This is a genomic window from Chitinivibrionia bacterium, from assembly GCA_009779925.1.
In the GTDB taxonomy this organism is placed as follows: Bacteria; Fibrobacterota; Chitinivibrionia; order Chitinivibrionales; family Chitinivibrionaceae; genus WRFX01.
Map to the genome: position 1 here is coordinate 1 of WRAZ01000009.1, position 57,671 is coordinate 57,671.

General features: G+C 43.8%; 38 protein-coding genes (1 of these 38 running past the window's edge). 28 read left to right on the plus strand and 10 right to left on the minus strand.

The features are described from left to right. The 6 genes from FWE23_04445 to FWE23_04470 form a co-directional block, all read left to right on the plus strand. The coding region (locus FWE23_04445; protein MCL2844685.1) for a hypothetical protein at window positions 1–398 on the plus strand (398 nt) is incomplete at its 5' end. 84 nt (window positions 399–482) lie between these two features. Beyond that, window positions 483–1,274, plus strand: coding sequence for a hypothetical protein (locus FWE23_04450; protein ID MCL2844686.1), 792 nt, complete (start codon window positions 483–485; stop codon window positions 1,272–1,274). Continuing rightward, on the plus strand, window positions 1,271–3,208 hold the full coding sequence (locus tag FWE23_04455; GenBank protein MCL2844687.1) for an OmpA family protein: 1,938 nt from the start codon (window positions 1,271–1,273) through the stop codon (window positions 3,206–3,208). The genes FWE23_04450 and FWE23_04455 overlap by 4 nt, the downstream gene beginning before the upstream one ends. 3 nt (window positions 3,209–3,211) lie before the next feature. Then, the gene (locus FWE23_04460) at window positions 3,212–4,219 is read left to right on the plus strand and encodes a hypothetical protein (GenBank protein ID MCL2844688.1); all 1,008 of its coding nucleotides are present in this window, start codon (window positions 3,212–3,214) and stop codon (window positions 4,217–4,219) included. A gap of 113 nt (window positions 4,220–4,332) precedes the next feature. Then, a complete protein-coding gene (locus FWE23_04465) occupies window positions 4,333–5,901 on the plus strand; it encodes an ATP-binding protein (protein MCL2844689.1) in 1,569 nt (522 codons plus the stop codon). Between the two features lie 51 nt (window positions 5,902–5,952). Then, window positions 5,953–6,930, plus strand: a complete 978-nt coding sequence (locus FWE23_04470; GenBank protein MCL2844690.1) for a hypothetical protein — start codon at window positions 5,953–5,955, stop codon at window positions 6,928–6,930. 111 nt (window positions 6,931–7,041) lie between these two features. Here the strand turns inward: FWE23_04470 and FWE23_04475 are convergent, their stop codons facing one another. Then, on the minus strand, window positions 7,042–8,892 hold the full coding sequence (locus FWE23_04475; protein ID MCL2844691.1) for an ABC transporter ATP-binding protein/permease: 1,851 nt from the start codon (window positions 8,890–8,892) through the stop codon (window positions 7,042–7,044). A gap of 108 nt (window positions 8,893–9,000) precedes the next feature. Here FWE23_04475 and FWE23_04480 point away from each other — a divergent pair, with 108 nt between their 5' ends. From FWE23_04480 to folE, 9 genes are all read left to right on the plus strand, one after another. Then, window positions 9,001–10,071: a Wzz/FepE/Etk N-terminal domain-containing protein gene (locus FWE23_04480; GenBank protein MCL2844692.1), complete on the plus strand. Its 1,071-nt coding sequence runs from the start codon at window positions 9,001–9,003 to the stop codon at window positions 10,069–10,071. Then, window positions 10,064–11,854 carry a histidine kinase gene (locus tag FWE23_04485; GenBank protein MCL2844693.1) on the plus strand — a complete coding sequence of 597 codons (1,791 nt, stop codon included), beginning with the start codon at window positions 10,064–10,066 and terminating at the stop codon, window positions 11,852–11,854. Before FWE23_04480 ends, FWE23_04485 begins: the two co-directional genes overlap by 8 nt. Before the next feature lie 73 nt (window positions 11,855–11,927). Beyond that, window positions 11,928–12,176, plus strand: coding sequence for a type II toxin-antitoxin system Phd/YefM family antitoxin (locus FWE23_04490; GenBank protein ID MCL2844694.1), 249 nt, complete (start codon window positions 11,928–11,930; stop codon window positions 12,174–12,176). Then, window positions 12,173–12,436 (plus strand): Txe/YoeB family addiction module toxin, encoded by a 264-nt coding sequence (locus tag FWE23_04495; protein MCL2844695.1) that lies wholly within the window; start codon window positions 12,173–12,175, stop codon window positions 12,434–12,436. The genes FWE23_04490 and FWE23_04495 overlap by 4 nt, the downstream gene beginning before the upstream one ends. Window positions 12,437–12,643: 207 nt before the next feature. Then, on the plus strand, window positions 12,644–13,339 hold the full coding sequence (locus tag FWE23_04500) for a LytTR family DNA-binding domain-containing protein (protein MCL2844696.1): 696 nt from the start codon (window positions 12,644–12,646) through the stop codon (window positions 13,337–13,339). Then, window positions 13,326–15,290, plus strand: a complete 1,965-nt coding sequence (locus tag FWE23_04505) for a ComEC/Rec2 family competence protein (protein ID MCL2844697.1) — start codon at window positions 13,326–13,328, stop codon at window positions 15,288–15,290. Before FWE23_04500 ends, FWE23_04505 begins: the two co-directional genes overlap by 14 nt. 70 nt (window positions 15,291–15,360) lie before the next feature. Next, on the plus strand, window positions 15,361–16,161 hold the full coding sequence (locus FWE23_04510; protein MCL2844698.1) for an HD domain-containing protein: 801 nt from the start codon (window positions 15,361–15,363) through the stop codon (window positions 16,159–16,161). A gap of 75 nt (window positions 16,162–16,236) precedes the next feature. Next, entirely contained in the window at window positions 16,237–17,511 is a 1,275-nt protein-coding gene (gene tyrS, locus FWE23_04515; GenBank protein ID MCL2844699.1) for a tyrosine--tRNA ligase, read from the plus strand. Between the two features lie 10 nt (window positions 17,512–17,521). Next, the gene (gene folE / locus FWE23_04520; GenBank protein ID MCL2844700.1) at window positions 17,522–18,067 is read left to right on the plus strand and encodes a GTP cyclohydrolase I FolE; all 546 of its coding nucleotides are present in this window, start codon (window positions 17,522–17,524) and stop codon (window positions 18,065–18,067) included. 74 nt (window positions 18,068–18,141) lie between these two features. Here folE and ftsE read toward each other — a convergent pair whose 3' ends face one another. Together ftsE and FWE23_04530 are read right to left on the minus strand one after the other, a co-directional pair. Continuing rightward, window positions 18,142–18,852, minus strand: a complete 711-nt coding sequence (gene ftsE / locus FWE23_04525) for a cell division ATP-binding protein FtsE (protein MCL2844701.1) — start codon at window positions 18,850–18,852, stop codon at window positions 18,142–18,144. Window positions 18,853–18,873: 21 nt separating this feature from the next. Beyond that, on the minus strand, window positions 18,874–19,422 hold the full coding sequence (locus tag FWE23_04530) for a hypothetical protein (GenBank protein ID MCL2844702.1): 549 nt from the start codon (window positions 19,420–19,422) through the stop codon (window positions 18,874–18,876). An 88-nt stretch (window positions 19,423–19,510) separates the two neighbouring features. On the opposite strand from FWE23_04530, the gene FWE23_04535 reads away from it, so the two are divergent. From FWE23_04535 to FWE23_04550, 4 genes are read left to right on the plus strand one after another with little or no spacing between them, the layout of a single operon-like run. Further along, on the plus strand, window positions 19,511–21,874 hold the full coding sequence (locus tag FWE23_04535) for a T9SS type A sorting domain-containing protein (GenBank protein ID MCL2844703.1): 2,364 nt from the start codon (window positions 19,511–19,513) through the stop codon (window positions 21,872–21,874). Next, window positions 21,871–22,629, plus strand: coding sequence for a glycosyltransferase family 2 protein (locus FWE23_04540; GenBank protein MCL2844704.1), 759 nt, complete (start codon window positions 21,871–21,873; stop codon window positions 22,627–22,629). Before FWE23_04535 ends, FWE23_04540 begins: the two co-directional genes overlap by 4 nt. Before the next feature lie 3 nt (window positions 22,630–22,632). Next, window positions 22,633–24,168 (plus strand): hypothetical protein, encoded by a 1,536-nt coding sequence (locus tag FWE23_04545; protein MCL2844705.1) that lies wholly within the window; start codon window positions 22,633–22,635, stop codon window positions 24,166–24,168. Next, a complete protein-coding gene (locus FWE23_04550) occupies window positions 24,165–25,223 on the plus strand; it encodes a hypothetical protein (GenBank protein ID MCL2844706.1) in 1,059 nt (352 codons plus the stop codon). Before FWE23_04545 ends, FWE23_04550 begins: the two co-directional genes overlap by 4 nt. Here FWE23_04550 and FWE23_04555 read toward each other — a convergent pair. Continuing rightward, window positions 25,206–26,228, minus strand: coding sequence for a glycosyltransferase (locus tag FWE23_04555; GenBank protein MCL2844707.1), 1,023 nt, complete (start codon window positions 26,226–26,228; stop codon window positions 25,206–25,208). The genes FWE23_04550 and FWE23_04555 overlap by 18 nt on opposite strands. Window positions 26,229–26,395: 167 nt before the next feature. Between FWE23_04555 and FWE23_04560 the strand changes: the two genes are divergently transcribed. Beyond that, the gene (locus tag FWE23_04560) at window positions 26,396–27,142 is read left to right on the plus strand and encodes a glycosyltransferase (GenBank protein ID MCL2844708.1); all 747 of its coding nucleotides are present in this window, start codon (window positions 26,396–26,398) and stop codon (window positions 27,140–27,142) included. A gap of 19 nt (window positions 27,143–27,161) precedes the next feature. Here FWE23_04560 and FWE23_04565 read toward each other — a convergent pair whose 3' ends face one another. From FWE23_04565 to FWE23_04575, 3 genes are read right to left on the minus strand one after another with little or no spacing between them, the layout of a single operon-like run. Beyond that, window positions 27,162–28,205 (minus strand): glycosyltransferase, encoded by a 1,044-nt coding sequence (locus FWE23_04565; GenBank protein MCL2844709.1) that lies wholly within the window; start codon window positions 28,203–28,205, stop codon window positions 27,162–27,164. 9 nt (window positions 28,206–28,214) lie between these two features. After that, window positions 28,215–28,391 (minus strand): hypothetical protein, encoded by a 177-nt coding sequence (locus FWE23_04570; GenBank protein MCL2844710.1) that lies wholly within the window; start codon window positions 28,389–28,391, stop codon window positions 28,215–28,217. A gap of 3 nt (window positions 28,392–28,394) precedes the next feature. Continuing rightward, window positions 28,395–28,613, minus strand: coding sequence for a hypothetical protein (locus tag FWE23_04575; protein ID MCL2844711.1), 219 nt, complete (start codon window positions 28,611–28,613; stop codon window positions 28,395–28,397). Window positions 28,614–28,790: 177 nt separating this feature from the next. Here FWE23_04575 and FWE23_04580 point away from each other — a divergent pair, with 177 nt between their 5' ends. The 6 genes from FWE23_04580 (at window position 28,791) to FWE23_04605 (ending at window position 53,630) form a co-directional block, all read left to right on the plus strand. Next, entirely contained in the window at window positions 28,791–29,060 is a 270-nt protein-coding gene (locus tag FWE23_04580; protein ID MCL2844712.1) for a hypothetical protein, read from the plus strand. Next, window positions 29,060–29,332 carry a Txe/YoeB family addiction module toxin gene (locus FWE23_04585; protein MCL2844713.1) on the plus strand — a complete coding sequence of 91 codons (273 nt, stop codon included), beginning with the start codon at window positions 29,060–29,062 and terminating at the stop codon, window positions 29,330–29,332. Before FWE23_04580 ends, FWE23_04585 begins: the two co-directional genes overlap by 1 nt. A 322-nt stretch (window positions 29,333–29,654) precedes the next feature. Continuing rightward, the gene (locus FWE23_04590; GenBank protein ID MCL2844714.1) at window positions 29,655–50,846 is read left to right on the plus strand and encodes a YDG domain-containing protein; all 21,192 of its coding nucleotides are present in this window, start codon (window positions 29,655–29,657) and stop codon (window positions 50,844–50,846) included. Next, window positions 50,846–51,865 carry a hypothetical protein gene (locus tag FWE23_04595; protein MCL2844715.1) on the plus strand — a complete coding sequence of 340 codons (1,020 nt, stop codon included), beginning with the start codon at window positions 50,846–50,848 and terminating at the stop codon, window positions 51,863–51,865. Before FWE23_04590 ends, FWE23_04595 begins: the two co-directional genes overlap by 1 nt. A 2-nt stretch (window positions 51,866–51,867) precedes the next feature. Continuing rightward, window positions 51,868–52,260 carry an InlB B-repeat-containing protein gene (locus tag FWE23_04600; protein ID MCL2844716.1) on the plus strand — a complete coding sequence of 131 codons (393 nt, stop codon included), beginning with the start codon at window positions 51,868–51,870 and terminating at the stop codon, window positions 52,258–52,260. A gap of 98 nt (window positions 52,261–52,358) precedes the next feature. Next, complete coding sequence (locus FWE23_04605; protein ID MCL2844717.1) at window positions 52,359–53,630, plus strand: MATE family efflux transporter; 1,272 nt, start codon at window positions 52,359–52,361, stop codon at window positions 53,628–53,630. An 85-nt stretch (window positions 53,631–53,715) separates the two neighbouring features. Here the strand turns inward: FWE23_04605 and FWE23_04610 are convergent, their stop codons facing one another. Genes FWE23_04610 through FWE23_04620 form a run of 3 tightly spaced genes read right to left on the minus strand, consistent with a single transcriptional unit; the run spans window position 53,716 to window position 55,713 of the window. Next, the gene (locus tag FWE23_04610) at window positions 53,716–54,669 is read right to left on the minus strand and encodes an ABC transporter ATP-binding protein (protein ID MCL2844718.1); all 954 of its coding nucleotides are present in this window, start codon (window positions 54,667–54,669) and stop codon (window positions 53,716–53,718) included. An 18-nt stretch (window positions 54,670–54,687) separates the two neighbouring features. Further along, window positions 54,688–55,446: a YdcF family protein gene (locus FWE23_04615; GenBank protein MCL2844719.1), complete on the minus strand. Its 759-nt coding sequence runs from the start codon at window positions 55,444–55,446 to the stop codon at window positions 54,688–54,690. A gap of 12 nt (window positions 55,447–55,458) precedes the next feature. Continuing rightward, window positions 55,459–55,713 (minus strand): hypothetical protein, encoded by a 255-nt coding sequence (locus FWE23_04620; protein ID MCL2844720.1) that lies wholly within the window; start codon window positions 55,711–55,713, stop codon window positions 55,459–55,461. Window positions 55,714–55,827: 114 nt separating this feature from the next. On the opposite strand from FWE23_04620, the gene FWE23_04625 reads away from it, so the two are divergent. Continuing rightward, entirely contained in the window at window positions 55,828–56,841 is a 1,014-nt protein-coding gene (locus FWE23_04625; GenBank protein ID MCL2844721.1) for a hypothetical protein, read from the plus strand. 88 nt (window positions 56,842–56,929) lie between these two features. Continuing rightward, window positions 56,930–57,671, plus strand: the 5' portion of a protein-coding gene (locus FWE23_04630) for a spore maturation protein (protein MCL2844722.1). Its footprint extends 578 nt past the window's final position; 742 of the gene's 1,320 nt are visible here — the first part of the coding sequence; its start codon is at window positions 56,930–56,932; the stop codon falls past the right edge of the window.

Here is a 57,671-nt window from a genome sequence, read left to right on the forward strand (position 1 = left end):
AACCCAGAGCAATTACGGAAGGTATGGCAAGGCATTATAATATAAATGCTTCGCGGTTCCCGGAAATAATTCACAACGGAGAGCCGAGAGGCGTGGCATTTGTAGTTGAGCCGTCGGTGGCTATCGACAGTGATACCACTAAACACAGCGGTAGCGTGAGAATTTTTGACCAAGTGGGTAATGCGGTAAGCGACGAATTTGAGATGCAATTTATGGAACTTGAAAGAGGCATTATGGCAGGCGTTGCGGTTTGGGATGTCCATAATCAGTCAGGTCGTGTGGTAGCGCCTAAGGCATACGTTGCAATAATCAATATAAGACTTGTTCTTGAAGACGGCAGTTTGTTGGAAATGAAAGACATTCGCAGAACGGTAAACATAAGCCAGAACGAGAGATAGTCAGGTGATTGTGTGGGCAGGTATAATGCCTGTCCACACGTAAAAAATAAAAAACGAAACCAAAGAAAGAGGTAGTATAGTAAAATGTTTGGGAAGCAAAAAATTATTTTAGGCGCGGTATTGTTTTTATCGCTTTTTGCGATAAGCGCACAGGCAAACCGTAATGCGTGGTTTGAGGTGATGATTGGTATTGGAAAGGAATTCGACGGCACAAGGGACGGAATGGATGTAAACGGTATGAGTGTCATTAGCGGTGAGCACATACGGATTTTTTCGGAAAATCCCGCTGGACCGGATGAGAATCCGATATGGCAACGCAGTATGGAAGAGGGAACGGATTTTGTGCTTGAGAGCATAGAATTTGACTCGCCTGACGCGGGCGTCCGAACAGCGACAATAACAGTGCGCGCAACAGAGGGATCACACTTGGCGGATAGGCTTAATTTTAAGGAAGTTGAAGATTTCCCTGCGACAATTCGTCCTGCATCTGTGGTAATCAGCCTTACAGTTCCAAATATAACAGAAGGACAAACACTTAATCTAGAAGATTTGGATATAACAATAGAACCTCTAAATCCAAATATTCCTGCCCAATCTATTCCTTCGGTATGGAGGGATCTCGACTGGAGGAGACAAAATATAGAAATACGTTGGGCGCAGGCGAATATGGATCAGCATAATCTCTGCCCTCCGGGAGTAGTAAGAGATGATTGCGATCCTCGTTTTATTCCTGCGTGGAGAAAAGACGCTCCGAGATGGAGAGGCGAATATCGCGCACAGGCGCGTTTGAGTGCGTCGCCTACCGGAATGTCTAACTTTTCAGGTAATGTAAGCAGTGGATTGGCGCCGTTTACCATAAGGGAGGCTCAACAGTGATTTACAGCAAAAGAGTAATTTTGTATTTATTTGTAGCGGCATTATTCAGCACAGGCTTTTTATTTTCGAGCTACGCAGACGCATCACAAGAAGAAGGGCATATAGTGGCTGTTGCTACTGTTAGCCAAGAAGAAGAGACTGCTGATAATGAAGCAGAAGCTCAACCCGAAGCACAAACTCAGGACGTCGTCGAAGAAGCCGCTTCCGCACCCGAAGAAACAAGGCAAACAACTGCTCGCGCCGGCAGAGGTGTAAGATACGGAATACAAGTTCCTGTCAGAGGCGAAGAAGCGTCGGCAGACACAACAAGCAGGCGTGAAAGAAGACAAATCGAGCAAAGAGTAAGATTTGGTATGCATCTTGACCCTATCGAAAGGGTTGTTGAGGATGAAGACGAAGACGACGGAGTAATAAGACGTGTTTTAGACATTAACAACGCGGCGGACAGAGCGATTATGGCTTTTCGCGACTCTGTATTTGCACCGCCTCCCACTCCCGAAGACACAGTTCTTGACTTTGCACACCTTACCGTATTGGTTGACGGAAGAATAGCGGGAGACATACGAGATTCCATAGCAGGGTCGCGTATTCCGAGAATGTACGGTTGGATAGGCAACGGCGTGTGGCACACAAGTCGTCCTTATAAGGACAATCTTGACCGTTTTAACGTCGGTTTCGGACTTTTGTTTCCTTTATGGCGGCATTTCGGTATCAGAGGGGAATTTTCTTATATGAATACCGAATTTGCAGACAGTGTAGTTGGTTATAGAGGCGAGAAATACGCTAAGTTGGACACAGCGGCGGCATTTACAGTGCCTATTTTGGCTAATTTAATGTTTCGCCCCGGAGTTTTTATGTTTGACGCATACACAGGGGCAAGTTTTTTCGGCAATAAAGAAATGGTTAATCTTACAATGGGAGCGGTTATAGGTCGCAGATTAGGCAGAAACGGATATTTGTTCGGCGACGCGCGTTTCGGTTTTGGATATGGCGAAAGGTTCAGGTCTTTCGGAATTGGTTATGAATACGTTCCTGCTTTTGCGCGCTATGAAGGCGGCAGAAGACAGCACGCAATAGTAGCGCCCGCCGATACATTTACGATTAGCTTAAAAGTAAACGACGAGCGCGGTGGTTTAATAAGTCCCAGAGGCGAACAACGTATAAGAAGCAACCATACGTTTGGTTTTGCGGCAATGGCGAATTATCGTTGGACTTTGGATTCTCTTATTGTAAACGACACAATTATGACGGGTGAAATCGGGACGCATACATTTAATCGTATAAGAAACGATATGCAGATTTTGGCGATGTTCACAGCTCCGCCCGAAACATTTAACATAAATATTTTGGTGCTTGACCCCGAAAGCGGAGATACAATACTGAGACAAAACTTCACAGTTCTTGCAGGAGAAGATAAAGAAATCAATATTACTCCGCAAACGGGCTATGTTCTCAGCAATCTTATTATTAACGAAACGTCAATCGGCGCGCGCAACAGATATACCATACGTAATATCGACCGCGACGTGGACGTAAAAGCGACGTTCAGTTATGTAAGACCTGTAGTAATCAAAGCCGAAGCAACTGTTCAGGACGGTATAAACTTCGACGTTGGTACAGCGGAATTGACGGAAGATTCGCGAAGAACTCTTGCGGGTATTCACTACACAATGGTAGATAATCCCGAAATGGTAGTCGAGATTATGGGACACACGGATAACACAGGTCGCAGAGACGCAAATATGACCTTATCGCAGGCAAGAGCGCAGGCGGTAGTAGATTATCTTGTAGAAATGGGAATTGACAGCAACCGTTTGGTAGCGACAGGCTTTGGTCCCGACAGACCGATTGCAAGCAATACAACTCCTCAGGGCAGAGGGTTGAACCGTCGTGTGGAAATTCGCTCAATCAGAAGAACAGAAGGAGGAAACTGATTTATGAAAACATTTGAAAAATATTTGGTAGCGATTTTTGCGGTTTTGGCGTTAATTACGCTTGCTTCTTGCAAATTCGGAACTTACGAGTGGCCCACCGAAGCGCCTTTCAGGGCGCACACTCCGAAAGTAGAGCCGGCTTTCGGCACAAACCCTCAAACGGGAGAAAATGTAGCGGGACTTAGAGTATGGTGGGATGCCTTGCCAAACGTTCGCGGCTATGAAATCGACAGAAGATGCGCGGCAGGATTGGAGACAAGAAATTTCGCCGTTGTTTCATATCCCGATACGGTTTTCTTTGACGCGAGAGCGCCGCGCGGTACGGCTTTCAGTTATCGAGTGCGCGCTTTTAACGGAGCGGACACAGGCGTTTCAAGTGAATGGACGGCTCTCAGATTTGCTTTTCCTGCCGTAATCACAGGATTGACGGCAACGGCGGTAAGCCCTCTTCATATAAATCGTGATGAGGTTTCTCGGATAGATTTGCTTTGGGAACCTGTGGAGGCTACTCAGTTTTATGTTTACAGAAGCACAACCAACAATCCTAATACGCTTACAACGGCGCAAAATCGAATAGCTACGATAAGCGGCGCCGCACGGAGAGATTATCAAGACATCGGATTATCTCCGAACACTACGTATTTTTATTGGGTCAAAGCAGTGATGAATGATACATTAGTGAGCGAGTTTTCAAATATGGCTTCGGCAAGAACGTTGCTTGCACCTCCGAGAAATGTTCAGGTAGAAATCATCGCAAATGATGATGTCAGAATAACTTGGGATGAAGGTATTAACGGCGGCGCAGTCGGTTATGAAGTCTTCTTTGAAACAAGCCGTCTTCAGCCGACCCACTCTTGGCTTATAGCAGATGGCAGTTTGAGCGGGCGCACTGTAATCGATACCGGTTTTGTTGATATTTCTGTTGGAGCAACAATCATTTACGCTGTTCGCGCAATAGCAGAAGATGGCACCAAAGGCGATTTTGCGACAGGCGAAGCAATCAAGCGATAAAAACGGCAGATTTGCCATACAAATAAAAAAGGCGGGATTTCTCGCCTTTTTTTGTTTAGGCAAATAGTATTTTATATGGATAATGTAAACAAAGACAAAAATATAGGGAAACCATGAAAAAAAGAAAATTACCGATTGGCGGAATTCAGACGTTCAGCATACTTCGTAAAGAATACGATATGTATGTCGATAAAACGCAGCATATTTATAATATAGCGTCAAGATACAAAACCGTATTTTTGTCGCGCCCTCGCAGGTTCGGGAAATCGCTTTTATGTTCGACTATAAAATCCGTTTTCAGCGGCGAAAAAGAGCTTTTTAACGGCTTGGCAATATCCAAAACCGATTGGGCGTGGAAAGAACACCCGATTATTCACCTTGATTTATCCTTAGGGGATTTTACTAAGGAAAACGGCAATGAGGCGCTTCAGGCAAACATAAGAAGCCAGTTGTCGATTTGTGCGAAAGAGTATGAGACTGATATAAGCGATAACGCAGATATTTCTATAGTTTTCAGGGAACTGATAGTAGAACTTTCCCAAAAAATAAACAGCGTGGTTGTCATTATTGACGAATATGACAATCCGCTGTTAAATACTGTAAATCAAACTGAGCTAAATGTAAAATTGCGAGAAACATTAAAGGGCTTTTACGGTATTCTTAAAGGCTCTGACCAATATTTGCGTTTCACTTTTATTACGGGAATAACAAAATTTGCTCAGATAACCTTGTTTTCCGGAATGAACCAGCCAAAAGACATTTCTATGGATACCGAATATTGTGATATTTGCGGAATAACGCAGCGGGAACTGGAAGAAAATTTTGTACCGGAAATAAATGAGTACTCAAAAAAATACGGCGGCAAAGAGAATTATTTAAGAGAGTTGAGAGATTTTTACAACGGGTATTTTTTTACGGAAAAGAAATTGTCCGTGTATAACCCTTACGGAATACTCAATCATTTTGATAGCGACGCAAAGTTTACGCCGTATTGGAGTTTAAGCGGAACGCCGTCGTTTGTGTTGAAATATCTCGAAATGAAAGGGATAAACGTATTAGAAATAGAAAATGCCCGAATGGAAGCTAATATGTTTGCCGACTACAAAGACAATACTATCTCTATTTTTCCGCTTTTATACCAAGCGGGATATTTGACGATCTCGGATTACGACGAAAGAACCGGTTTTTACAGATTAAATTATCCCAACATTGAAGTCCGTAAAACATTTGCCGAGTTTTTGGCAAACAATTATTCCCAAGCGCAAAGTATTTTGGCAAAATCTATTTCCATTGAGTTTGTGGACGCTATTCTTGACGGCAATGTGGACGAATTTATGAATTTACTGAAATGGTATCTTCACACGGTTGATTATTCGTTAAGCAGTAAAATTACAGAGTCTTACGTAGAATTTGCCGTCTCCAACATAATAAATATGCTTGGTCTTGTTTGTGTAAACGAAGCGCACACTGCCAACGGAAGTATGGACAGCGTAATTTTCACGAAAGATCGCATTTACATATTTGAATTCAAGGTTGATAAACCCGTAGAAAATGCGCTGAGGCAGATAAAAAAGAAAGATTATGCCCTCTTTTACGCAAAAGACGGAAGAAAAATAGTAAAAGTGGGAGTTGTTTTCAGCAGAGAATTACGAAATATTGTCGAGTGGAAAACGGATGAGTAATCAAACAAGGGAGTTATAAGGTTATCTTGTATCTGTTCCCGAAGGAGCGCCATGAAAAAAATTTACACTTTGATTTTTATTGCAATATCTTTGGTTTTTGCACAGGACTTGAACGTTAATTCAATTATTCTTTCACAAAATTACGAAAAAATACCCGTCTCGCAGAACAGAGCGGACAGTGCGTTCTTCGCAACGCAGATTGCATTTTCTCGCTTAGTGGATTATGAGGCGTACGAAACATTTTTGGGCAGGGAAGTTTTAGCGAATATAGACGCCGCGCTCAGAATAAACCGCTTCGATACAAACGGAACACTTCAGCTTTACAGAAGAGCGATTTTGGAGGGAATGGCAGGAAGCATTCACCTCAAACGAAATTCGTTTGTGCGCGGTATCTCGCGAACTAATGAGTCGCAAAGATTGTGGGCGCAGCTTTTGGGCAGTGAATTTGACAATGAGGCGAATTTTGCGCTTGCTCTCGACGAATATTATAGAATTACTCTTTTTAGCCGCTCGCCGAGAAGAGACCGGTTGAATGCTGTGCTTGAAAGAATGCGGACTGCGATTTTACCCGATAACAAAACCTCGTTATACCTATCACTTTCCTACATCTGGGTATTGCAAGAACAACGCCTTTGGGATGAAGCGCAAAAAACATACGAACGCTTCTTCGCAAAATTTCCCAACAACACTATGATGCTTCGCGCCGCCCAAACAATAGCCGTCGATAAAGAAAACACAGCCGAAATCAAACGCTTCGCAACGCAACTAAACGAAATCTCAATAAAGCGAACACCAATAAATTACTCCGACCTACTCTCCGCAAGGCGAGCCTTGATTTTCACCTCCGAATTACCCCCGCAGCCCCACGTAGGGGCGGGTTTGAAACCCGCCCTTACAAGAGCGGAAGCCTGCGAACTGGCAAGAGAAACAGTTGTACTTTCGCAAAATATTGACAGTGAAACACAAAGAATTACGTGGGTCAGAAGACATTTAGACGCGATAAGAAGATTTGCGGCAGGGTGCCGGTAATTCGTAGGGGCGTATTGCATACGCCCAAATCGCCGACATTGTTCATTGTTGTACGTTCGTCCGGCATTGCAGGGCGTATGCAATACGCCCCTACGGAAAATCATTTAAACATCACCGGTCGGTGAGCGAAGTCGAACCGCTCTTCCCAAACTGAATGGAATACAAATGCTCATATCGTCCGCCTTTTGCCAACAGTTCGTCGTGAGTTCCGCTCTCTATTATTTTGCCTTTTTCCAAAACCAAGATTTTGTCTGCCGAGCGGATTGTCGAAAGTCGGTGCGCGGCAACGAAGGTGGTTTTTCCTTGCATAAGTCGCGATAGTGCAACTTGTACCAACTGCTCGCTTTCGGTGTCGAGCGCGGATGTCGCTTCGTCTAAAATGAGGATTTGGCTGTTTCGCAGAATTGCGCGGGCAATGGCTATTCTTTGGCGCTGACCGCCCGAAAGTGCAACTCCGCGCTCGCCGATAATCGTATCGAAGCCGTTTACCATTTTAGATACAAAGTCAAATGCGTTTGCGGCTTTGGCGGCGGCGTAAATTTCTTCGTCGCTACAGCCAATTCTGCCGTAGGCGATGTTTTCGCGAATGCTTGTGTTAAATAAAATGGTATCTTGCGAGACTATGCCGAAAAGTTCGCGGTAGGCAGTCAAGTCGAATTGCGAGATGTTTTTGCCGTCAAGAAGAATTTCGCCGCCGGTTATATCGTAAAATCGGGGGAGAATGTCTAACATTGTCGATTTTCCCGCGCCGCTTCCGCCGACGAGAGCAATAGTTTCGCCTTTTTTTATAGAGAAATTCATATTGTCCAAAACTATGGAATTGGGCGCGGTTTCGTAGAAAAACGACACATCTTTGAATGTTATATTGTCTGAGAAATTCGGTGTTTTGCTCTTATCCAAATCGCTTATGGCTTCTGCGGGAGTGTCAAAAACCGCAAAAACACGGGTTGCCGCCGCCGCCGCCGCCTGTATTCCCGCATTTACATTTCCCAGAGTTTTGAGAGGCTGATACGAAGAAAACAAAAACACCAAAAAGCGCGTGAAGTCTTCTGCGGTAAAACTGCCGTCGCCTGTTATGATTTGAGTGCCGCCTATAAGCAAAAGACCGACTATCAGATAAAAAGCGAGCGTTTCGGTGAAAGGAGAAAGCGTATCGCTGATAACTTTTTGCTTAAACTGATTTTTGCGCAAACGGTTGCTTATCGCGGAGAATTTGCTGTTTTCCAGCATTGTCATATTGAACATTTTCACCGCTCGAACGCCGCCGATTACTTCGGTTATGCGAGAAACCATTTCATCGAAACTCGTAAGGCTTTTTCGCGAGCGTTGTTTTACGTATTTTCCGATTTTTGCCATAATAAAAATTAAAATCGGATAAATCACAAAAATTACAAGGGTAAGTTCGGCGTTTATTATGAGCATCATTGCTACAAATCCGATTAGTTTCAGCGGCTCCATAAGAAGCGAGCCGAGCGAGCCCGCAACGGTTTGGTTTATTACGCTGAGGTCGTTTACCATTAACGCTACGAGATTGCCGCTTTTGTTTTGGTCGTAAAATTTTGTAGGCAGTTTAAGAATATGGCGATACAAATTGTTGCGCATATCGCGGGCGGTCGAAAAATTAAGCATACCGATACTGACGTGATTTATATACAAAAATATGTTTTTTATGGTGAACGCCACCGCCAAAAGCAAAGTTATAATGAAAAGCGGGTGCGAAAACCCGTCAATCAAGAAAATTTTATTACCTTGGTATTTCAGCCATTCGTTAATGGTTGCAAGCGAAAGGATGGGAGTTTCAAGCGGGGCGGTTATTTCGTCGGGCGCAAAAAGAACTTGCGGCAAAGACCCCAAAAACCAAGCCGATGCTCCCTGAAGAAGCACAGCCACAAACGCCGACAAAACGGAAAGAACAACAAGCCACCAATAGGGCTTCATATAGGATAAAACGCGACGGTACATAATAAAAATTCCTCTTTTTTAACTGTAAAATAATATTTTTACAACTCCGATATGCCCAAATAGTATTTTTACGCAAAAATAAATGTAAAAACTGAAAGGCGAAGAAAAATGTCTGACGAAAATGTATCAAACGAATGGTCTGAGAAAGACGACGAAATCGACATCAGAGAATTAGTGTTGGTTTTGTTTAGAAACTGGATTATAATTGTTGCGGCGACAATAGTTGTTGCTGTGGGTGTTGCGGTTTACGCGAATTTGCTTCCCGACCAATATGTCGCAAAAACTGTCGCCGTATCGGGCGGTGGCGGCGGCGGCAATAACCAAATGGCGGGGCTTGCGGCTTTGGCTGGAATAAGTATGCCTGTTGCGGGTGGCGGCGGCATAAACCTTATGAATTTTGTTGACCTTCTTGTGGAGAATACGGCGTTTAATCAAAGCATAATAGACCAAAAATGGGTTATCCGCAGATTGCAGACAAGAGAGGAGCAAATAGCTCGCGCGCCTTTTATTTATGATACAATGACTCTTGCGCAGTTTTGGACGGAAACGAGATTTTGGAAACTTACCGAGCCCGATACAACTGTTCCCGACTGGCAAATCAGGTGGAATATGGCGCAAGTAAACACATTGCGAAGTAATCGTTTTATCACGATTGACAGAGACCAAAGAACAGGAATATTGGAGATAAGAACTCGCTTTGAAAATCCGTCGTTGTCCTACGCCGTTCATCAGTTTTTGTTGGAATATTTGATGGAAGTTATTCAGGAAGACCGCCTTAACCGCGGCAAAGAAAGTCGGGAGTTTATTGAAGAGCGTGTAGCGGAAGTGCGCGACAACCTGCACAGAGCAGAGGCGCGACTTGTTCATTTTCGCGAAAGAAATCTGAGCGTGCAAAGTCCGACCGTAATGCTTGAGGGCGAGCGTCTTGGGCGCGAAGTAGCGCTTCACGCGGGGCTTTACGCAGAACTTGTTAGACAGCTTGAAATCGCGAGAATTGACGAAAGAAGAGAATCGCCTGCGTTTGAAATAATAAGAGAAGCGGATTTTCCTTTAGGTCCAAGCGAGCCGAACAGACGACTGCTTTATATTATAGGTCTTGCGGGCGGCTTTTTTGCGGGAATATTTTCAGTTTTTGCAAAAGAATGGATTTTGTCCATAATAAAACATAAAAATGCTTAAACAATATTTTTTAGTTTTCGCTTTGATTATTTTCTGCGCCGCACAGACATTTGCGGCGCTTCGTTTTTCTCCGTCCGAAAGCGATTTGACCGACATTGTTCAGTGGCGCGTAAATTTTTCGGACAGCGCGCATTTCTCCAATCCCAAATACGACGACAGGCATTGGGACACAGCCTCGATTGTAGGGCTTTGGAAGTTGGACGAACAAGGCGCCGACGGCATTCGCTGGTATCGCGCGCGAATTTTTGTTTCGGAGTATATTCCGTCAACCGAAAATTTGGCGATATTCGTTCCTATGGTGATTTCTGCTTACGAAGTTTTTTGGAACGGCGTTAAAATCGGTGAAAGCGGACGTGTTGCAGACAACATTTACGACGAAATAATAGGGCGCTCTGCGGGAATTTTCACCATTCCGCACGATTATTCCCAAATAGGCGAGCATATTTTGGCGCTTAGGATTTCCAATTTCAGCACAATTTCGGGATTTGTTTCCGAAAGTCCGCAAATCGGCTTTATGTCGAATATTTTTACAAGTTCTCTGCAAACGCTTTCCGTTTCATTTTTGATTGTCGGAATTTTGCTTATAACAGCGCTTTTCAACTTTGTTTTTATCGCAAAATCGCTTAACATAAAGGCGCATATCTGCTTTGCGGTGCTTTCGCTTTGTTGCACAGGCTACATTTTAATTCCGGTTTTTTCGAGCGTTTTTCCTTTTAATCTGAGCCATTATTATTCGCTTGTGCTTTGGGGCGACATCTTTTGGTTCGGAATTTTGTCGCTTCTTCCGATTTACCTTTATTTGGTTTTTGAAGACGAGTATTGGAAAATAAAATCGATTGTAATTTTTTCGGTTTGCGTTGTTTTGGTTGTCTTTCCTCGTCTTGCTTTTTACGACATCGTGCCGATTTCCACAATTTGGGTTTGGGATTTTGCAAATCAGATTTTTGCAATTATTTCGGTTATTGTTTCTATAGTGATTGCGTTTCGGGCGGCAATTCAACGCAAAAAAGGCGCTAAAATGTTGCTTGTCGGACTTGTGGTTTTTGCAATAGGCGTTTTTTTCTCATTTGCGTTTCGCCAAATAAGCACTTGGGCGACATCTTTTGCGGTATTGTCGGTTTTTATGACGGTCGTAATGGGCAGGTTTTTCTGGGCGGAAATGCGCGAAAAATCGGCATTGGAAGTAAGAAGCGCGCGCTTGGAATTAGAACTTTTAAAAGGGCATATAAGTCCGCACTTTCTCTTAAATTCGCTTAATTCCATAATTGCGTGGATAGAAGAAGACCCCAAAAACGCCACAAAACTTGTAAGCGAACTGTCGAAAGAACTTCGGCTTTTAATGGCTTTTGCCGAAAGAAAAACCGTTTCGCTTTCGGAGGAAATTTTACTTTGCCGCGCTCACATACAGGTTATGAACTTACGCAAAGAAAAAGAAATTTCACTTAAAGTCCACGGAAATATCGACAACATTACCGTTCCGCCGCTTATTTTACATACCGCCTTAGAAAACGGGATTACGCACGGATTTGTCAAAAAAGACAAAGGGATTTTTAATTTAAGCGTTGAAAATACACCGAAAAAAATCCGCATTATCTTAAAAAATGACGGCGACAATAAAGTTTCGCAAAACAAAACGGATTTGTCGGGGACGGGCAACAAATATATTGTAAAACGACTGAATGAACTTTACGAAAATGATTTTTCATTTAACTCGACACCGAGCCCCGACGGTTGGCAAGTTGTTTTTGAAATCCCGAATGATGAAAAAAAGCCTTTGTCTTAAACTAAAAACCTTTTTTTTAAACTTGACTTTTTGCGTTGGCGAAGCGTATTTTATTACAAAAAAGGAGTATAGTATGCAAACTATGACAATGACAGCGGCAAAAAGAAACTTTAACAAAGTTTTTGAAAATATCCAAAACAATTACGAGCCGATATTTGTTATCGGTAAAGAAAAGGCAATGGTTATGATTTCAGCGGAATATTGGAGTAATTTTGAAGAAACCGCATACTTGTCGCAACACTCTAAAATGAGAAAAAAAATAATTAACGGGCTCAAAACACCGATTTCGGAATGTATTCCTGAAAGCGAGATAAATTTTTGACTTATCAACTATTTTTTACAAAAGATGCTGCAAAAGATGCCGAAACCATAAAAAAATCACCTTTTTACCTAAAAGCAAAAGAACTTTTAGATATAATACGCGAGAACCCGTTTCAAATACCGCCGAAATATGAAAAACTTGTCGGAAATTACAAAGGCGCATATTCAAGAAGAATAAATATTCAACACCGCATTGTTTATGAAGTAATTGAAAGCGAAAAAATTGTTAAAATCATAAGTATGTGGAAGCATTACGAATAAATACTATTTTTCGTTTGACATTTTCGTTTTACCCTAAAACTAAACAGTGTTTAAAGCAGTGCTTGACTAATATATTATCCAATATTTTTGCCGAACAGAAATGAGATAAGATAAAAAAACTACAAAAAACCACCAAATCACCATTCCGCTCCAAAATAAATAGTATTTTATCAAATAAAAATGCGTTTTTTTATGGAGCGGCGAACAATGAAAATATTTATTGTGGAAGACGAAAAAGTGGCGCTCAGACGGCTTGTTAGGCACGTTGAAGAAACTTTGCCCGGAAACGAAATTTCGACTTTTTGCGAGATTGAAGAAGCGCTTTCTGTTTTTGAAACGCAAACGCCCGATTTACTCATTTTAGACCTGAATCTTAATGGACAAGACGGCTTTAATATCCTGAAAAAAATAGAGAAAAAGAAGTTTGAGACTATCGTTGTTTCAGCAAACGGAGAGAGGGCGCTGGAGGGCTTTGACTTAGAAATAGTAGATTTTGTACTGAAGCCCTACGAAGTAGAGCGTTTTGCCAAGGCATTGCAAAAATTTATGGGTCGCAGAAGCCGCCTTAAAGAAAAGACGGGCGCGGAAATTCTCATAAAAGACGGTTCAAGGCGTTTTGCAATATCCGCCTCCGACATTTTGTATGTTTCGGGCGCGGGCGATTATCGGGAAATCCATTGTTTAGACGGCAAAGTGTATCTTGACGGTCGCACGCTCGAAAAATTCAACAACCTTTTAACCGACAATTTTGTGCGTATTCACAATTCGTATTTGGTCGATAAAAACAGCGTTGTTCAGACGGTTGTTTTGGGCGGCGGAAAATACACGGCGATTTTGTCCGACGGCAAGGAATTGCCTGTAAGCCGCGCAAAATACAAAGAGTTGTTCGGTGAAACGGATTGATGGTTTTCTGCATTCTACCCCTGCTGTTTTTCTTGCGTTCGGCTTATTTTTCGGAATAATTCTCGGCTCAAATTTGCAGATTTTTAATTTCTCGCTAAATTTAGCGACGGTTTTAATAATTGTAATTGCACTTATTTTCACTAACCGTTATTCAAAAATTCTGTCGGCTGTTATTGCCGTATGCGTCGGCGTTATTTTTCAAAATTCGTGGCAAGCGAGTATGGAACAGGGCGAAAAATTCTTTTCGGATGGTGATAAAATTAAGATTTCGGTAGATTTTTATTCTCCGCCGACTTTTCAGAGCGAGAAAGAAATGACACAGTTGGCGACTATTGTTCCTGTAAATGTAGGGGCGTATTGCATACGCCCTGATATTCCCCTTAATAATTCACCAATCCCGTCCGAACGTCAGGGCGTATGCAATACGCCCCTACAATTTACCAAAGGTTATCGCATAAACCTAATTTTCCCTGCCGAATTAACAACCGAAATTCTAACCCCAGCCGAACGAGCAGAAATTACGGGAATTTTCCGTTGCTTCGATACCCAAAACACAGCCGCGCCTTGGGAATTCGACAACATTTTTCAGGCAAAAATTAAAAATACTATCGGTGAAATAGAGATAATTTCCATAGAAAAAGAAGAAAAAATACCGTTTGTTGCCGACATTTACAGGCATATTCGCCGAAATTTTGAAGGAAGCCGTTATAATTCGTTGTATATTTCGCTTTTTACGGGCGACCGCTCGAATTTGTCGCCGCACATACGGGCGTTTTTTCGCGAAAGCGGACTTGTGCATTTCTTGGCGATTTCGGGATTGCATATCGCGATTTTAATTACTGCGCTATCGTTGCTTGTTTGGTTTTTACCTTTGCCCAAACTCGTGCGAAGGTGTATGATTGCGGCTTCAATCCTGTTTTTGCCGTTTTTGGTGGGATTTGGTCCGCCTACTTTACGGGCGGTAATTATGGGACTGCTTTTGACAATTTCGCAGATTTTTAACAGAAAAAGCAATCCTGTGAACTCACTTTTTGTGGCGGCGTTTTTTATTTTGGCGATTTATCCTATGCACATTTTTCTGATTGGCTTTCAATATTCGTTTGTGGCGACTTTTGCGGTTTTGCTTTTCCCAAAAATGATAGGCGAGCGCAAATATAAGAACGAAATAATATTTTTGATGTTGCCGATATTTCTTTTTATCGCTACAACGCCTATACAGATTTTTCATTTTGCAACGATTACTTGGGCGTCGATTATTGCGAATATAATTATGCTTCCCGTTTTGACGATAATTTGTCAGATTGCGCTTATTTCGGTTTTTGTGTCGGCTGTTCCGATTTTTGAATTTGTGGCGCGACTTATGGTTTCTTTTTGCGACAAGGTGCTTGACATTCTCTTTTTTGCGATAAATCGATTTGTGCTTTTGAGCGGAATGGGGGAGAATTACACGCAAATTTCGCCTTTCATTTTTATATTGCTTACTTTGCTTATTATGATTTTGTGCTGTTTTCCAAAACGCGGGATTATTTATTCGATTTATTTGCTTTTGGCGTTTTTTACAGTTTGGGGAATTGTCAATTTGTTCAAATCCGATACTGTTTACACGGTATCATCGCAAAATTTAAGAATGAAAGTTTACTGTAGCGCACAACCTGCGGCAATAATTATCGGCGGCGCTCAATCGCGACTGTATTATAATCCCCAAATTTTGCGTTGGTTGCATAACAGGCTTGACGGGCGACTTGCAACACCGCTTATTATAACCGATAGCTCGTACATCCCGCCTGACGTTTTTGATGGCTATAATCATATAATCTTGCGAAACTCTACGGGAGAAATAAAATTTGATGTGGAATGCGATGAGCATAAAACAGTTCCTGTAGCGATTGCCGAAACCCGTCGGCGCAGAACTCAGACCCCGAAAATTTTTGAAAGACAAAAAATTCGATAGTTTTTTTATTTTGCGCATTTCGCATAATGTATTTTTATTGTGAAAAACAATATTTTCTTGGAGAAGGTGTATGGGCTTACCCGATGAACTTTTTATATACAGGTTGATTATACTGATACTGGTAGTTTCTTTTGCTGTTGCGTTAATTCTTATTTTGAAAGGGAAAAAAGACCAAAAAGCTTCTTTTACCGAACAGACCGACGAATTGATACGAAAAATGAAGTCTCAAAAAAATCTAAGCGGCAATATCGTATCCATTGTTGCAGAATTGATAGAACACCGCGACAAAGATACAGGCGGACATATCGACAGAACTACTTCTTATGTTAGCGTATTGGTTTTGGCAATGAAGGACAGCGGAGTTTACGCGGACGAATTAAATAAATGGAACCTTAAAACCGCAATAGCGTCTTCCAGATTACACGATGTCGGAAAAATAGGCGTTTCGGATTTAATATTGAACAAGCCCGACAAGCTGACAAGTGAAGAATTCGAGAAAATGAAGAGCCACGCGTCGCAAGGAGTGCAAATAATAGAGCAAATCATAGATAAAACAGGCGACGAAGAATTTTTGGCTTCCGCAAAACTTTTCGCCGAATCTCATCACGAGCGTTGGGACGGCGCGGGTTATCCAAAAGGCTTAAAGGGAGAAGAAATACCTCTTCAGAGCAGAATTATGGCGGTTGTTGACGTTTACGACGCGCTGACTTCAAAAAGACCTTACAAACCTGCTTTCCCACACGAAAAAGCGGTAGAAATAATAATGGAAGGCAAAGGTAAACAGTTCGACCCTGCAATCGTTGACGTATTCTTTACTATGCACGGACAATTCGACGACCTTAGAGAGATTTTCAGCTATACTCATCTTTAACGGTGGTTTTGGCAAGTTTCTATTTTGCGCATAACGTATTTTCTTTGTGCGATATTATATTTATAGGAGAATTATATGAATTTTATAGAAGAATTATCTTGGCGGGGGATGATACAGGACTCCACGCCGGGAGCAGTGGACGCGCTATCTGTCGGCGGCGTTTCGGGATACTGCGGATTTGACCCGTCGGCGAGCTCGCTTCAGGTGGGGAACTTGGCGGCAATAATGATGATGATGCACTTTCAGCGCAGGGGAAACAAGCCGTTTGCTTTAATTGGCGGTGCAACGGGAATTATCGGCGACCCGTCCGGGAAATCGAGTGAGCGAAATTTGCTTACTCTCGACGCTGTAGAGCATAACCTTTCGCAGTTCAGAAAGCAACTTTCCAAGTTTTTGGATTTTTCGGAAGGCAAATTTAAGGCGGAAATAATAAATAATTACGACTGGATTTCTCCGATAACATTTTTGGATTTTCTGCGGGATGTCGGCAAACACATAACTGTCGGGTATATGCTGGGCAAAGACGCGGTAAAAAATCGTTTGGACTCGGGAATTTCGTACACGGAATTTTCGTATCAACTTTTGCAGGCTTACGATTACTATCATTTGCACAAAACAAAAGGCATTTCTGTGCAGTTCGGCGGCAGCGACCAATGGGGCAACATAGTAGGCGGAACAGAACTCATAAGACGAATTGACGGAAGTTCTGCGCACGGAATTACTCAGCCGTTAGTGCTTCGCGCAGACGGAACAAAATTCGGCAAATCGGCGGACGGACAAAAGCTTTGGCTCGACCCGACAATGACCACGCCGTATCAGTTCTATCAATTCTGGCTTAATTCCGAAGACAATATGTGCGAGCGCTACCTTAAAGTTTTCACGCTTTTATCGCAGGAAGAAGTTGTCGCGGTTATGGCGGAACACGAAAAAGCGCCGCATTTGCGAGCGATGCAAAAAGCTTTGGCGCGCGAAGCGACAACTTTGGTGCATTCAAAAGAAGATTACGAAAGCGCGGTAAGAGCAAGTGAAATTCTTTTTGGAAATGCAACGGAAAACGATTTACGGGCATTGTCGGCGGACTTGTTCCTGTCTGTTTTTGAAGGAGTTCCGCAGAAAAAGGTGTCGATTGACGAGATAAACGGCAAGTCAATCGTAGATGTCGCAGTATTTGCTGATACGCTTTTCCCGTCTAAAAGCGAAGTCCGTCGAAATATAAACGCAATAAGTGTGAATAAGAACAAAACAGAAGACGAAAAATACATATTTTCGGAGAACGATTTGCTTCACGGAAAGTATATTCTGCTTCAAAAAGGCAAGAAAAATTATTTTATTATAGAAGCTGTAAGATAGGAGGCGCTCAATGCAGGACGAAATAAGAAGTTTATTAAAAAAACTCGGTGAAGACCCCGATCGCGAGGGGCTTGTTGATACTCCGAGACGGTTTAAAGAGGCGTTTGGTTATATTTTGGGCGGCTATAAAATCGACCCCGACGAGATACTCAAAAAGGCGATTTTTACCGAGAATATCGACGAAATGATAATCATAAAGGATATAGAAATTTATTCTATGTGCGAGCATCATCTTTTGCCGTTTTACGGGAAATGCCATATAGGCTATATTCCGCGCGGAAAAATTTACGGCGTCAGCAAACTTGCCCGTGTGGTGGACGCATATTCGCGCCGTTTGCAGGTGCAGGAACGTCTTACTCAACAAATCGCGCAAACGATTATGGACCCGATAGGCGCAAGCGGCGTGGGCGTAGTTATTGAGGCGAAACATTTGTGTATGATGATGCGCGGCGTGGAAAAGCAAAACAGCGTAATGACCACAAGCGCAATGCTGGGAGTTTTCAGAAGCGATTCCAAAGCAAGGGAAGAATTTTTGAATTTGATTGCGAAGAAATAGTCGCACGAAATAGCACACAAAATACGAAATGCCGACAATGCAAATTTTTTGCGGGCGACCGTCCTCGGTCGCCCCTACAAGTATTTAAATTTACTTGGCTTTCCCTTGGTAATTTTGCCTTTAATAACCTTACCTTTACTCAAAACTATTTCGCGATAAGAGGTTTTTTCTACAAATGACAAATCGTGCGTGGTCATCAGGATTGTTGTTCCCCAATTGTTTATTTCCTGAAGAAGCGAAAATATTTCGTCTGAAATTACGCGGTCTAAGTTTCCTGTCGGCTCGTCGGCAATCAGTATCAGCGGTTCGTTTACTATTGCTCTTGCTATTGCTACACGCTGTTGCTCTCCGCCCGAAAGCTGGGGAGGGAAATTACAACTTTTATGAGCAAGTCCGACTACCGCAAGCGAATTGAAAACCCGCTTTTTTATGTTTTGCTCGCTTCCGCCGACTACACGAGCGGCAAAGGCGATATTATCGAAAACCGAATACGATTGCAAAAGCCGCATATCCTGAAATACAATTCCGATTTTTCGTCGAAGCAGTGGGGTGGTTTTTCGCAGTTTGCTCATCGGCATTGTGGATTGAGTTTGCATTCCGCATATATTTACGGTGCCGCTTGTGGGTATTTCTTCGCGGTAAATCAGTTTCAGCATTGTTGTTTTTCCTGCGCCGCTTTGCCCTGTTAAAAAGACAAATTCGCCTTTGTCAATAAAAAGCGACAAGTCCGAAAGCGCCTCTGTTTGGTCTTCGTATTTTTTTGTGGCGTGCGTAAATTCTATCATTTTTTTGCTCGATACCCTGATTTATCCGCGGCGGTTGCCTTTTGTAGCAAGTCCCATAACGTTTCTGAAAACGTAATCTTCAAAAGAACTTTGCGTTCCGAAAATTTTAATCCTGTCCTCGACTTTGTGCGCTTGAACGTATTCTTCGACGGGGTCGCTAGGGGATAGCAAAACTACTATTCTTCCTGTGGATTCGGCTATATTTTCTTTGAATTTTATAACAAATTCCATTGCCGCCTTATCGACTTCCAAAACGCTCTCGAGTTTTATTGCCACTAAGAAACCTGTCATACGTTCGGCTTCGTCGAGTGCGTCTTTTATGTTGTCTATGAATTGTTCTACCATCATTCCCGAAAGGTCGAGGATGACGTGTTTGTGAAATTTGGAAGAGGTGATGTCCAAAAACGGCGCTACGGTTTTTTGTGATTCGTCGTCGCCTGTTTCGCCCTCGTGCTCAAATTTGTAAATTATACTTTTTATCATTTTGAGAGGGATATTCGTCATTAAAGAAATCTTTTGCGCTTCAACATCTTTTTTGTAAAGCCGATAAATTTTGGAGTAAATGTTCATAAGTTCCCACCTTCTAACGTTCCAAATGTTATTTTACGTTCCGTAATATACGTTTTGCCGCAAAGAATTATTGATAAAAAAGGATTTTATGATAAAAAATATCACAATTTTGTTGTTTTGCGCAGTTCTGTCATTTGCCTCGAACGTGCCGCTTAATATATTGAACTTTGCGCGGACAAACGGCGCTTTTGATGTCGTCAAGCAGAACGACACGCTTTGGGTTGCAACAAGCGGCGGTTTGGCGCAGTTTCAGAATTCAAGTACAAATTTTATTGCGCTTCACCACTCGCACGAGCATTTTCCCGATATTTCGCTTACCGCGCTTGCATTTGACGGCAGTTCGCTTTGGATAGGCTCTCAAAGCGGTTTTTTATACCGTCGTCAAAGGCGCGGACAGAGGGTATTTGACGATTTGGCAGGGGGTGCGTCAGGAATAAATACAATAAAATCACACGGAAACTATCTGCTTATCGGACACGAGGGTGGCGTTTCGGTGTTTAATAAAAGGCGGGAGCATATAATTTCAACCAAGCGGAATTTTCCCGATTTCGGTATCGGCGCCGCTGTGGATTTAATCGAAATTAAAGACGACACGCTTTGGGTAGCGGCAAGAAGGGGTTCGGATGGCGGAGTTTTTCGGTTGAATGGTTTTTCGCGCATTATTTCCGACGCAAGATTTGGCGACGATTCTCCCTTGTCGGCGGGGGATGATTTTGAGTGGATACAGGAACTTTATCCGTTGCTTTCTTCGCCTGCTCGCGTGCTTTTTTATGACATTTATAACAACAGAATTCGGTATTCAGATAATTTTGAAAATATGGGTATTGACAAAGATCGCGCAAGATTCGGCGATGAAAACATAACCTTTGTTAAAAGAATTGACAATCGGGCTTTTGTTGGGACTGAAGCAGATTATCTTTGGCGCTCGGACGACGACAGGCAGTTTGTAGTTCCGGGGCTTGTAAACAATAACCGCATCAGAAAATTATTTGTGGACAGCGAGCAATCGCTTTGGATTTTACCTTTATTTGACAGCGAGGGACCGAGGCATTGGTCAAATGCGCTCAGCAGAATATCGAGAAGAGGTGATGTGGCATACTTCAACGAAAACACCCGCGGCTACGGCAGTTTGGCGGGAGTTAGCGACGAAGGTTTCAGTGGTGTAGCCCAAGTTGGAGACAGAATATTTTTTGGGTATAGCGGCAGTCCGATGAGAGAGTATAATATCAGGACAAATTCTTGGAGAATAATGCTTCTTGACGCAATAAATTTTACGGGCAGTCCCGATTTTCCGATTTTTTATGAGACAATGCCTGAAAATTTTACGAGTTGGGCTGCTATAGCAGGCTGGAACCACGTGGACGTTCTGCTTACAGACAAAAACGGAATTGTTTGGGGGACTTCGTGGAACCACGACCCTGTTGAAGCGCCTACTGTTTTTGCGTATGACCCTAATAATAACAGATTTCGCTTTTTACTGAATTTTAATCGTAATGGTTGGAGAGCTCCTTTAAGTTTAGCGTTTACAGGCAGAGGCGATTTGCTTTTGGGCTTTGGAGGCATAATGGGCGAGACAGACCATAGTGATTCTCTATGGGTTATTGACGCAAACAAAAATCCGTTTGACGAAAATATACCGTCTGCCGATTACAGAAAAAGCGTAATTCGCGTTGGAAGCAGGGCGACAGGATTGCATACAACCGGAGCGGGAAATGTTTTAATCGCAACTACGGGGGAGCCGAGGGTGTTCGGCTACAGCAGAACTTTGGGCGCCCGTGTCTTTCCTATAGGAAACCTTCCGCCGAGTTTATCGCTTAATATAAATGACATAGCCTTTGAGTATTCACACGAATTGTGGTCGCCCGGCGGAACTCGAATAAGAAATGTCTTTTGGGTTTCGAGCAGAGACCTCGGCGCCAAACGAATTGAAATTGACGAAATTATAACGTCGGACGGTTTTTTGGATACTGTAATTTATAACGTTCCACAGACGGCATTACAAACGGAATTTGTGCTGAATGCGGCAAGCGGCGGCATAAATTCCGCAACGTTTGCAGTTGCAGTCGATACCGTTCAAAACTTTTTATGGGTCGGCGGCGACAGAGGAATTACGAGAATGCGTTTGCCCGAAAGAACTGTGGGCGCGTCGCAACAAAGGAACGATTTTATTTTTCCAAATCCGTTTTCGTTGAGCAGGCACGAATTTATTACTATTCCGAGAGTTTCGCAGAGCTCTTTTGTGGACGTTTATACCGTTTCGGGCAAATTGGTGCAATCGTTTAATCAAAATTCCCCCGAATGGACGCAAACTGTTGACGGAACATTTTTTTACAGGTGGCGAATACCCTCAAATCTCGCTCCCGGAACATATATTATAGCAGTGAAAGAACTGGAAAGCGACAGAGTTGCAAGACGAAACACAAAAACCTATAAATTAGTGATAATACCGTGAAGATAACGGCGGCAATATCAACCTATAATCGGCTTGGTATGCTTAAAAAAGCGATAGTGTCGGTGGAAAATCAGACATTTTTGCCGTGTGAACTGATAATAGTCGATGATAATTCGAGCGACGGCACAAAAGAATATTGCGAAAATTTATCGCTTGATTTTCCTGTTATTTATCTTAGAAACGATAAAAATTCGGGCGTGTCTTTCAGCAGAAACAGAGCGATTGAGCAGGCAAGCGGCGAATATATCGCGTTTTTGGACGACGACGACGAATGGCTGAGCGAAAAACTGCAAAAACAAAATGAATTTGCCGAAAATGGTTTTGATTTAATTTACACGGCGCTGACTACGCAAAAAAACGATAAGATTTATTTTCACCGTCGCTTTCCGGTATTTCTCGGGTGTTTTGCAGGTTCTACTTCTACAATGATGTTCAATTTGGCAACTTTGCGAAAAATCGGCGGTTTTGACCCGCGTATTGAGTCAATGGAAGAGTACGATTTGTTAATTCGACTTGTAAGAAACAGAGCGAAAATCAAGGGGATAAGGGTTGTTCTTGTAAAATATTTTATGGCGGACAGCGGCAAACTTTCGGGTTCTCTTAAAAAATACTTTTCCTCCGCAAAAATTATAATGTCAAAAACGCCTTTTTTCTTAAAACCGTTGCAATTTATGGGTTTGTTTAGAATTTTTGCTCAAAAAACAGTGAAATTACGTGAGTTTCGTGAAGTGTTATTCAAAAAGCGGAAGGGATAAAATTTGAATGCGTCTTCCCAAAACAGCAAAAAAATTGTAAAAAACACACTTGCGCTCTATTTTCGCCAAATAATAACAATGCTTGTGATGTTATTTACTTCCCGAATAATTTTGCAAACGCTTGGCGTCACGGATTTCGGGATAAGTAATGTTGTAGGTAGTGTCGTTGCAATGTTTGTTGTTTTCAGCAATACGCTGACGGTTATAACACAAAGATTTATAACCGTCGAACTTGGAAACGGCGGCAATTCCGTCAATCTGCAAAAAATATTTTCTACAAGCATAATTCTGCAAATCGCTATCGCCATTATTGTAGTTATCCTTTCTCAAACGGTGGGATTGTGGTTTTTGAATAATAAATTGAATATTCCTGCCGAGAGACTTTTGGCGGCGAATTGGGTGTATCAATTTGCAGTGCTCAGTTTTTTACTGTCGTTGCTGAATTCCACATTTACGGCGCTCATAGTCTCCCACGAAGATATGCACATATACGGATTTGTCGGGATTTTTGACGCAGTTTTGCGGCTTGGCACTGTGTATTTGTTGGTAATTGCAGATGCCGACAAACTTATTCTCTTTGGAATGTTGGGCTTTGCGGCAAGTTGCGCTATGTCGCTTTTTTATTTTGTTTATTGTCGTAAAAAATATTCGGACACCAAATTTTCGCTTGCCTTTGACAAATCACTTTTTAAAGAATTTGGCGGCTATGGAAAACACGTTTTTATTTCAAGCGTTTTTATGGTGCTCAATATTTATGGAATAGGTATTATGCTGAATATGTTTTTTGGACCTGCGATAAACGCCGCAAAAGGAATTGCAACAACCGTGAATACTGCGCTTTCGTCTTTGGGAAACAGTTTTAAACAATCGCTGAGCCCGCAACTTATGAAAGCGTATGCTCAAAAAAACTGTGAATATATGTGGGATTTGTCGGCGCGCGGAACAAGGTTTATGTTTTTTTTGTTCTTTGTTTTTTCTGTGCCGTTGCTCTTGGAAACCGAATTTTTGCTAAAACTTTGGCTTGGCGAAGTCCCTGAATACACGGCGATTTTTGCCAGATTGATAATAATATTCTCTCTGCTCAACGTCCTGATTTATACTATGGACTCCATAAATCACGCAACGGGGAAAATTGGCGCGTATTCGAGCGTGGGATATGTCGGTTCTGCGCTTGAATTGTTGTTTGCGTATTTTTTTCTCAAAGCGGGATTTGCGCCGTATTTTGCCTTTGTTGCTCCGATTTTACTGTTTCCGATATGTATTACAGCGCAATGTATGGTTATGAAAAAGCAGGTCGGTTTTTCAATTAAACATTTTACTCAAAAAGCGCTTATCCCTATATTTTTAGTTTCGATGCTGTCGTTTTTGCCTTTTTATTTTGTGAATAAACTATTTTTGCAATCGTTTTGGCAGTCTTGGATTGTTCTCTTGACAAGTGTGCTGTGGACAGGATTTGTGATTTTGTTTGTCGGACTAAAAAATGACGAGCGAGTTAAAATTTATGCGTTTGTAAAAAGAAAGGTTGGACAAGTGCTGTGAAAATGAAAACCACTACCATAATTTATATGGCGGACGATGTAAGACCAAAAGGGGGAATTGCCGATAGATTTCGCGCAATAATTACCTTGTATAAAATATCTAAAGATTGTGGCTTTCAATTTAAGATAAATTACACGCAACCTTTTGATTTATCTGATTTTTTGCTACCTAATATTGTAGATTGGAAAATTTCAGAAAAAGAAATATCGCAAATAAAAAACAACAGCCGAAGTGTAAGTATATTCAATTTTGGAGGATGTATATATGCGCCATCGCTGTATTCGGACGTTTCTATACAATCTACAAGCGGAGATTTACAAAAAGACGTGCCGATTATTAAAGAAGCGGCAAAAAATAACGACTATATTTTATTCTATACAAACGCATATTTTTACGGCGACAATTACTCGACTTTATTTAATGAATTGTTTGTTTTGACGCCAATATTACAAAGCGCAGTTGATTTACATCGAAAAAATATGAATGACAATTATTTATCTGCAACGTTTCGTTTTCAGCAGTTGCTTGGCGATTTTGACGAACACGACGACGGTTTTCTGACATTGCCCGAAGAATTGCAAGAACCGTTCTTACAAAAAAACATTAAACACTTGATAAACATACATAAACGGAACAAAAAAGAAAAAATATTACTGTGTTCGGATAGCGAAAAATTTAGAAATGCTGCTGCAAAATATGATTTTGTTTATACGATAGACGGAAAAAGGCAGCATTTGAATATTCCAAAAATGGACAAAAAATACGCATTGATTTCGTTTGTTGATTATTTCTTAATTTCATATTCAAAAAAATCGTTTCTTGTTGTCGATGAGATTAAAGGCGAAAAAGAAAAATACGAGATGTATAGAAGTGGCTTCCCGCTCTGGGCTTCGCGGCAAAGAAATGTTAAGTTTGTAATAAAAGACTATCGCGCTTCTTCAATAAAAATAACCATTAAAAACGTGATACCGCGATGGATAAAACATACGAGATTTTTTATGGCATTAACAAAAAAATGGGTGAAAATTAAGCAACAGTTAAAAAGTCTCTTTTAGCACCGAACTGATTTTCTGTGAAGAATTATGCTTGGCGACGTATTCAAAGCATTTCTTTCCGACAGCATTGAGTTCGTTGAAGTCTCCGCTAAATCTGTCGTAAACTTCTTTAATTTGCTTTTTCAGAACGTCTTTATGTTCGTCGTTTTTATATTCGTACGCCCAAAATAAGCCTTTGTCTTCGATGTCGGACAATGTTCCGTTTAGGGTGCAAATTACGGATTTTGCGTAAGAAAACGCCAATATCGCACTTCCCGAATTTAGCGAGCAGATTGAGTCGTAGGGGAGAGCAAGCAAATGATGCTTTGAAATCAATTCTGCTATTTCGTCGTCGGGGATAAATCTGAAGTCCGTTGTTATTTTAGCGTTTCCGTTTATTTTTTCGAGCAGGCATTTTTGCAGGTTTTTGTCGCAGGCGCCGCTTATAAACAATTCCAAATTCGGCAGATTTAATTCGCTCACCGCCTCTATCAGCAAATCGACGTTTTTGTAGGGTCTTATAAGTCCGATGTGCAATAATTTTAGTTTGTCGCTTGGTAAATTTGTATGTTTTATGTCGCCGTAAACGCCTATATAATTGGGGTGTGGTATATGTATTATTTTTTCGAGGATTTTTTCTGATGAATTTATTGCCTTTATTTCGTCGATGCTGATTTTTGAGTGAATTATGATTTTGTCGCAAAGCGCTATCTGAAGTTTCACGAAACGCATTGAGTTTTTACGATTCTTTTTTACGACTTGTTGCTTGTCGTGCATAGTCCAAATAATTTTTTTTCCGAAAAGTTTTAATAAAATCAGCACGAGTGCTCTTGCGAGAAGTTTTGACGTATATATTGAGTTTTCATAAAAATTCAGCGCAATAAATTCGCATTCTATTAAATTTTTCAGATTAAATTTGCATACCGAAAACCCGCTGTTTTCGTAAGCTGTTTTCATTAACGATATGTATTGATTAACCTGATAGTGATATGGTCGAAGCACAAGTTTGCGCAGTTTTTTTTTCATAAATTAGTTCCTCTTCAGAGATATTGTCGGAATAAAATACTATATTGCCGCGAGAAAAGTTTGAAAATTATTGCGGTTTTTATTTTTCGTGTTCCTATTTTTGAATGGCATATAGTATTTTTGATAAAAAAACGAACGAAAAACAGTAATCCGAAAGATTGTGTTGAATGGATTGTCCGAAAATTTCGATAATTACGCCTGTTTTTAACGGCGCAAAAACTATTTCAGATACATTAGCATCTGTTTCAATGCAGTCATATAAAAACATTGAACATATAATTGTCGATGGATTAAGCACAGATAAAACAATTGACATTGTAAAAAAGTATGAAAATAAAAATATGAAAATTATTTCGGAACCCGACAGCGGAGTGTATGATGCTCTGAATAAAGGCGTTAAACTTGCTTCGGGCGACATTATCGGTATCCTGCATTCGGACGATTTGTATGCCGATAAAGATGTCGTATCTAAAATATCCGAGCATTTTTCGGATATTTCTACAGACGGAGTTTATACCGATTTGGTTTATGTTCAAAAAAAAGATACAAATAAAATTTTCAGGCATTGGGAAAGTTGTGATTTTTGTCCCGACTTATTGAAAAAGGGATGGATGCCGCCTCACCCGACTGTGTTTTTGCGAAAATCAATATACGAAAAGCTCGGAGATTTTGATACTTCCTATAAAATAGCGGCAGATTATGATTTTATGTTGCGAATATTTTCTACCGGCGCCAATCTTAAATATTTACATTTTATTTCTTATAAAATGCGAGCGGGCGGAATGACAAATCGAAGCATTTCTAATATTATTTGCAAAAGCAGAGAGAATTTAAGAACGTTCAAAAAATACAATATCGGAAGTTTCAGCGCATTGTTTTATAAAAATTTCTCAAAAGTTGAGCAGTTTTTTTGAGGAAATGCGAGCGGTTATCTTACAAATATTTCCTGTAAATTTCGCTGTATTTCTCGGCGACTTTTTCCCATAAAAAGTTATTCAGAATAAATTCTTTCATCTTTTTTTGCTCGTTGCCGTTGCGGTTTAGCGCGGTTGTTATTCCGTCGGCAATGGAATTTACGGAATATGGGTCTATGTAAATTGCATTTTCGCAAAAATAATCTTTGGTGCCGCCTACGGCTGTTGTTATGACTTCGGCGCCCGCCAAAGCCGCTTCCATACTTGCAAGTCCGGGTGTTTCGAGCCACGAGGGGAGCGCAAAAACCTTTGCCGCCGCGTATGCGCTTGCAAGCATCGGGTCTTCGTGATCCATCATTCCTATGTATTTTATCTGCGGATATTTCTCCAATTCGGTTTTGCACTGTTTTCCGTAATCGCTTTCGGTGTGAAACGAGCCGATAATATACGACGGATGGTCGATTTTTCCGAGCGCTTTTATGAGATTTAGTCCGTTTTTGCGTTCGGGTCCGAGCATTGTGACCGACAGAATTATGTTGTCGTCGCCGTATTTTTTCTTGAATAAATCGGGGGTTGCGCTTGCGAATTTTTTGTCCACGCCGTTTGGAACGACCGTTATTTTGTTGTCGGGGATTTTGAATAATTGCTGAATTTGTTGTAATTCTGCGCTTGTATTTGGCATTACCAAGTCGGCGTTTTTCATAATTGCGCAATCGTAATCGAAAACCGAATTTGTTCCTTTATCAAAACGCGAAATAAATTTTGTAATTGTGCGAATACCTGCAATTTTCCACGCAGGATGGCGGGTGTAAAAAATAGACGAAAGTAGCTGCGGAATATTTCTTTGGTAAAGCGTGCGCGAAAGGTCGAATAATTCAAAAGCCGACGAAAAAAGATGAAACGCCCCGACTTCTTGCGGTTTTAAAGTCTCCCAAGTGTTATATATTTCGACGGGCAACCCGATTTCGCGGCAAGCCGACAGCGTCTTTTTAGCCTGCGTGGCAAGTCCCCCGCAAACAATCCCCGAAGAGTTGATATTAGCTAAATATATTTTTTTCGCCATTTGATTTTTCTACGCTGTTTGCAGTCCGCCGCTGTTTGCTAAATGCTTTGCTTCGATAATTTTGTCAAGTTTAGGCGCTATCAGGATACCTAAAAATCCCATAGTTGTAAGCACAATAAGAACAGCAAACGCCCCCGACCACATTCCCGTTGTCATAGACGCCCACATCTCCGAAAAAAATTCCATAAATTACCTCCTGATTGAATTCGATAAAAATCTAAAAAATACACCCAAAACCGCAAAAAAAGCAAAGAAAATAATTCCGATGCGAAAATCTGCGTCTGAAATCGTGTAATTAAACATACTGGGAAAAACCCTGCCTGCAATTACACCCGCGCCTATAAACCCTGTAGCACCATAAAAAAACAGCGCAAGGTCATTAAAAAACACACTGCTAAAACTCTTCATATAAATCATCTTCTCCGTTGTTTCCGTTATCAGTCCTCCCTGAAACCATAAAATACCTTTTCTCCAAAATAAATAACGGAAAAAGAATGTTTTTTTGCTAAAAAGCACTATAATCATCATTTCTTTAATCTTTACTTTTTCGCAAATATTATTTTACTGTTTAAAAAGGAGGTGGTTTTGGTAGCAGTATTGGAAACAGAGAATAAAAATAACTTACAGCTTGTAATAAAAGTAGCAAGACAATTAGGCATAGTTGTCCGCCGTCAAAGAAAAAGACTTGCCGTAAACTACAAAAACCCAAGTCCGAGTAATGACCCTTGGTGGGATATTCCCGAAAATTATTCGGAGGTCGTAAAAAGGGTTAATGCGTTGGAAAACGGAACTGCAAAACACGTACCTCTTGATGACAGCGAATTACAAGCGATTTTTGCAAGGTGCCGCGCATAATGAAATACATTGTATTGCTTGACGAAAAAGCAAAAAAAGATATTGCTGAACACGAAAGAAGCGGAAATAAAGCAATCGTAAGAAAAATAGAAAGTTTGTTATCGGAATTACAAATCCACCCCGAAAGCGGAACAGGAAAACCGGAACGCTTGAAATTTAACAAATCCGGCTTGTGGTCTCGCAGGATAAGCGGAGAGCATCGGCTTATTTATGCTATTGAAGCAAATATAATAAGCATAATAGTTGTTTCGGCAAAAGGGCATTACGAATAACATAAACAAAAAATCAACGCTTCTGTAGAAAATAATCCCCCAAAACCCCCACAAAACACTCCCCAAGACGGACTTTCGTCGCCTCTTCCGCAAAAACCCGCGAAGTTTTACGCGCGCCCGTTCTTTTGGCAGGCAATAATTGCCGAAAACACGGAAAAAATTTCTTAATTTCATTAAAAAATACTTAAAATCTTATTTTCCTCTTGATTTTTTCAGGATATAACCTATATTATGTACGAGGGTTGACGGGGTTTTAAGAGGTTTTGCAGTTTTCTGCAAATGGTGTTTTGGCGGCTCTAACCTTAGGAAAGTGGGCATTGTAATGAAAAAACTCGGTTTGAAATTACACACGTTCTTATTAACGCTTGTCATTTTGGCAGGTGTCTTTCCTGTATTCGGGCAGTTTCCAGCGGTTCCTGCCAATGCAGTTCCGTGGGGAACAGGTGCTAGTCCTTCTTCTTCCGCTCCTTGGATAATAATGACTGCAGACCAATTAAATCAAGTGCGAAATCATACAAGTGGGCATTTTGTGCTTGGGGCTAACATAAATCTTGCTACTACTCATAATCCTTGGACGCCAATTCCTACATTTACAGGTACGTTTAACGGCAACGGTCATATTGTCCATAATGTTAATATTATAGGTGATAGACAGATAGGCTTTTTTGGTATTTTAGGTAATGGTGGAAGAGTAGAAAATCTTGGGCTTAATAATGTTGCTGTTAGTGGGAATTCTGAGCTCGGTGGATTAGTTGGAGATGCTTTGGGTGGGGCTCATATTGTAGGATGTTTTATTACAAATGGAAATATAATAGGTAGTACTTGGGCTGGTGGATTGGTTGGGAATAACGCAGGCTCAATTAATAATAGTTTTTTTGAGGGAGCAGTTAGAAGTATAGGTGGTGCGGGCGATTGGGTGTCGGGCATTGGCGGATTGGTAGGACAAAGTGCGGGACCAATTCTTAATAGTTACGCCAATGCAACGGTGACTTTAAGCCCCGGCTCAACTTTGCATGTAGGTGTAGGTGATATGGGCGGATTAATAGGAAATAGCGTTGGTGGTACAGTTACTCATAGTTATCATAATAGTGCCAATTTGGCTGGCGGGACTGGGGAATTTAGGGCAGATGCTGATATGCGAAACTTGCCTAACAGTAGTTTCCCTAATTGGGATTTTGCTCTTGACAATCCAGATGCTTGGGCAAGAAATTCGGGAATAAATGATGGCTTTCCGTTTTTACAAATATTTGGAATAAGAGGAAATTTGCCTTGCGGACACGTTTGGGGAGAGTGGGGAGCTCCTGTGCATACTCCTGCTACTTGTACTGCTCCGGGGGGTAATGTCAGTGCGAGATATTGTACATTAGTAAATTGCGGAACAACTCCCAGGGGAAGGCAGACAGAAGTGGTTGGTGCGCCTCTTCTACAGCTTCCTCCGACATCTGTAGCCAGACCGACTTTTGCGGCAAATCAGACGTTTCCTTTTGGTAGCTCTCATACGGTGGAGATAACTCATAATCAGCCGAATTGGGAATATCATTATGCGGTAAGCGGAACTACAACCTCAAGTGCGGTGGGAGCTCATACTACTACAATTTCTTTGACCTCTCCTATGGCTGTCCCTGATTGTCGCCAGTGGGACGGTGGTGGAACAGGCGATATTACAATTACTTGGGAAATAACGCGAGCAACAGGTTCGGGAACTGTCAGTGTTGCAGGTTGGACTTTTGGTGATGTGCTTGATAATATTCAAACTCGTCCGCAAGTAGCCGGAACGCCGCAGAGTTATACAGGAACTCCCGTAATTACATTCAGAAGAGTTGGGACTACCGAATGGTTGCCGTGGAATGCCACTAATATAAGTACTACAACTGCCGCAGGTGATTATGAAGTTCGCGCGGTTTTTCCGCAAACTACAAATCATAACTCACACGAAGCGATGAATACCTTTACTATCGCCCGCAAAGAAATCGCTCCTCCGACGGCTAATACGGGACTTATTTTTAATAACGCTGTGCAAACGGGTGTTAATACAGGTACAGAATTTTCTCTTACAGGAAATACGGCAACAAATGCAGGTAATCATAGCGCTACAGCTACTTTGGACGCTAACCATCAGTGGAACAGTGGCGATAATCGTACGCAGGCGCGGAACATACCGTGGAGCATTGCGACGCGAGAACTTACGGTTACGGCGAGTAGCCATAACATACAATTCGGTGCGGCTCTTCCTAATAATTTCACTGTTGAAATTACGGGATTTGCAACGGGGCATAATATTGACAATATAGGTCTGACAGGACACCCTTTGTTGCAGACGGTGTTTACTACTGCAAATACTGTTGGTGGCTTGGCGTATTCAGCGGGTAGTCCAGTGGGAACTTATAATATAACTCCGAATGTATCAGACTTGGCGGCTACTAACTATAGGTTTACTCCCGCAAACGGAACGTTGACGGTTTCCGCCAGACCTATAAACGACGCTTCTGTGGCCATTGCCATAAATGTTTCAAGTACGCATACTTACACAGGCGTTGCTCTAACGCCGACTTATACCGTTACGGCAACCATAGACGGAACGCAGAGAACGTTGGAGCGGAATACGGATTTTACTTCGGCTTATACTAATAATACAGCTGCGGGAAATGCAACCATAACAATTACGGGAATTGGGAATTATGCAGGCGGAGAAAGAACTCAAACATTTAATATTGCTCGACGTCCTTTGACTATCAGCGGTTTTAATATTACCAAGCAATTTGACGGATTAAACACGATTGTAGGAGGATTTGGTACGCTTGTATTTACAGTCGGAGGTGAAAACGGGCTTCAAAACAGTGAAACGGCAAATGTCGCTTCTACAGTGGTTACAGCAACATACGGCGGAAATCTTGTTAACCCTGCACATCCGATTACTTTCAGCGGCAATTTTACAATGACGGGTGGTACTGCAAATTCAGCAAACTATATAATTACACAACCGACGGGTATAACGGGAGCGATTACTCTTTTTGCGCCGAATGCGCCACCTGTGCCAAGACATAGCTCGAGCAGTACGCCGCACCATATTTCCGATAATCCCAATTCAATTACGATTATTGTGCCGTTAAACGCGCCCCACACAGCAACGCCTATGTCGCTTGTTCTTGAATACGGTATTAGCAATTCTGCTGCTACTCCTCCGACAAGTTGGCAAGACGGATTGACTTTTGACGGCTTAGCGCCTAATACCGAATATTTCTTCTTTGCGCGATATAAAGCGAACACTGAAAAAAACTCTGTGTCGTTGGCTTCTACGGCGTTGTCGGTACGGACGGCAGACCTCGGTATTACTATAAATCCGCAACCTGCTTCTGCTACACCGGTTATTTTTGGAGCTATAACAAGCAGTTTGACTGTAGGGGCGACGGCTAATGGTGCCGCTGATTTAACTTACCAGTGGTTCAGAAATACAACGAACAGCAATACGGGCGGTACACCGATTTTGGATGCGACGGGAACAACGCTTAACATACCGACAAATCTTATCGCAGGGCAACACTATTTTTATGTTGTTGTTACGGCGACATCTACTGTAGGAACGCGTGTTGTAACCCTTGCTTCTAATGTGGCTACGGTTACTGTTGCAAAAGCGGTAGTGACAAGACCGACCATTGCTACAGGGCAAACATTTACATTCACGGGTTTGTCGCAAACGGTTATTTTGGCAAATACTGAACATTCTGCGCGTTACAGCTTGACTACCCAAACTCAGACAAATGCCGGCAATCACACTGTTACGGCAACATTAAACGATCCTGCTAACTTTGAATGGGCGGGTGGTACAACAGATTTGGTTGGCGGAAATGTTGTATTGTCGTGGACTATTGAGCGTGCGCCGCTTACAATAACCGCTCCAAGCGAAACAATAACTTTCGGCGATCCCGTGCCGACTTGGACTGTGGAGAATTTGACATTCAGCAGTTTTGTGAATAACGAAACTCGGGCTGTTTTGGGCGGCACTGCAAATATTGCTACAACTTATCAAAGAGGCGACAATGTGGGCACCCCCTCAATTACTGTTTCCGGGTTAACCTCTACTAATTATAATATTACGTTTGTTCCCGGAACATTGACTGTAAATCGCAGAGATATTTCAGGAGCGACGGTATCTACTACTTTTAATCCGACTTTTAACGGCTCTGCTCATACGATTGCGCCAACAAATATTACGGTGACCCTTGACCCGCTTGTTAGCGGTTTTGAGTTTAATCCGTTATTGGCGGCAACTCCACGACCATTCAGTGTTACTGCGCATACTGATAATACTAATGCTTCTAACCCTCCCGCGTCTTTGGCGGGTTTCACTGTTGAGGGAACAGGAAACTTTACGGGAACGGCGTCCGGAACGTTTACAATTAACCCGGCAGATCCGACGACCGTAACTTTCCCTACAGGTTTATCGCTGACTTACGGAGAAACGCTCGGCAGTATTTCACTTGCGGGCGGCTCGGCTTTGGTTGCGGGAGAATTTGAATTTGTTGATCCTACGACTTTACCGACGGTTGCGCAAAGCAATAGCCATGATTTTCCGATAAGATTTGTTCCGACAAGTTCAAATTACGCAACAGTAAACAGCAATGTTAAGATAACGGTAGATCGCGCTGTGCTTACTATTACTGCCGCCGACAACAGCGTTGTTTTCGGTGCGGCAAATCCCAATCCGATTACTACTTGGTCGGCAAGCGGCTTTATTAACGATAATCAAGCATACAAAGATGGCGCGCTTACGGGTACTCCGTTAATAACTACCACTCGTACATCTGCAAGCAATGTCGGCGGTTATACTATTACTATTGGAGCAGGCAGTCTTTCGGCTGCAAATTATAGCTTTGAATTTGAAAACGCAACGCTTACGGTAAATCCTGCTATTATAAATCCAGCAGTCGATGTTACCACTCCTGCGGTTGCGGTGGCGCGTGGTACTGCAACGCCGACAGGTGCCGATGCAAGCAATTTCAGTGTAACCACAGAAACTTGGAACCCGAACCATAATCCGTTCCAAGGCGGTCAAACTTACTCCGTTACCGTTGTGCTTACACGGGCGGGGACAAATCACACATTTACAGGCTTAACCACAGCAACGATTAACGAGCATAATGCGACTGTTTCCGCCAATACAGGCAACACCGTTACGCTTTCGTATAATTTTACTACACCAACAGGCGAGGCTACTCTTGCAAGCATTGCCGTTCACGCACAACCGGCAAGATTGACTTACACCCACGGCGATGAACTTGCTCTTACGGGACTTATAGCAAGGCTTACTTACAACGACGGCACAACTCGAAATGTCGCACTTTCCGCTTTTGCCGCGGACAACATAACTACAGATATTGAGAACGGCACTCCGCTTATTCGCGCGCATCCGGCGGCGAACGCGCACCACGATAAGCCGATTACTCTTAGTGTGCCGAATCCCGGTAATGCAGGGCAATTTTTTACTGCAATTACGAATAATTTGACAGTAAGTCAAAAACAATTGACTTGGAATGTCGGAAGTGAAACAAATCGTGCAACAGCCAATCCGAAACCGTTTGACGGAAATACTACTGCTACCCACCTAAATTCGCCGTCTTTGTCGGAAATTGTTCTCAGCGATGCCGTAACCGTCAGAGTCGGAGAATTGAACTTTGCCGACTCAGCACCCGCAACTCACGCGATAACAGCGACAGGTTGGGGGATTGAAGGTGCTGCTGCAGGCAACTATTTGCCGCCAAACAACGGTACAGGCACGGAAAATACTCAGCCATTCTTTGCAAATGCGGAAATTACTCAGGCATCAATAGGCACACCCACAATTTTGGGAACAGTGCGTATAGGCGAGACATTAACGGCAAATATGGCTACCCATACGGGAACTACGTTTACTTTTGAATGGTTCCACGCAGACGTTTCGGGAGATCCGACGGGTACGGCTTTGGGCGCAGGTGCTACATACGTAATTAAAGGCAGCGATGTCGAAAAACAAATAGTGGTAATAGCCACAGCAGTTGAGGGAGGGAATCACAGCGGCTCTGCAAATTCGACTCCGACAGGTGCTGTTCCGTTTACCATAAGATTGGAGAGAACGGGCAACATAGAAACCGATGACGTTTTCTTCGAGACAACGGGAAATATGAACAATTGGGCGGCACACGGCGCAACAGTCAATTTCAATTATGTATTGGCGAATCTCGGTACTTTGCATAATCGTATTACTTACACACCCGTGGAATTAGGAATCAGCCAAGTTTCTGCAGCGGGTTCGGGAATATCTCCTTATACTGTGGATCGGGCTCACGCGGATGCGGGAATAATAACCATTACGGCAACATTCTCTCACGAGCACTCAGTAACTTGGCACTACGACGGCGGAACTCCTGCGCCGACGCAAGCCACGGTCGATCACAACGGCACAATAGCCGCACCTGCGAATATTACGAAAACTGCCCATACACACGGTACTTACCGTTTTGACGGTTGGTTTGGTAATTCGGCGATGACAGGTACTGAGATAACATTCCCGATACAAAACGTAACTGCAGCAACCAAGCTTTGGGCGAAGTGGACACGTCTTTACAACCTTACGGTGACAGCAGCGGGTTCAAACGGCACTGTCGGTGGTACGGCGGCGGGGGCTTATATTGCCGATTATTCTGTCAATATAACTGCGACACCGAATGCAAACTATAGATTTGTAAACTGGACTGTTACGGGAATAACACCACCTCTTGCGGAAGCAGCACTTACCGCAAGTCCGCTGACATTTGGTATGCCGACGAATGCAGTTGCCGTGACTGCGAATTTTGCTCTGAATAATCACACTATAACTTGGAATCATAACAATGCAGCAACTTCGCCTGCAGTTATTACTACAACGACAGTTGAACACAACGGCAATATAGCAGCAGGTGAGACCGCGACAGCGAGAACGGGCTGTGAATTTGTCGCTTGGTTCAGCAATTCAGATTTAGCAAATGCGAACAGAGTAACATTCCCTGTAAACAATATTACTGCCCCGCGCGAATTCTGGGCAGGTTGGAGAGGAATTTCGCTTACGCAAACCACACAGACCTCGCTGCTTTCGCCTCACGATTTCGGTAAAGAGGATTTCAACTATGCTCCGATAACGCCGTTAAGCATAACAATTACCAACTTGGGTAATTTGCCGACAGATGATTTGACGGTTGAATTGAGCGGCACAGGCGCAAGCAGTTTTACATTGTCTACTCTGACAATTTCGAGTATTGCCGCCGACGGTACGCCAACATTTACGGTAGTTCCGAATCACGGACTTTCGGTGGGAAAATATACTGCGACAGTCACTGTCAGCAACACAACCAACAATATTTCCGAGAAATTTGATGTTATTTTTGAGGTAGAGGCAATTGTTATTGACGACCCTGATGCTCTCACCGTTGCCGCTTTCGGCGCGTTTACCTTTAACGGCGCGCTGCAAACACCACTGGGTGGAGCGGTAACTTTTGGTACTTCTCCTGCCTTGACTGTGCCGGGCTCTTGGAGTCCAGTTCGAAACGTCGGAGATTTGACTGAATTTACCCCTGCCCCCGACGGAAATTTCACGTTTGTATCCTCTACGGGAGTAACGCTTAGCAAAGATCCGAAAATGATCCAGCGGGATATTGCACTTGCCGATATTGCCACAATATCTTCCGTAAGATATACAGGAGCGCAACATACGCCTGCGCCGACGGTAACCGATAATGTTGATGTAGGCGGAACGCTTACCAATATTATTGCGTCAAGCGACTTCGATGTTTCTCACGGCGCTAACATAGTAGTGGGAACGGATATCGGAAGTGTTACCATTACAGCGACAACAACAGGAAATTACAGCGGTTCAAAAACAGCGAATTTCACTATAGAGAAAATGCAAGTAGGCGGCGGAAGTAATCCTAATGGAGACGATGTAATAGACATAAATAATCCTACCCACCCAGCTAACGTGGTTTTGCGTTTCCCGACAGCGGGAGACATTACTTATCCGGCGGCGCTTGGTACGGCAGTGCTTTCGGGGGCAATCGGCGAAAATTACGGAGACTTTGCTTGGGTGCGAAGCGATGCTGCTACCCATACACCTAATGTAGGCGATAATCAGTCGTTTGCGATGAGTTTTACACCAAATGCTTTGGGGGCGGCTAATATAAATTGGGCAGCTGGCGTTGCAGGTTGGAACGGTACGGCTGTCGTGCGGAATGTATCTGTAAATGTGAAACCTGCGCCAATTACCGCGGTTGGCGTTACGGGCGTTGTGCCTCCTGTTGTTGCGGTTGCGCCGAGCAATGCGGCAAATCGCGTTGAAAATACTTATACCGTGACTTCGGCGGGAGCTACTTGGGATCCTGCTCACAATCCGTTCCAAGGCGGAGAAGCTTATACCGTGAGCGTTACGTTTCAAGCAAATGACAACCATATTTTTGCTTCAAGCGTTTCGGCGACAATAAACGGAGAAGCTGCGACGCCTGTTTCTCGTGATGACGTTGCCCGCACAATAACGTTTTCGTATAAATTCAGTACTACGGATTCTCGCACGCTTGCCGGTATTGCCATCACAACACCTCCGACTAAGATGAGCTATGTTCACGGCGAGTTCCTTGATCTTACCGATCTTTCAGCAACGCTCAGCTACGACGACGGCACCGCCGCTCTTGTTTCTCTTACAAATTTTGCCGACAGCAATATTACGTTAAGCATAAACGGAGCAAATGTAAATTTAGCAACTCCGGAGCGTTTGGTTCACTTGCTTCACGATGATTATCCTCTTGTAGTATCCATACCGCGTCCTTCGCCTGCAACGGGTAATTTTACGGCTTCAACAAGCGATTTGACGGTTGCTAAACGTGGACTTATACTGTACAGCGCCGCTCATACCCGTGAATTTGACGGCGGCAATACTATCGGCGCTACCAATGTAGTGTTTACGTTTGCGGATTATAACACTACAACAAATACCGGCGTAGTTTCGGGTGAAGTGGTAAATGTAGCAACTTATACCGCCGTTTATACCTCCGTTGATGCTGCCACAACCACAATAAATGTAAGCGCTATAACACTTGGCGGAACCGCAGAGGGCAACTATACCATAGGTCAGACTTGGAATAATTTCTCTCTTATTTCTCCGACAACGGGCGGTTCGATTGGTATTACTCCCCGCGTAATTACAAGTGTGGCAATAAGCGGAATTACTCAACCTGTAAGAGACGCAACCCCCGTAGCTGCCGCGCCTACAGCAACGGGAACGGTTACCGGCGGTACTATAAATATTCCTGCAAGCGCAATTACTTGGTCGCCTGCGCATACTTCGTTCTTGTCGAATACGTCTTATACAGCAGGAAGCATAACGCTTACGGCAGATAACAACCACGTATTTGCAAGCGATGTTGCAATAACACACGCGGATTTGTCGGGAGTTGCTACAAACGGAGCTTCGATTACCCCGTCGGGAACGCCGTTGTTGCGAACCGCCACGGTTGCGATAGAATTTGTACAGACAGCGGGTGCGGTTATATCGATAGAAACACATCCTACATCTCGTCAGCTTACTTACGGAGGTATAACAGCGACAGACACTTTGGGAGTTGTTGCAACGGTTGACGGCGGCGCAGAGCGCAGTTATCAATGGTTTTGGAACACAACTGCAAGTAGTGTCGGCGGAACAGCGATTTTGGGCGCGACATCAGCAACATTTGCAATTCCCGATACGCTCGAAGTTAATTTGGACGGAACACCCGGTACGCATTTCTTCTTTGTAGAAGTCCGCGCTACTTTGGGGGCGACTGCACAGCGTTCAAATCCTGCAACTATAACCATAAATCCGAGACCGCTTACGGTTGCGGGAACTACGGTAACGCAGTCAAAAACCTATGACGGAAACGATGCTGCGGTAATAACGGTACACGGAGACATCAGCGCCGAATTGAGATTAGGCGACGTTCAATATACCGACCAAGCGACCGTGGCGGCAGACGTAGTCGGCGTTCGACTTACGGCGACGGCGACCTTTGCTTCGCCTGACGTGAACAATGTGCTTGACGCAAATACGATAACCATTACTTATGCTATTGCTGGAAGTCGTGCGCATAATTATACTGCGCCTGCGTCCACTAATAATACTTCGGGAAATATTACTCGTCGTCCGGTAACTATTACGCCGCACGCGGCAACTAAAGTGTACGGCGAAGCGGATCCGTTGCCTTTTGCATTTACTCCGAGCGAAACCATTATTGCGGGTAATACCCAAACGGGTGGTCTCAATCGTTATGACAATACCAATAATGACGTTGGTGCGTATCCTTTTATTAGGGATAATTTGTCTTGGGGAACTAATTACGATCTCACATTGGCGACGGGGACAGATGTTCCTGTGTTTACAATTACTGCGGCGCCGATTACATCTGTTGCAGTTATTGACGTTGTTGAACCGGAAGTTGCTCAGGCTCCGCAGAGCACGGCTAATGCGGTTGGAAGCACTTACGGTGTGACACCTGCAGGAGCGACTTGGAGTCCCACTCACAACCCGTTCAGAGCCGGCGAAACTTATACCGTGAGTGTTACGCTTTCGGCTAATAAAAATCATATTTTCCCTGCGTTGCCGACGGTTATTACGGGAACGATTAACGGTGAAACTGCAACGGTTGCTCGCACCGGCGACGGCACTATAAAGCTTGCGCGTGCAATTGCCGCTACAGGTACAGCTACCGTTACGAGTATTACCGTTGAAACGCAACCGAATTTATCTTACACTCACGGCGATAAACTTAATTTGTCGGAGCTTAAAGCGGAACTTCATTACGACGACGGCACAAGCAGAGTTGTTGCTTTTGCCGATTTTGGCGCTAATAATATAACAACAGATGTTGCAGACGATATTCAACTCATACGCCATACGCATAATAACACTTCAATTGCAGTGATATTTGATAACAGCGCGACAATCAGAGTAAATACAAATAATTTGACTATCGCCGCAAAAAATATTGCAATAACGGCAACGGCAAGCAATAAAGAATACGACGGAAATACAAATGCTACGATTACACTGAGCGCAACTCCGAACTTTATTTCTACTCCCGCGCCGACAATTACTCACACTTCGGCGACTTTTGACAACGCGAGTGTCGGTACAGGTAAAACCGTAACGGTCAGCGGGCTTTCGTTAATAGCTCCCTCTGATGCAAATGCGGCGATAGCAAATAACTATTCAATAACAAACGCTTCTGCGACTGCGACAACCACAGCAAACATTACCGCGCGGGAACTTACAATCCAGTCAGTTCGCCATACCAAAGTATTCGATGGAAGCACCACCGCAACAGGAGTGGAGATAATCTTTGACGGTATATTGGGAACAGATGAAGTCAGTGCAACCGCAACCACTGCGAACTATACAAGTCGAAACGCGGGTACCGTTGCAATGAATCTTACGGGTATCACTCTAACCGGCGCGCAAGCAGGAAATTACAGCATTGCGGGTACTTGGAGCGGAAACGTAGGTGTTCCGACCCCGGTGGCAATAACTACAGCAGGTATCACAGCAAAACCTATAAGCATTACCTCTGTTCGCCATACCAAAGTGTATGACGGCGGAGTTGACGCGGTCGGCGTAGAAATAACTCTCGACGGCGTGGTAAGTCCCGACGATGTCAGTGCAACCGCCACCGCAGTTTACACAAGCAGAAATGCGGGAACAACCACAATAAATATCAGCGCGGTATCACTCAGCGGTACGGGGTCTGTAAATTACAGCATTGAACAAGTTTGGGACGGTCTAACCGTCGGTATTCCGACTCCGGTGGCAATAACTACAGCAGGTATCACTAAAAAACCGATAACGATAACCCCCGATGCAAATCAAGGTAAAGAGTTCGGAACTGCGACAGATCCTGCAATAACATTTACTGTTTCTCCTGCGTTAATTTCTCCCGATGCGTTTGAGACCGGAACAGCATTAACTCGCGCGCCGGGTACCGCTGTTAATCGCTACAATATTGATATAGGCACGCTTGCAATAAACGACGGCAACAACGGCGACAACTATGATATAACCTTGGCGGAGGAAGTCTTTACTATTACTCCGACGGCAATAAATCCGGTAAGAGTTATAGGCGTTGTCGCGCCGATGAGCGATTCTATCCGCAGTCAGACGGCAGACGTGCCGAGCGGCATTACTAATTATTCGGTGCATTCAGTTTCGTGGTCGCCTGTTCCTGCAGGCAATATATTCTCTCGCGGCGGCGTTTATACCGTGCAAGTTGTATTGGAAGCGGCATCGGATTTCGTATTTGTAAACGACGCTTCGTTTGTGTGGGAAATAAACGGACAAACGGCAATTCCTTCCGATTTTACAACAATGGCTTCTCCTGTAATCGGAAACGCCGGCAACAGAGTTACGCTTTCGTTTACTTTCCCGGCTACGCTTACATACGGAATGACGGTTGCGCCTGCTTTGCTTGATTTCGGCGAGCGTCCTTTCGGTTATACTTCGGCAACAGTGCCGCAAGCGCAGCTTATTACGGTAACAAACACCGGAACGGGAGCGACAGGTAATTTGGATATAACCGTATTGCCCGCAGATTTGTTTGTAATAACGCCCGCTCCTGGAACTCCGGCAACATTCTCGGTAGCGGCAGGCGCTGGTCAATCCGGCACTATAAGCGTTCAACCGGCTATGGCTTTGGGGTATGGAACCCATATCGCAACAATAACGATTTCGGGCGGTTCGCACGACATTGCGGCTCAGACCGTAGAGGCGACTTTTGTGGTTGGTAAAGCAGACCCGGAAGTAGTTTTCCCCACTGATTTAACAGCAGTTTACTTGCAAAACCTCTCTAACGTTTCGCTTCCCGGCAACGGTACAAGCGTTGCTCCCGGAACATTTGTTTGGGTGGTGCCGGAAAATCCCAATGCTACGCCGATTGTGTGGATAACAGCTGATGCAAACGCAACAGCGGTTGGCGAAGTTGGACAGCAAACGCATACTTTAAGATTTGTGCCGGACGACCTTGTCAATTTCAGTTCGCCGACGTCTCCTGTAAACGTGCAAGTAAGCCCTGCTCCGATAACTTTGGCGCGGATAATGGCAAGCATAAATGTTGAAAATTCCGCAACTAATGCAACTGTTCCTTTAGTTGGCGACAAAGCGTCTAACGCGGCAACAATAGACGGCATAACTCCTGCGAACAGTTTTGTTTTCAGCGGCGTGTCTGTTGCAACTCCTATAGTGTGGACACCCGAATTAAGTCCGACGAATATGTTCAGAGGCGGCGTTATATATACTGCTACCGTTACGCTTACCGCGGGCGCTAATTTTACATTTAATGCTACAACTAACACACAGATTAACGGCAGTGCGGCAGGTATTACATATATTTCGGGAACTGTTGCAGGCGATGCCGGCAACAGCATTACCATATCGCGCACATTTACTGAGACCGGTGCCCGCACAGCCACAGACGGCGAAAGTAAGATTGAAATAGTCTCGCTTCCGACAATTATGTCTTACGACCACGGCGACGAACTCGACCTCGCAGGATTTACGGCGCGCATAACTTTCAACGACGGGACGTATATCACCGATATTGTTCCTGCGAATTTTGCCGCCAATAATATAACGATAGCAAACATCGGCGGCGAAAGTGTTTATGACGGAATGTCGCTTATAAAAACCATACACGACGATCAACCGCTTGTGCTTAACTGGCACACGCACACGGCAAATTCCAACGATCCCGACGATTTGAGAGCTCCCACAACTCCCGCGACTTTAACGGTGGACGAAATAGATGTCGGCGATGAAATAGAAGTGGCTTGGCTCGGTGCGCCGTTTATATTTAACAGCGAACCGCACCGCCCAACGTTTACAGTTAAACTTGATGGCGAAGAATTAACAGGAACAGCCGCTTCGCCGACAGCGACGGTTGCGGATACCTACGACTTTAGTTTTGAGTTCTCGAACAATATAAACGCTGCTTTGGCAACCGCTACAACAGCGCCAACGCTTACTATAACGCTGCGCAACAATTTCAGCGGCACGCGAGTAGTGAAATTCACAATTGAGCCGCTACCTGTGGTGATAACTCCCGCGAGCAATCAAGAAAAAATATTCGGGCAGGCAGATCCGACGTTTACGTTTGCGTCCGATATTCCAAACACGCCCGCAGGACTTTCCGGCAATTTTACTGCGGCAATCGGCAACACAGTGCCGTTTAGTCGTGAAACGGGCGAAAACGTAAGAGCTGCAAACTATCGCTTTGTCAATATTCAAAGTTCGGCGGCAGGAAGCAACTACACGCTTAGCTTGCATACAACGCCCGTTACTTTTGAAATCAAACCGCTTCCTGTGACAATAACGCCTAAAGCGGGACTGAACAAAACTTACGGCGAAACCGAACCGACATTTGGAACTGTCGATGATCATTTCACAGCGGACTGGTCTTCTACTCTGAATATTACTCAAACTATAGCAATGACTTTTACAGGCGGAATTGCGCGCGAAGCGGGTGAAAACGTAAGAGCCGCGAACTATTTGTTTACAGGACTTGGAACTGCTCCGAACGGCTTGTCCGCAGGTGATAATTTTGCGCTTAATTTTGCAAATCCGAGCAATATTGTGTTTGAAATAAAGCCTGCAGTAATTACAATCAGCGGCTTTAACATCAGTAAGCCGTTCGACGGAACTAATGCGGTTTTGGCGACCTGCTTAAGCAATCTTACGTTTACAGGTCTTGTGAACGGCGAAACTGCAAATGTAAATGTTGCAGGTGTTACGGCGACGTATAATAACGCAGAGGTTGGAACGGATAAGGCGATTACTTTCAGCGGTGCATTCGGAATGACGCCCGGCACAACAAATCCCGCAACTCCGGGCAATTACACAATAACTCAGCCGACGAATATAAGAGGTATTATCACAGCGGGCTTTTCTCCAATCAAGGGACCGCTTGAGGCGCCTGCTCCTTGGCATTACAGCATAACAGAACCGAATGCGAACGGCTGGATAAATACCGATTTTGTGATTACTGCGAGAACAGGTTATCAACTCAGTTTGACAAATACTGCCGATAATACCGCTTGGTCTAATACCTTAACTCGTAGCGCAGAAACCCACAACGGCAGTATATCGTTCTTTGTAAGAAGAACTTCAGACGGCGCGATTTCCGCTGAGGCGACCGAGACTTACAAAATAGACAAAACTGACCCGAGCGCTACTATTACAATAGATGCAACGGATATTACCTATACAGACGGTGAATTTAAGTATTTCTTAAAAAATACGGCTACCGCAACCATAAACGCAACGGATAATCTTGCTCCGTTGGGAACAAACGCTTCGGGTGTGGCAAAAATTGAGTTCCACACATCCGAAACACAAATAACTTTGGGTTGGAATGCACTTACTTGGACAGATGGAACAAGCGTTAATTTGTCCGCTAATTGGAAAGGTTTCATATACGCCAGAATTACGGATGTTGCAGGAAACGTTAGCATTATCGGCTCTGACGGAATTGTCGTTTATACGGACGCTGCGCCTCCTGCTACCGCAAACATAAGACACGTAAGAGGCGCGACTACTCCCGACAGTGAAAGAAGCGTTGCGATAACATTGAACGGCAACACGGTTGCAGGAATTGCGAACGACGCAACTTCATTGACATCGGCGCAATTCTCTGTAAATGCGAGCGGCGTAATTACGTTTACCGCAGATTATCTGAATACTTTGGCGACAGGAACGCACACTTTAACCGTATCGTATAATCCGTTCGGCGAGACATTTGTAATGGACGGCATTAACGTCGCTCCGGCAACGTCCGCTATTACGCTGACCATTGTACAGCCTATAACCATTATGGGCGACGATATAACATACAGCGGCAAAGTTTTCGACGGTAATACAAATGTGGTCGGAATAGTGCTCATAACGCCTGATATTCCTGTGCAGTGGAAAAATGCCGCTCATATTGTTACTGTCAGTTTCAACAGCGCCAATCCGCCTTCGTCATTCAATAATGCTGATGCAGGTTCAAGAACAGTTACATTTGCGGGACTTGCGCTTGGCGGTACACACGCAAGTTATTATGAGCTTACCTCGACAACTGCGACTAAAACAGGCGTTGAAATAATTCCTGATACTATCCGTCTTGCAAAAATTACGGTGACTGCACCTGCAACAGGCGTAGCGCCGAGCGATGCCTATACTATTGAAAATAGCGAAAGCGACGAATATGACGGCGACGAGCATTTCACCGTAGCAAGCGTAAGTTGGACTCCGGCGGATAATCCGTTTGTCGGCGGCGAAGAATATACTGTAAGTGTTGTGCTTCAAAGATTAAATGCAAACTTTACGTTTGAAAACGGCTTAGATGGTATTGTAGAAATTAACGGAGAAACCGCAACAAGTATAAGTATAGCCCCGGACGGCTTTACCGCGACATTGACATACAAGTTTGGCGCGACTACAGCTCCGGAAATTACTATCGGCACGCAACCGGTAAACAGAACGGTTACGTATGGAGATACTCACCCTGCCAATCTTTTGAGCGTTGCGGCGACAGTCAATAATACGGCGGCAACAATAAGTTATCAGTGGTATCGCTCCGAAAACATCTACCGAACAGGTACGCAAACTCCTGTCGGTACTAATTCTGCAAATTTTATCATACCGCCAAACACTGTGGTCGGGACATATTTCTATTACGTTGTTGTCAGCGCAGGTTTGGGAGCGGCTCCCAAAACTTCCGACGTGGCTACAATTACGGTTAATCAAAGACCGCTTACAATAACAGGTGTGAATGCAATTAATCGTAATTATGATGGTACGGATGTTGTTGCTCTAACAGGCGGTACACTGCAAGGTCTTGTCAATCCTACGTTCTATGTCGGCAACATTGCGGACTTCATCGGTTTCACGCCCGGCAACGGAACTGTGTCAAACAAAAATGTAGGAGACAATAAAGCCGTAACAACAAATATTACACTTACGGGAAGTAGCGCCGGCAATTACATATTAACTCAACCTACAGGTATTACGGTTAATATTACCGCAAGACCGCTGACTGTCGAATTTACTGCGGACGAGAAAATTTATGACGGCAACACATCTGCGACGATATTGACCCGCAGTGTTTTTTTGGGCTTGGTGGCGGGCGACGAAAATGATGTAGAAGTAGTCGGCGGCACGGCGACATTTGACAACAGAAACGTCGGCACAGCAAAAACCGTGACAGCTACAGGGTTTACGCTTTCTGGAACCGCGTCGGGCAATTACACGATACAAACAATAAACACAACTACCGCAAATATTACCGCTCGTCCGATAATAATAACTCCTGATGCGTTAATAAGTAAGATTTTCGGCGAAACCGACCCTGTGCTAACATATACGTATGAAGTCGGCGCTCCGCTTTCCGCCCAAACCCCTGTTCCGCCTGCTTTGGTCGGCGGCGATGCGTTTACGGGTGCTTTGAGCCGTGTCCTCGGTGAGACTGTTGGTGATTCACCTTATAATATTTTGCGAGGCGACCTTGAAATCAACGATGGCAACAGCGGTAATAATTATAACATAACGATTACTACGGGAATAACGTTTGCTATAACCCGCAAGTCAATCTATGTTCCCGTCGCCATAACAGGTTTAACTTATAACAGCACCCCGCAAGTAGGTATAACAACAGTAAACGGCGGAGTAGGTTATACCGAAGCAGGTCAAAGTGCCAATGCTCACACCAACGGCACCGCTACTGCCGCAGGTACACATACTATCCGCGTAACAGTTGACGGAAATCACTACTGGAATGCGGGCGCTTCGTTGGTATTGTATAGAGATATCGACTTTACTATTGAGAAAGCGGTACCGCAAGAAGGCGACCAATTTACGATACCGACAGGCTTGACAGCAGTTTTCCACGATCAGTTGTCAGTAATTACTTTCACCGGTTCTTATGACGGATGGGAATGGGTGATACCTACAGACCTTGTAGGCAATGTCGGCAATCGTGAACACGAAGCGACATTTATACACCCAAGCGGAAATTACAGCGCAATTATCAAAACTTTAACTGTAAATGTTATTCCTTTTGAAATAGTGATAACTCCCGACGCGGGACAACACAAAGAATTTGGCGACCCTGAGCCTTCAGAGTTTACGTTTGACCACGCTCCTGCTTTGTTTGGTGCGGACGAAACCGATTTTAAAACCAATGCTCGTTTGGCTCGCATTGCAGGCGAAACAGTGGGAACTCACGCATTTGCTTTGGGTAATTTGCAAGATGTAGCAGGTGATAATTATAAAATCGTAATGGTCGGCAATCCTGAAACATTTGAAATTCGCGGCTTGGATATAAATGACCCGAATATAATTGTTGAACCTATTGCCGACGAAACATTTACGGGCTTGGCGATAGAGCCTACTGTAGTTATCAGCCGAAACGGTACGCCTCTTGTTAAAGATGTTGATTTCACAGTAAGCTTCAGCGCAAATGTGGACGTCGGCACAGTAACGATAACGATAAGCGGTGCAGGTAATGTCGGCGGTGTTGTCGGTTTCAGTGGAACGAGAACAACTACATTTGAAATTGTTCCGTTGGTGATAACAATAACCCCCGACGCAGACCAATATAAAGTTCTTGGCGACGCAGAGCCTGCTGTGTTTACATTTACACACAACCCTGCCTTAATTGGTGCCGACGAAACCAATTTTGTTGATTACGCTTACTTGGATCGTGAGAGCGGTGAAACAATCGGTACTTATGAATTCACATTGAATAATTTGCAAAGTATTGCAGGTTCCAATTATGAAATCGTAATGTATGCCAATGCCGAAACTTTTGAAATCAAAGGCTTGGATATTGGCGACGGAAGCATAGTGATTGCTTCTATTGATGACCAACCGTTTACGAGCTTGCCGATAACTCCGATATTAGAGCTCAGTCGAAACGGCACTGCTCTTGTTGAAGGTTTGGACTTTACCGTAAGTTTCAGTGCTGATAACGTGAATGTCGGTATTGTAATTATAACGATAAACGGTATAAACGGTTTCAGCGGAACAACTACTACAACATTTAAAATAGTTCCGTTGGATATAGTAATAACTCCTGACGCGGGTCAAGAGAAATTGTTTGGCGACGATGACCCGACAGAGTTTACATTTGCGCACGCTCCGATTTTGTTTGGCGCAGACGTAACCAATTTTACGGCAAATGCTCGTTTGGCTCGTGTTGCAGGCGAAACAGTGGGCACACACGCGTTTATCTTGGGTAATTTGCAAGTAATTGCTGGCGATAACTATAATATTGTAATGGTTGCCGCTCCTGCCACCTTTGCAATTAACGGTTTGGATATTTCCGACGCGAGCATAGAGATTGAAGACATTGCCGACCAAGTGTTTACGGGTTTGGCGATAACCCCGACGGTTGAAATAAGCCGCAAGGGTCTCTCTCTTGAAGAAGGTGTTGATTTCAGCGTAAGTTTCGGTGCAAACGTAAATGTCGGCATTGTCTCGGTAATGATAACGGGTATCGGCGGTTTCAGCGGTGATACGACTATAACATTTAATATAGTTCCGTTGGAAATCGTAATCACTCCTGACGTTGACCAAAGCAAAGTTCTTGGCGATGCAGACCCTGCAGTGTTTACCTTTACGCACGCTCCGATTTTGCGCGGTAATGGTGGCGCAGACGAAACCGATTTTGCGACAAACGCTCGCTTGGAACGCGCAACAGGCGAAACAGTCGGCACTTACGCATTTACTTTGGGCAATTTGCAGGCGACCGCAGGCAACAATTATGCAATCGTTATGGTTGACAATCCCGCCACCTTTGCAATTACAGGTTTGGATATTTCCGACGGAAGTATAATTGTAGCAGATATTGCCGCCCACGTGTTTACGGGCTTGGCGATAACTCCGACTATAGAACTCAGCCGAAACGGTACGGCTCTTGTCGAAGGCGTTGATTTCACCGTTGCATTCAGCCCCAACATAAATGTCGGCACCGTAGAGATAACTATAACGGGCATTGGCGGTTTCAGCGGCACTACAACTACAAGCTTTGAAATCGTTCCGTTTGAGATAGTAATTACCCCCGACGCAGACCAAAACAAATTGTTTGGTGATGAAGACCCGATATTTACCTTTACGCACAATCCGACTTTGGTTGTTGCGGCAGACGAAATCAATTTTGCGGCAAACGCTCGGTTGGGTCGCGCAGATGGTGAAACTGTCGGTATTTATGCGTTCACTTTGGGTAATTTGCAGGCTGTTGCGGGTGCGAATTATACAATCGTTATGGTTAACGACCCCGAAACTTTTGAAATCAAAGGTTTGGATATTTCCGACGGAAGCATAGAGATTGCCGATATTGCCGCCCACGTGTTTACAGGCTTGGCGATAACTCCGACGGTTGAAGTAAGCCGCAAGGGGCTGTCTCTCGTTGAAGGTGTAGATTTTGCAGTTGCCTTCAGCGCTAATGTAAATGTCGGCACCGTAGAGATAACTATAACGGGCATTGGCGGCTTCAGCGGTGATACAACCATAACATTTGAAATACTTCCGTTGCAAATAACGATTACTCCCGACGCAGACCAAAGCAAAGAATTTGGCGAGGACGACCCGATATTTACCTTTACGCACAGTCCTGCTTTAATCGGAAATGACACATTTACGGGCGCGCTCGAACGTGTTGAAGGCGAGGCGATAGGAGATTACGAATTTGTGCTCGGTACATTAAGCGCGGGAAGCAACTACGAACTTGTATTGGCGGACGATGCCGCTACATTTGAAATAATAGATACTGCGCCGTGCATTCACGTTTGGGGCGATTGGAGCGATTGGGACATCATAACTCCTGCAAGTTGCGACGCTCCCGGAATGATGACAAGGGCAAGAGTGTGCGTTCATTGCGCTATCGTTAACGAATCTACCCGTTTAATAGCGCAACTCAACGGCGATAATTGCTACAACCTGCCGTGTATTCACGTTTGGAGCGATTGGAGTGATTGGTCTGTAATTAAACCTGCAACTTGCGAACTTCCGGGGATGATGGAAAGAGTAAGACTTTGTACTCTTTGCAGTGTCGTAAATGAGGTAGTCCGTTTAATAGCGCAACTCAATGGCAATAATTGCTACGATCCATCGCAAAATCGCGACGCTCGCGAAGCCTGCGACGGCGAAAGATACGGCATAGTGCTTGAAAACGCGGTAGTCAGAGATTCGGCGATTATAAGAGTTATTGTTCCCGAAGTCTCAAAGGCAAGGATTGGAATTTTTGACGCAACGGGTAATCTTTTGTTTGACAGCTCCAAGAAGTCGAGCAAAAAACCTGTATTCGGCGACGAGCATTATGAAATTAAGACTGTTTGGAATTTGTCCAACAAGTCAGGAAGAATGGTTGCAAACGGCACATATTTAATTGTGGTTCAGGTACGTGGCGAAAGCGGCAAAATACATCAGTATTCGGCAAGAATAGGAGTTAGAAGATAATGATTAAGATTATGAAAAATTTGCAGTGTTTGTGTTTTTTAATTGTTTGTTTTTTACCTCAGGCGGCTTTAGCGCAAAATAACCTTGTGTCGCAGGTTCCTGATGTTCGGACAGCAGTTTTTTCACAGCACGGACGTTTCGCCGTTCAACTTTTTTACGTTGACAGCCGTCATCTGGCACAGCATATAGTCGCAAGATTTCAGCAAGGTGGAAGCCCTGCTTATTATGTGTGGGTGCAAGACCCGCTCCCGACGAAAATCGGCACATTTTTTGCCATTCGCATAGGCGCCTTCGATTTAAGGTCTCAGGCGCAAAACTTCGGAAGAACCTATTTAACGCCGCTTGGTTATGAATTTACGGTGGAAGAGCGTGAAGGCGAGCAACTTGTCGGTGAAGATGAGGTAGTGCAAGTCGATACAATCGTAAATGTTAGAGACACATTGCACTTAGCGACACGTCTTGTTGCGCCCACCCAACTTCAGCCTGATTTAGCCCCGCTTTTATTCTCGGTGCGTCCCGAATTTGTCGCGGGAACTTCGGTTATGGGCGCGGGATTAACTTTTGAACTCGGCACACTCTACAATCACGGACTTTATTTTGCCGCCGAACTCAGCGGCGGCGGTGTGTATTACGGCGGAATGCTTAATTTAGGCAGACGAGTAATAGGATACGATAAAAATATGCGGCATATAGCGGGAATAAGCGGCGGTTATCTGAACGTGCGGTATTTGATAACTTTTACCGAAGACGGCAATAAAATAGACAATCATCCCGTCCGAAACCGAACAATGGGCAATAATCGCGCATTCGGCGGCATTTTCTGGAAAATACTTTCGGGCGATGTAAGAAATTTTGACCTCACCAACAGAGTACTGTTCGGATTTAAGGAAAACCCTGTCTGGTACTATCGCGAACCATCGAGAGTTGAGTGGAAAAGAGAATTTAACGCCGTTTACAGTGTCAGCATAGGATACACCTTTAAAAGAAGACGCAGTGCAAACGCGACGGGAGGGGAGTGATTATGAGACGAAATAAAAATATCGATGTTTTCAAAAAGTCATTTTTATTTGCTTTGTTGTTTTGTATCTTTCTTATGATACCCGCCTGCGACTTTATCGTAGGAAAAATCGAACTCGGCGGATTTGACGACAGTCCTCTTATTTTTACTGTTCATTTTACTGTCAACGAAGACTTTAATTGTAGCACTTGTGATGAAATACGTGGCGAAAAAGGAACTGTCATAATCTTGCCTACTCCGACTCCTGTAGTAGAGGGTTATTTTTTTGACGGATGGTGGAGCGAAGGCGAACTAAATTACCATTTTTACGGTTGTGGCGGTGAAGCGTTTACAATAGATGGTGATGTAGTAATGGTTCCGCAAAAAGGTAATATGCCAATTCAATGCGTTAATTGATAACCGTGCAAAAAATACACCAAAATAAAGTAAGAACTCGCGACTTCGTAAAGGAAATGCTTCCTCTTGCAATTCCTGTAGCTGCCCACGAATTTCTTATGTCAATGGTTCACATAGTCGATACAATAATGGTCGGCACAATAAACGATACGGCGATAGCGGCGGTAAGTCTTGCAAATCAATTTTTCTTCGTTTTTATACTTATGATGATTGGAATTTGCTCGGGAAGCGCAATTTTCATAGCCCAATATTTTGGCGATAAAGACACCAAGGGAATACACCGCACAATCGGCTTTACGCTACTTTTAACCGTTTTGTCGGGCACGGCTTTTGCAGTTGCGGCGGTGAATTTTGCCGAGCCTATTATCTCATTTTACACAAGCGACCCCGCCGTAATCGAATCGGGCGTTGCGTATCTTCAAATCACGGGTTTTACATACCCTTTAATCGCGCTTTTAATTGCTTACGGCACGGTTTTGCGAACTATTCACAAGGCAAAAATCCCGCTTGTCGTCTCAATTTTCGCGCTCAGCATAAGCACGGGACTTAACTTTGTTTTTATATTCGGACATTTGGGATTTCCTGCAATGGGAGTGGAAGGCGCCGCTTTGGCAACCCTTTTCGCGCGACTTTTTGAGCTCGCCTTGCTGTTTGCAATTATGCGCGCCCGAAAATCTATCGCCCTTGCGCCGATAAAAAACCTTTTTGCTTTTCCGCACGGGTTCATCAAAAAATTCGCAATTACCAATTATCCCGTTCTGCTCAACGAAATGGGTTGGGTTTTGGGAACGACGCTTTTCAACAAGATTTACGCTTCAATTTGCACGCAAGGCTTTACTTCGCTCGTTGTGGCAAACACGATTTTCAGCGTCTTTTTCGTGATTTTCTTCGGAACTTCTTCGGCAACCGCCATAATGATAGGCAACAAAATCGGCGAAAACAAGCTCGCCCTTGCAAGCGAATACGCAAGAATTGTGCATAAACTCGTAATTATCTCCTCCGTGGTTTTGGGAATACTTATGGCTTTAGGCAGTTCCGTTTTCCCGATGATTTACGGACTTCACGGCGAAACCTTACGCACGGCGACAATAATTCTGATAATTTATGCAATCGCCTTGCCTTTCCGCTCGTTTAACCTGCACACGGTAAACGGAATTCTGCGTAGCGGCGGCGACACAAAATTCGGAATGGCAATGGATTTGGTAGGCGTTTGGCTAATAGGGCTTCCAATGGCGCTTTTTGCCAATCAGGTCTTGGGTTTGCCTCTGATATGGGTTTTGATTTTCGCCCTATCCGAAGAACCGATAAAAGCCGCGGTAGGTTTTTGGCGGGTAAGAAAAGGCAAATGGATAAATCGAGTGATTGGATAATGTCGTAGGGGCGTATTGCATACGCCCTTTTTTTTGTTTTGGTAAATCTGCAAATTATGACTAATTGGGCGTATGCAATACGCCCCTACAAGAAACATCTAACGCAATGTCCGTTCGTTTCTTTTATCCGCGGCTTTTCGCTCTTGCAGATTTCCATTTTCTTCGTACATCTCGGCTCAAATGCGCATATTTCAAAATCGCTTGTTGCGTCGGGCAAATTGCCGTCTATCGGTGTTAATTTTTCGCCTTTTTTACCGAGTTTTGGGATTGCACCCAAAAGCCCCGTGGTGTATGGGTGCTTGGGAGACTTGAAAATATCGTCGGCAGTTCCGCTTTCTACGAGTTCGCCTGCGTAAAGTACCGAGATTTTGTCGGCGATTTTTCGGACAACGCCCAAATCGTGAGTGATAAAAAGCATTGCCATCCCCATTTCTTTTTGCAAATCCGAGAGCAGGTTAAGGATTTCTTTTTGCACGGTGACATCAAGCGCGGTGGTCGGCTCGTCGGCTATAAGGAGTTTGGGCTTGCAGATAATCGCGGCGGCTATCATTATTCGCTGACGAAGCCCGCCCGAAAGTTCGTGAGGGTATTGCATTAAACGTTTCTGCGCCATCGGCACTTTTACCAAGTCAAGCATTCTTGCGGCTTCGGCAAGCGCCTCTTTTTTTGAAATATCCGTGTGATTTGTAAGGGTTTCGGCTATTTGGTCGCCGCAACGGTAAACGGGATTAAGCGAGGTCATCGGGTCTTGAAAAATCATCGAAATGTCTTTGCCGCGGATTTTGCGAAACTCGTCTTCGGTGGTTTTTCGCAGGTCGCGCCCGTCAAACAAAATTTGCCCGCCGACAATTTTCGCATTGCTGTCGAGCAAATTCATAACCGCAAACGACGATACCGATTTTCCACAGCCCGACTCTCCGACAACGCAATGAGTTTGTCCCTTATCGACCAAAAGCGAAACGTCCCGAACTGCGTGAACGGTAGCACCACGCCTCATTTCAAAATCAACGGCAAGATTTCGTATTTCTAACAGCGCCATTTTTCCTTCTCTATAAAACTATCTTCTGAAAATTTCCCAAAACAAACCCAAATGCTCGTGAATTGCTCTGTTTGAAATTACAACTCTTTCCGCACTCGGGAAAAAATGGTGTATGTTTTTTACAGCATTAGGAAATGTGTTGTAATCGGTTGCTATCGGGATAACGTAAACGCCTTCTCTTTCAAAGTTTTTTACCGCTCGCTTTAGGTGCGCCGCCGAAGAAACCAAGAAAATCGTGTCGCCGCGAACAAATTCAGCCGTGTACATCGCTTCTTGGCGAGTGTTTACGGCGTTATCTATGGTGATAATTTGGTGTTCTTCCACTCCTAAATCTATTGCAACTTGCGCCATTAAAGCGGCAATAGAGCCATAATTGCGGTCTTTCCCCGTTAAAATTAAATTTTGTGCGCCCGTTTTCCTTAAAACACTTACACCCTCAACCAGCCTTGTTGTTGATATTTTTCCCAATGTTGCAGTCGGAGACCTGCCACTATCGGGTTGTCTGCCGCCGCCCAAAACTACGACTGTATTAACGTGCGGAAAATCCAAAGGGTTTACTGTTTTGACGGAATTTTCGAGCGGGCGCAGTAAAAGATTTGTTCCGAAGTCGTAAGAAAAAAATACAAATATGGCAAAAGCGACCGCAAAAAGTGTGCGCGCCGCTATTTTTTTATGAAAAAGCCAAAGTCCAAGCCCAACAAGAACCGCTACAAAAATAATCGACATCGGCATTAAAAGCGCCTGAATGAAGATTACAAGATTTGTCCAAAAAATCATATATGTTTATTCCTATTCGTCGTCGCTTACGTAAAATCCGCTACCCCACGGAGAGCGTTTGCTTCTGCCGCCTAAGCCGTCTTCATCAAAATCATCGAAGTCGTCTTCATCGCCTTCGTCCTCTTCTTCGTCGTCTAATCCGAAGAACGGCGCGTCGTCCTCATCGTCGAATTCGTCCATGTCTTCATCATCATCTTCGTCGTAAGAAAAGTCGTTATCAAATGCTTCTTCTTCGTCGAAATCTCTGTCTTCATCGAAATTTCCCATAAATTCCTCCCGGTTTTTTGGTTTTTTACATATTAAATAACACATAATATAATATTTTATGACATCTTGCAAGCAGAAAAAAGTATTTTCAGTTAAATTTAGCAAAGGAATTTTGTGAAAGCACTTGTTATTATATTGTTTTTGACCTCTGTTTGCGTTTTTGCGGAAAGGTCGGTTTACGGAAACGAGAACAGATTTATGTTTGCCTCGCCTCGTTCGTTCGCGCTTGGGGAAGCGAGCAATGCAATTTCGGATGAGCCTATTCCCGCAAATAATCCTGCGTCTGTAATTTTAAGCGAAAGAACAAATTTCTTTTTGGGCTACACAAGCTTTTACAACAATATTTTATGGGTCGGAAACACTTACGCCACTATTTTAATAGACTCCTTAAACGCGGCAAGCATTTTTGTGGGATATTTGAGCATCCCCGACATAGATTCCGTGCGCGCTATTATCGGCACCAACCCAAACGACACCCTCGGCTACGAAATTTCTATGGTATCGAGCAGTGAATTGTCCGTAAATTTTAATTTTGCGCGAAAAATCATAAACACCCCACGCATAAATTTAAGTGTAGGCGCCGCGCTGAATATGATGCGTCGCCGCCTTATAAATTGGACGGGCTACGGAATTGGTGCAGATTTGGGCTTTTTGCTTACGACCGACCGCGGAAATCACGTCGGACTGCAAATCGACAATATTACGACCCACTACACGCATTGGAGTCCCGAATATCACGAGAACACGCTTCCGCAGTGCTTTTTGTCATACGGCTTTTCCCGCGACTTAAACGAGAATTTGCGTATGAATTTAGTCTATCGCTCTCCCGACCTCTTCGGAAATTCGGGCGTTGCGGCAAGTACCCTCGGCGAAAGCAATCAGTTTGAAGACAACATAAGAAGCGGCTCGATTTTCGATAATCCGCAAAATATATTCACCGCCGCAGGATACGGCGCAGAATTTGTCATAAAGCAGTTAGTCTCCTTGCGCGTCGGTCTAACAGACTCTCATAAACTGACTTTTGGCGGCGGTGTTCGTCTTTTTGAACGCGCAGACATCGACTTCGGTTATTTCTATTCCTCCGCTTTAGACGGAACATATAGTATTTCTTTTAGATTTTATTTGTAATAAATTTGTTTTTTTCGCAGTTTTATCCACCCATTTAGTATTTTTATGCCGTAAAATTGGAGATTTTTCAAGAAACGGCAAAATAAGTATGTCAAATATAACAGAAAAAAAGCGACCTGCGGCAATCAACGTAATTTGGTTGTATATGATAGTCATAAGCATAATTGTGGCGGCATATACGGGACGAATGCAGGCAATAAGCGAGGCTTCCTTTATGGCGGCGCGCGCGGCGGTAACACTTGCAATAACCTTAATCGGCGGAATGGCGCTGTGGCTCGGGCTTATGAAAATCGCCGAAGCGGCAGGGCTTATGAATACAATCAGCAAGGCAATCAGCCCCGTTATGAAATGGCTTTTCCCCGAAATCCCGCAAAATCACCCCGCAATGCACGCGATAATAATGAATATGTCGGCAAATATGTTAGGGCTCGGAAGCGCGGCAACGCCGATGGGACTGAAAGCAATGGCGGAACTCGATAAGTTAAATCCCAACAAAGGAACTGCCACCAATGCAATGTGTTTGTTTTTGGCGATAAATACGTCGAGTGTGACAATCTTGCCTCTCGGAGTAATAACAATTCGCGCGGCGGCGGGTGCAACAAGTCCGGGCGCAATAATAATCCCGGGACTTTTGGCGACTTTATGTTCTACCATTGCCGCTATTTTTATGGCAAAATTCTTGGCTTCTCGAAACAAAGAAGAGGCTTTTGTCGGCGCGGAGAAAAATTCAACCGAAGTAATCGAAAATCCGATAGCGGAAGTCGAGAAAAATCCACCGTCAACAATAGGGAAAATCGTTGCTTGGGCGGCGATTGCGGCGGTGTTTATTG

Excerpts from the sequence above, each read along its gene's own strand:
- FWE23_04450 (MCL2844686.1), top strand. The coding sequence starts at position 483 with ATGTTTGGGAAGCAAAAAATTATTTTAGGCGCGGTATTGTTTTTATCG.
- FWE23_04460 (MCL2844688.1), top strand. The coding sequence starts at position 3,212 with ATGAAAACATTTGAAAAATATTTGGTAGCGATTTTTGCGGTTTTGGCG.
- FWE23_04465 (MCL2844689.1), top strand. The coding sequence starts at position 4,333 with ATGAAAAAAAGAAAATTACCGATTGGCGGAATTCAGACGTTCAGCATA.
- FWE23_04470 (MCL2844690.1), top strand. The coding sequence starts at position 5,953 with ATGAAAAAAATTTACACTTTGATTTTTATTGCAATATCTTTGGTTTTT.
- FWE23_04475 (MCL2844691.1), bottom strand. The coding sequence starts at position 8,892 with ATGTACCGTCGCGTTTTATCCTATATGAAGCCCTATTGGTGGCTTGTT.
- FWE23_04480 (MCL2844692.1), top strand. The coding sequence starts at position 9,001 with ATGTCTGACGAAAATGTATCAAACGAATGGTCTGAGAAAGACGACGAA.
- FWE23_04485 (MCL2844693.1), top strand. The coding sequence starts at position 10,064 with ATGCTTAAACAATATTTTTTAGTTTTCGCTTTGATTATTTTCTGCGCC.
- FWE23_04490 (MCL2844694.1), top strand. The coding sequence starts at position 11,928 with ATGCAAACTATGACAATGACAGCGGCAAAAAGAAACTTTAACAAAGTT.
- FWE23_04500 (MCL2844696.1), top strand. The coding sequence starts at position 12,644 with ATGAAAATATTTATTGTGGAAGACGAAAAAGTGGCGCTCAGACGGCTT.
- FWE23_04510 (MCL2844698.1), top strand. The coding sequence starts at position 15,361 with ATGGGCTTACCCGATGAACTTTTTATATACAGGTTGATTATACTGATA.
- tyrS (MCL2844699.1), top strand. The coding sequence starts at position 16,237 with ATGAATTTTATAGAAGAATTATCTTGGCGGGGGATGATACAGGACTCC.
- folE (MCL2844700.1), top strand. The coding sequence starts at position 17,522 with ATGCAGGACGAAATAAGAAGTTTATTAAAAAAACTCGGTGAAGACCCC.
- ftsE (MCL2844701.1), bottom strand. The coding sequence starts at position 18,852 with ATGATAGAATTTACGCACGCCACAAAAAAATACGAAGACCAAACAGAG.
- FWE23_04530 (MCL2844702.1), bottom strand. The coding sequence starts at position 19,422 with ATGAACATTTACTCCAAAATTTATCGGCTTTACAAAAAAGATGTTGAA.
- FWE23_04535 (MCL2844703.1), top strand. The coding sequence starts at position 19,511 with ATGATAAAAAATATCACAATTTTGTTGTTTTGCGCAGTTCTGTCATTT.
- FWE23_04555 (MCL2844707.1), bottom strand. The coding sequence starts at position 26,228 with ATGAAAAAAAAACTGCGCAAACTTGTGCTTCGACCATATCACTATCAG.
- FWE23_04560 (MCL2844708.1), top strand. The coding sequence starts at position 26,396 with ATGGATTGTCCGAAAATTTCGATAATTACGCCTGTTTTTAACGGCGCA.
- FWE23_04565 (MCL2844709.1), bottom strand. The coding sequence starts at position 28,205 with ATGGCGAAAAAAATATATTTAGCTAATATCAACTCTTCGGGGATTGTT.
- FWE23_04570 (MCL2844710.1), bottom strand. The coding sequence starts at position 28,391 with ATGGAATTTTTTTCGGAGATGTGGGCGTCTATGACAACGGGAATGTGG.
- FWE23_04575 (MCL2844711.1), bottom strand. The coding sequence starts at position 28,613 with ATGAAGAGTTTTAGCAGTGTGTTTTTTAATGACCTTGCGCTGTTTTTT.
- FWE23_04585 (MCL2844713.1), top strand. The coding sequence starts at position 29,060 with ATGAAATACATTGTATTGCTTGACGAAAAAGCAAAAAAAGATATTGCT.
- FWE23_04590 (MCL2844714.1), top strand. The coding sequence starts at position 29,655 with ATGAAAAAACTCGGTTTGAAATTACACACGTTCTTATTAACGCTTGTC.
- FWE23_04595 (MCL2844715.1), top strand. The coding sequence starts at position 50,846 with ATGATTAAGATTATGAAAAATTTGCAGTGTTTGTGTTTTTTAATTGTT.
- FWE23_04600 (MCL2844716.1), top strand. The coding sequence starts at position 51,868 with ATGAGACGAAATAAAAATATCGATGTTTTCAAAAAGTCATTTTTATTT.
- FWE23_04605 (MCL2844717.1), top strand. The coding sequence starts at position 52,359 with ATGTCAATGGTTCACATAGTCGATACAATAATGGTCGGCACAATAAAC.
- FWE23_04610 (MCL2844718.1), bottom strand. The coding sequence starts at position 54,669 with ATGGCGCTGTTAGAAATACGAAATCTTGCCGTTGATTTTGAAATGAGG.
- FWE23_04615 (MCL2844719.1), bottom strand. The coding sequence starts at position 55,446 with ATGATTTTTTGGACAAATCTTGTAATCTTCATTCAGGCGCTTTTAATG.
- FWE23_04620 (MCL2844720.1), bottom strand. The coding sequence starts at position 55,713 with ATGGGAAATTTCGATGAAGACAGAGATTTCGACGAAGAAGAAGCATTT.